Genomic DNA, 57,671 nt, shown 5'->3' with positions numbered 1-57,671 from the left:
CCCTCGCTGACGACGTGGCTCATCATGCCGGCCATGTCGGCGGCGGTATTCGGTGGAATGGCCTGCCGCGGCTTGGGACCGTCGCGGTCCCAGCGCCAGACCAGATCGCCGGCACCCGTGCGCACCTCCAGCACCGCATGCGGCGTGACGGCCTTGCCCCTGTTCGGGAAGGTCGCGTAGGCCACCGCATGCTCGAGCACGGTGACCTCGTCGGAGCCGATCGGCAGCGACGGCGTGTCGGGCAGGGGGGCCTTGATGCCGAAGCGGCGGGCCACCTCGACGATCTTGGCGCGGCCGATCTTGGCCGGATTCGGCGCCTTCGGCTGCTCCCTCCGGCCGATCTCGATCGACAGCTTCACCGGCACCACGTTGATCGAGCGCGTGATCGCCTGGGTCAGCGTCACCGAGCCGGAATAGGAATGGCCATAGTTCTGCGGGCACCAGTTGCCGATGCAGACCGGGCCGTCGACGATGACCGAGTTCGGCGTGTAACCGTTCAGCAGCGCGGTGGTGTAGACGTAAGGCTTGAACGACGAGCCGGGCTGGCGGTAGGCGTCGGTGGCGCGGTTGAACTGGCTCGCACCGTAGTCGCGGCCCCCGACCATGGCGCGGATGCCGCCATCGAGATCGGCGACGACGGTCGCCGCCTGCGTGGCGTGGTAGTCGCGGCCGAACTGGCGAAGTTGGTTCTCGATCGCCTCTTCGGCGGCCTTCTGCACGTTGGTGTCGATCGCGGTCCGGACCACGAAGACACGCTCGGTATACGACTTCGGGAAAGTGTCGACGAGCTTGCGCATCTCGTCGAAGGCGTAGTCGAGATAGTAGTTCGGCGAGTTCTCGTCGCGCCGGTCGACCGCGAAGGCCGGGTTGCGGCGGGCGCCGAACACCTGGCCCTCGGTCATGAAGCCGGCATCGACGAGGTTGTCGAGCACGACGTTGGCGCGGGCGCGGGCGGCAGGCAGGTTGATGTGCGGGGCGTATTTGGTCGGGGCCTTGAACAGGCCGGCGAGCATGGCGGCTTCCGCGAGGTTCACGTCGCGTGCCGACTTGTTGAAGTAGAAATGCGCCGCGCCGTCGACGCCGAAGGTGCCGCCGCCCATATAGGCGCGGTCGAGATACAGCTTAAGGATCTCGTTTTTGGTCAGGCGCCATTCCAGCCAGATCGCGAGGAACGCCTCGTTGATCTTGCGCTCGATGGTACGCTCGTTGCTCAGGAACAGGTTCTTGGCGAGCTGCTGGGTGATCGAGGAGCCGCCCTGGCGCACGCCGCCGGCCTGGGCGTTGGTGAGGAGGGCGCGCGCGGTACCGGCGATGTCGATGCCGAAATGGTCGTAGAAGCGGCGGTCTTCGGTCGCGAGCGTCGCCTTGATCAGCACATCCGGAAAGTCTTCCAGCGGGATCGAGTCGTTGTGCTTGATGCCGCGGCTGCCGATCGGGTTGCCGTAGCGGTCGAGGAACGTCACCGCGAGATCGGATTTCTTCAGCCAGTCCTCGTCCGCCGTCTCGCGGAAGGCGGGGATGGCGAGCGCGAGCAGCACCACCAGGCCGCCGAGCCCGAGGGTCGCGGCTTCCGACAGCGGCTCGATGAACACCCACCGCTTCCACCGCCCGACATAGAAGCGATCCATGAAGGTCGAGTAGCGCTCATAGAGCTCGCGGATGCCCTTGGCCGAGGAGAACAGCGAGGAGTCGATGCGCGCATCGAGATCCAGGAAGAAATTCCGGATCCTGGTCTTCCAATGCGGTGGTATGATCTGGCGCACCTAGAACCCTTGAGGCTCGGTTCGAAACCGTTCAAGCACCCGGCCGGGGCGGCATCGAGACGTCTTGCGGGAGCGTTGCGGCAAAGCCAAGGCGCCCGGTTCGCGTCCGAGGGGACTTGAGGGTTTCTTCTAGCCGAGCGAGGCCTATAAACCAATGGCTACGCTCGCGATTTTGAACAAACAGGCCCAATTGGCCCCGTTTCTTTACCGGGCTTTCAGGGGGCGGTGCTTGCAGCGTTGTCGGCCATCGCCCTAGATGAGTTGGCCGTAGTTCTTTCGAATCTTGTTGAGGCGCATGACCGCAGCTCGCAAAAAGCCTTCAGACCAGGACGGATTTTTCTGGAAAACCAAGACGTTGGACGAGATGTCTGAGGTCGAATGGGAGAGCCTTTGCGACGGCTGCGGCCGCTGCTGCCTGAACAAGCTCGAGGATGAGGATACCGGGCGGATCTACTTCACGCATGTCGGCTGCAAGCTGCTCGATGCCGGGACATGCGCCTGCAAGGACTATCCGAATCGCTCGGACAAGGTTCCGGACTGCGTTCGCCTGACCCCGGCCAATGTCCGCACCCTGAACTGGCTGCCGCCGAGCTGCGGCTACAAGCTCGTCGCCGAGGGACGTGATCTCTATTGGTGGCATCCCCTGGTCTCCGGCGATCCCAACACCGTTCACGAGGCTGGCGTCTCCGTCCGTGGCCGGGTTGAGGGCAGCGAGGAGGACATCCCGGACGAGGAGCTCGAGGATCACATCGTGCAATGGCCGGCGCTGCTGCCGAAACGGGCACGCCTCAAACGACGTCCGAAGGACTGAAAGCGACATCTGAAGAACTGCTCGCTGTTCCGCGCCGAGGCGATCACGTCTTCGGGATGGCGCGGGGGCGGGATGCTCCCATGCGTCGCGGCGCCTGCCAGGAAAGATATTTGCTGCTTAGATTGCTTAGATAGAACGAATCCTTCGCGGCGTTGCGCCGCTTCCCACGACGTCCGATCGACATGAACAAGTTCGAACGGCAGAGCAGCCAACCTGCCGATACCCAGGCATTGCCTGACGACATCGCCGAAGAGCTCTCCCGACTTCCGTCCGAGGTCATCAGCGTCAGCAACTCGCCCTCCATCGCTCCGCCGGCGTCGCTCTCGACCGATGAGGTGCGGACCATCGTGATCAGCCTGATGCTGACGATGTTCCTGGCGGCGCTTGACCAGACCATCGTGGCGACAGCGCTGCCGACCATCGGGCGCCAGTTCCACGACGTCTCGAACCTGTCCTGGGTGATCACGGCCTATCTGCTCGCCTCGACCGCGGTCGCACCGGTGTTCGGGACGCTGAGCGACATCTATGGCCGCCGCGCCATGATCATCACCTCGCTCAGCCTGTTCGTGGCCGGCTCGATCCTCTGCGCGATCGCGCCGAACATGCCGATGCTCATCCTGGCCCGCGGCCTGCAGGGCCTCGGCGGCGGCGGCATCATGCCGGTGGTGCAGACCGTGATCTCCGACGTCGTCTCACCGCGCGAGCGCGGCCAGTACCAGGCCTATTTCTCCAGCGTCTGGATGGTCGGCGGCATCCTTGGCCCCGTGATCGGCGGCGTGTTCGCCGAACATCTGCACTGGTCGATGATCTTCTGGATCAATCTGCCGCTCGCGGCTGCGGCGCTTGCGCTGCTGCTGCCGAAGATGAACAAGATCCCCGTGTTCCATCGCAAGCGCGAGGTCGACTGGCTCGGCGGCGTGCTGCTGATGGCATCTGCGGTCGTCTTCATGCTGGTGCTGACCTGGGGCGGGACCCGTTACCCATGGCTCTCGCCAACCGTCCTTGCGATGGTCGGGGCCGCCGTCGCGCTGGCATTCACCTTCGTATGGCACGCGCGCCGGGCGGACGAGCCATTCCTGCCGCTGCCGCTGCTTGGCGGAACGGTTGCACCTTACGCGCTCACGGCCGGCGGCTGTGCGCTCGGCGCGATCACTGGCCTGACCGTCCAGCTCCCGCTCTACTACGAGTCCGTCTACCGTCTCAGCGCCAGCGAGGCGGGGCTTGCGCTGATCCCGCTCGCGGCGGTCTCGACCTGCGGCGCGGCGATCGCCGGCCGCACCATGGCGCGCGCCAAGCACTACAAGCGCGTCGCCGTCGTCGGCACGTCCTGGGCCGCGCTCTGTGGCCTCGGCCTGACCTTCTTGACGCTGCCGCTGTGGGGGCTTCTGCTCCTGATGGCCGCGTTTGCGCTGGGGCTCGGCACGACCTTCCCGGTCTGCGTCGTCTCGCTGCAGAATTCGGTCGCCCGCGCCCAGGTCGGCACCATCACCGGCGCGATGAATTTCTTCCGCTCGCTGATGTCCTCGTTCGCGGTTGCGGCTTTCGCGGCCATCCTGCTGATCTCGCTGGGCGCGGACATTCCGCTTGCCGGCGAGCATCACGGCGCCATCAACGCGATCCCCTCGGCCGACATGATGGTCGCGTTCCGCTACGTGTTCGGTGCGGCGGCCGCGATGATGGCCACCGCCGCGCTCTGCCTGATCCTGATGGAGGAGCGGCCCCTGGCAGGGCCGGCGAGCGCTCAGCCCGTCGAGATGGCGGAGTAGGGAGTTGCCTGCCCGCAAGTCGGGTACCGGCTATTTGACGGCGCCGCCTGTGATGCCGGAGATGAAGCGATCAAGGAACAGGTTATAGGCGATGGCAACGGGGATGCTGGCAATCAGCGCGCCGGCCATGATCTCGCCCCAGAAGAAGATGTCGCCGCGAACCAGATCGGTGGCGACACCGAGCGTAACCGGCTTCTGCGCCGAAGCGGAGATGAACGTCAGCGCATAGACGAATTCCTGCAAGGTCAGCGTGAAGGTGAAAATCACCGCTGTCAGAATGGCTGGCAGGGACAGCGGGAGGACCATCCTGACGAAAGCGCCGAACAGGCTGCAACCGTCGACGATCGCCGCCTCCTCGATTTCGACCGGCATCGCCTTGAAGAATCCCATCAATAGCCAGGTGCAGAATGGGATCGTGAAGGTCGGGTAGACCAACACCAGCGACCACATCGAATTCTGCAAGCCAAGCGATGCGACGATGCGCGAGAGTGGCAGGAACAGAAGGGTCGGCGGAACGAGATAGGTCAGGAAAATGCCGATGCCGAGCGCCTCGCCGTTCCGGCCGATCATCCGCGCCAGGCTATAGCCGGCCGGCAGTGCGGCGATGAGCGTGATCGCGACGACGCAGAGACCGATGATCAGCGAGTTGAGGAGCCAGCGCGCGAACAGCGTCTGCTCGAACAGATATTGGAAGTGCTCGAGCGTCGGCGTCTCGTTGAACCAGAACGGAATGTTGGTGACGTTGTAGAGATCGGGATTGCTCTTCAACGAGGTGATCAGCATCCAGTAGAACGGAAAGGCGGTCAGAACGACGAAGGCCGCCACCGCGCTGTAGAAGGCGCTCTCGCCCGCGACGTTGAGGAGAGCACGGCGCACGTCAGATCTCCCGCCGCCGGATGAAGCGCAGCATGCCGACCACCACGAAGAACAGCACCGGCAGCATGAACAACGAGATGGCGGCGCCATGCGACACGTCGCCGGAGACGATGCCGACCTGGAAACCCTCGAACCCCAGCACGGAGGTTGCGCCGACCGGACCGCCATTGGTCAAGAGAAACACGATGGAAAGGTCGGTGAAGGTGAACACGATGCCGAAGATGAGGCCAACTGCGACAATGGGCAGGATCATCGGCAGGACGATCTGGTAGTTGCGCCGCCAGAAGCCGGCGCCATCAACCGTCGCGGCATCAATGACGTCTTGCGGGATCGAGGTCATGCCGGCCAGGAAGATGACGACCGCGAATGGAAAGAACCGCCAGGCATTCACGACGATCACGCACAGCATCGCCAAATGCGGGTTGCCGAGCCAGTTTGGCGCCTCGGAGCGGGTGATGACGCCGATCGCGATCAGCGTCCAGTTGATGACGCTGTAGAGCGAATCGAACATCCACTCCCAGGCAACGGTGGCGAGTGCGATGGGCACGGCCCACGGCAGGATGATCAGGGCCCGGACGATCTTGCGGCCAGGGAACGGTCGCATCAGCAGCAGCGCACCGAACTTGCCGAGCACGAGTCCGAGAAGCTGGGATCCGAAGGTGAAGAGAAAGGTATTGCCCAGCGTTTCCTGAAAGACCGGGTTACTGACGATCTGCCTGAAATTCGAAAGGCCCACGAAGCGCCAGGTCGGATCGTAGATCGTATAGGCGCTGACCGAGTAGTAGACCGCGAGGAGGAACGGCAGGCCGACAAGCAGAAGCACGTAGAGGATCGCGGGCGCGACCATGACGCTGCCGAGCACGTCGCGTCGGTCCAGGATGAAGCGGTAGCGCGATGCCGGCTTGGCGATTGGTTCGGCGATCGTGACCATAAGAGAACCCGTTCTGGTGATGCGCCCTAGTGAGACATCGTCCGCTTGCCGTCCGCATCGAAATACCGCAATGCGCCGCGGCGGATGGCAAAACGGTGCCACTCGCCAGGACGAATGCTTTCCTCGGCGACATGTGCCGGGGGCAGCTTCGCCGCGATCACCTGCGTCGGATCGAAGCCCTCGACCGCGCCATAGACGATGCGCTCCGAGCCGAGATATTCGGAACGATCGATCCGGAATGAGAACTCCTCCGCATCGGCGCCATTGACCATTTCCCTGGGGAGAAGGTTCTCGGGCCGAAAGCCGAGATACCCGCCGTTGCGCGCCAGCAGGTTCATCGGCGGCGTGCCGACAAAGGTTGCGACGAAACGGTCGGCCGGGTCTTCATAGATCTCCACCGGCGTTCCCACCTGCCGGATCTGCCCACGGTCGATCACGGCAATGCGGTCGCCCATGCCCATTGCCTCCACCTGGTCGTGTGTCACGTAGATGGTCGTGATCCCGACGCGTTGCTGGAATTGTCGGATTTCATGGCGCGCCGAGGCGCGCATCTTGGCGTCCAAATTGGACAACGGCTCGTCGAGGAGCAGCGCCGTCGGCTCGCGCACGAGAGCGCGCGCGAGCGCGACACGCTGGCGCTCGCCGCCGGAGAGCTGGCGTGGCCGGCGATCAAGCAGATGCGAGATCCCGAGCAGGCTCGCCGCCCAGCTCACCTTCCTCTCGATGTCTGCGCGGCGAACGTGCTGCGTCTTCAGCGGAAAGGCGATGTTGTTGCGTACCGTGTAGTGCGGATAAAGCCCGTAGCTCTGGAACATCATGGCCACGCCCCGCGCGCGGGGCGGTACGTCGTTGACGAGGTTGCCGCCGATCACGAGATCGCCGCTCGTCTGCCGCTCGAGGCCGCAGACGATGCGCAGGAAAGTCGTCTTCCCGCAGCCGGATGGCCCGAGCAGGACCATGAATTCGCCGTCCGGCACCGTGAGCGTAATGCCGTTGACCGCGAGAACGTCGTCGAACTTCTTGAAAATATTTCTTGCAGACACTGCGGCCATTGTTGAATTCCAAAATCAGCCCATGCGGATCAGCCGTGTGCCGTGCGGCTGTCGCCTGGAGGCTCGCCTCCGAACCGCCTGTGCATGCGGTTCGCAGGCGCAATCGTCATTCACGATCTGTGCAGCCACTTGTCGAAGATGGCCTCGCATTGCTGTGCGGCCCATTTGACAGCCTGTTCGGCAGTCATTGCTCCGGTCGCAGCTTTCGCCATCATGTCGCAGACGATGAAGTTGTTGTAGATCTCGTCAGTGGCTGGCCATGCCGGTCCGGGATAGCCGGGCACGGCGGACCATTCGTCGGAGGTCTGCAGCACAGACAGCTTGTCACGTGGTGTCGACGTCGGATCGTCGGACAACAGCGGCATCGGTTTTGGGACGATGTTGGCGAAGGTGGGGTTGTTGTAACCCGAGCTGGCCTTGAAGGCTTCGATCCAGTTGTCGGCGTAGTATTTCAGGAACTCGAGCGCCGTCTCCTTGTTCTTGGCGAACTTCCAGATGCCATAGAACTCGGCGGCACCGCCCATGATCTGACGAACGGGGCCTTTGGGCGGCTTCATCACGAAGATGTCGTCAGCAACTTTCTTGTTGAGCTGCTGTGCCGTCCGATAGGCGGAGATCGGGTTGATGATCAGCGAGCTGACGCCGGAGTCGATGTACTGATTGTTGCTGGCGTCACTCCATGAGAGCACTTCCGCCGTCATCGCTTCCTTGTAGAGGGCCGCGACGAATTTGACCGCCTCGACCGTCTCCTTGCTGTCGAGCACCACATGCTTTCCGCTCTCGTCCTGGAATGCGCCGCCATAGCTCCAGAGCAGGCCGCGCCAGGTCGTATTGGGGTCGTTGCTGTGGCCGAGCGAAATCCCGACCGGGTTGCCCTTCTGTTTCAGCTTCGCGCCGCCGATCCGCACATTGTCCCACGTGTCGGGCACCACCCCGATCCCGTCCCACAGGCTCTTGCGGTACATCACCGGGAAATTGATGTAGTAGTCGGGGAATGCGGACCACGTCTTGTCGTCCTGGTTGTAGCCGATCTGCCGTCCGATGACGGTGATCTTGCCGTATTTCTTCTCCACCGACTCGACGAGGTCCGTCACATCGACGAGGAACTTGCGGTAGAGGTGCGCGCCGCCGGCTCCGTTCCACCCGAACAGATCGTGGCCGGATCCGGCCGATGCCTCGGCGGCAGCGCGTGCGGCAACGTCTGCAACGGGGATATGGTCGACTGTGACTTCGATGTGGTTCTGGGTTCCCCAATCCCTGGCGAAATTGTCGAACCATTTATCATAGGCCGGCACGAAGTGACTCCACTGCACGATGGACAGCGTTTTTGTGTCGGCCATGGCGCGGGAGATGAATGGTGTCGAAAGTACCGGTGCTGAACCGGCTGCGAGAAGGGCGAGCCCCGTGTCCTTCAGGAGCCGGCGTCGCGTGACACGACTGGGCGTGTTCATCTGCGAATCCTCCTCCGTTTGGTTTTCCGGTTAGATCAGGCCGATTCCTATGAGAGATCAGCCTCGCTCCCCTGGATTGTTCTTTTTGGCTAACATAGTGCGGCGATATGGCCTGCGATATCTCGACGAAAGCCGGTCAATAGATATGACCCATCCGCAGCTCCTTAAACGGATCGAACGCAATCCGCTTGTCACCAACCGGTCCTATCCCCCGCGGCCGGCATAGGGGTTGTCGTTCGCGCTGCCTTCGTTTGCCTTCCGCGCCTCCGCGGCAAGGTGATCTTTGAGCCGCGCCAGCGCGTCGGCAGACCAGTCCTGGACGTCGGTCACCGCGACCCAGGCATCGACGTAATGCTCGGGCGCGTAGACATGGCCAAAGCCCATCGGCGTGTTGGTTGCGACCGCCATGTCGAGCGCGAGTTGCAGCATCGTGACGACGGGATACCAGCGCAGCTCCGGTGACACGTCGGGCCCGCGCGGCGCTGCCATCCAGGCCGGGACCTGGTAGGCGTCGCGGTAGGCGAACAACACGATCGGGTCACTGGCATATTGCAGATAGACGACGCGCAGCGCGCCCCAGGGCGCATCCGCCGGGACCGTCGGCCCGTTCTGATTCATGAAGCGCACGAAGCGGCCATCACGAAACTCCGGCAGCCAGGCCGGCGAGCCCTGATTGCGGTTCGCTGTAACCGAGCGCCAGATGCGGCTCTCGAACGGCGGCCCGCTCCACAGCGCGCCGGCTATCGGATCGCCTATCGTTTCGAACAGCTCCGCGGATTTTTCCGAGTTCATGGCGCCGAGGCTGAGCCCATGCAGGTAAAGTTTTGGCCGCTTGTCCCTCGGCAGCGTCGTCCAGTAGCCGTAGATTTCGGAGAATAGGGCGCGCGCGGCTTCCGCGCCGTATTCGGGCTGGAATAGCAGAGACAGCGGGCTGTTGAGATAGGAGTACTGCACCGCAACGCTTGCAACGTCGCCATGGTGGAGATATTCGACCGAATTCATCGCGGCGGGGTCGATCCAGCCGGTGCCGGTTGGCGTGATGACGATCAGGACCGCGCGTTCAAATCCGTGCTGGCGTTTGAGCTCGTCGAGCGCAAGCCTGGCGCGCGCCTTAGCCGTGTTACCGCCGCCGAGACCGACATAAACACGTACGGGGTCCTTCGCGGGTTTCCCCGTGAGGGCGCTGATCTCCGCTGCGGTCGGACCTGAGGCAACGAACTCGCGCCCCGCACGTCCGAGCTGCTTCCACTTCACCAGCGACGCAGCGCTTCCCGTCTTCCCAGGCGCCGTCGGTTGCGGCCGCTCGGGCTCGAGAAGTGCGTCGAATTCGCGGAAGGACGAATCGAGCGCGCGAAACGCCGTGCGGATCAGGAGATTGTTGGCGATCGACCAGAACAAGAGGCCGGCAACGAGCACGCCGATGACGTTAGCGATTCTTTGCGGAATGACGCGCGTTGTGCGCGCGGCGAGGACGCGGGCGACAAGCGCGAACAGCCGCCCCAGCGCCAGAAGCGCGACGAATGTGAGCAGCGCGATGAGGCAGACCTTGAGCGGATGTGCGGTATCGACCGGCGCCATCTTCATGACTGCGCGGATCGAGTTCTGCCATTCCGCGGCCCGCCACAGATAGATGATGACGACGAGCAGGCAGCCGGCCGCGACCAGTGCATTGGCGATCGACCTTGCGCGCGCCGAAGGTTCGGGCAACTCGAGATAGTGCCACATCCAACGCCAGAGTGTGCCGGCGAGGTAGCCGATCGCAAAGCAGGCGCCGGCGAGGACGCCTTGGGTGAGATAGCTTCGCGGAATCAGCGTCGGCGTCAGCGCGGCCGCGAAGAAAAGGGCGCCCAGCATGAGGCCGACGCCGGACAGCGAGAGCAATTGCCACCGAATGAGCCACGCCAGATTCTTGAAAGCACCCATCGAGCGACGATTTTCCTAATCCCGTAGAACCTACGATACGGCTATCCTCTGTTCTCGTCCGAAAAATTGCTCTTGCGCGGCAACAGGATTCTGAACTCGGTGAACTCGCCGGGCTTGGTCTCGACATCGAGCGTGCCGCCGTGCTGCTTGACGACGATGTCGTGGCTGATGGAGAGGCCGAGACCGGTGCCTTCGCCAGCCGGCTTCGTCGTGAAGAACGGATTGAACATCTTCTCCTTCACCTCCGCCGGGATGCCCGTGCCGTTGTCGCGGATGCGGATCTCGACATGGCTGCCGCGGTCGCGGGTTGCGGCGCTCAGCGTGGGCTCGAAATCTCCGCCGGCCTGGCTGCCGCGCTTGAGCACCGCATAGAAGCCGTTCGAGATCAGGTTCAGCAGCACGCGGGTGATTTCCTGCGGAAATATCTCGGCCGTCCCGGCCTCGGGATCGAGATCGCGCTTGAGCGTGACGTCGAACTGCGGCTTCTCAGCGCGTGCGCCGTGATAGGCGAGATTCAGGCTCTCCTCGACCAGCGTGTTGACGTCGGCCAGTCCGTGCTCGCCGCTGCCCTCACGCGAATGCAGCAGCATGTTCTTGACGATGGAATCGGCGCGCTTGCCGTGCTGCACCACCTTCTGCAGGTTATCCTTCAAAATGGCCGTCAAATCATCGACTTCGTCGCGGAGCTTGCCGGTGAGACTGGCCGACTTCAGAACATCGTTGAGCTCGTCCGTTAATTCCGATGACAGCTCGGCAAAATTATTGACGAAGTTGAGCGGGTTCTTGATCTCGTGTGCGATGCCGGCGGTGAGCTGGCCGAGGGAAGCGAGCTTTTCCGTCTGGATCAGGCGGTCCTGCGCGGTGCGGAGGTCATCGAGCGAGGCGGCAAGTTCTTTGGTGCGCGCCTGCACTTCGTCGAAGAGGCGTACATTCTCGATCGCGATGACGGCTTGGTCGGCGAAGCTTGTAACGAGTTCGATCTGCTTTTCGCTGAACGGCCGGACTGCTCGACGCGCGAGGACAATGGCGCCGACCGGGCTGCCTTCGCGCAGCAACGGTACACCAAGAAAGCTACGCGGATTGCCGCTCAGTTCCTGGCCTTCAAAGAAGTAGTCAGGATCTTCGAGCACGTCGGTGACATGGACCACCTTGTCACCGAGCAAGGTCCGGCCCGTGATGGTGCGCTTGTCCGGCCGGACCGGGAGATCCCTTGCATATTCGGCGAATTCGGCCGGGAAGCCGTAGGAACCCGCCCGGAAATAGACATTGCCGGTCTTGCGGGTAATTGCCGCCATATCCGCTTCGCATAGCCGTGCCGCCGATTCGACCAGCGTATCGAGCACGGACTGCAGGTCGAAGGCCGAGCGGCTGATCACCTTGAGCACGTCTGCGGTCGCGGTTTGCTGCTGCAGCGCCTCGGTCAAATCCTCGGTGCGCTGGCGCAATTCGCTGAGCAGCCGCGTGTTCTCTATGGCGATGACCGCCTGGGCAGCAAATTGCTGCAGGAGCGCGATCTGCTTCTCGGAAAAACGCCGGTTTTCCTGTCGGAAGATCATAACGTTGCCGACCACTCGCTCGTCCTTCAACAGCGGCACCGCGAGCACGCAGCGCGCGCCGCCGAGATCGACCAGCGCCCGCCGGTTCGGCTCTCCGCTGCGATAGGCCTCTGACTCGAGCAGGTCGGCGATTTCGACGAACGCTTCCCCCTTCAAAAGGCGCGCAGGCGCGGTGGCCGGACCATAATTGAGTGGCATCTGGCGCCGGAACTCATCGTAAGCGGACGGCAGGCCGTAAGTGGCCGCTGTGTGGAAGTGCGCTCCATCGTAGGTGTTGAGCACGCCGAAACTGGCGCCGCAGAGCTGCATTGCCTTGCTCAGCATCGCCTCGAACACCGGCGCGAGATCGCCGGCCGATCGGCTGATGACGCTCAGCACCTCCGATGTCGCGGTCTGCTGCTCCAGTGCTTCGGTAAGCTCGCGCGTCCGCGCCTGCACTTCCTCGAACAGGCGGACATTGCCGATCGCAATCACGGCCTGGTCGGCGAAGGTCTTGAGCAATGCGATCTGCTTGTCGGTGAAGGGATGCACCTCCCTGCGGCGGAGAACGATCGCGCCAATGCTTTCCTTCTCGCGCAAAAGCGGCATAGCCAGCATGGTGCGGCAGCCGTCACGGCTCGACATCTCCTGCGCGGTCGGGAATGACGCGCCTTCATCGGATAGAACATCGTGCAAATGTATGGGCAAATGATCCGCAATAGCGCGCCCGGAAACCGAGGTGCGATCGTTTGTCCATTGTTGCTGACCCATCGGAATCGGTCCGTGATGCGCACTGACCGACAGGTCGTTTCCGTCCGTCAGGATCGCAACGGCGTCATAAGCTTCGCAAAGCTCGCATGCGCTTTCGACGATCGCCTTCAGGACCGGCCCGACATCGGTTGGCGAGGAAGCGATAACGTTCAGGATGTCGGCGCTGCCGGTCTGGTAGGTGAGGGCTTCGGTGAGATCATCGGTGCGCTGCCGAAGCTGATCGAACAGGCGCACATTTTCGATCGCAATCACGGCCTGGTCGGCAAACGTCGTGACAAGATCGACCTGCTTTTGCGTGAACGGCTCGACACGCTGGCGTGCCAGCACGATGGTTCCGATCGGCTCGTTCTCGCGGAGCAGCGGCACGCAAAGTGCGGTGTGCTGGCTGGCGAGGGTGACCGACTCGTTCAAGGTATATTCGGGATCAGTTGCGACGTCGAGGATCTGCACGGTGCGCCGGTCGAGCACGGCGCGTCCAGTGATGGTGCCTCGATCGGCCGTGATCGGATGGTTCTTGAGGAACTCGATATATGCCGTGGTGTAGCCGACCGCTGCGCCGGCGCGGTACACATCGCCCTCGCGCCGCATGATGAACGCCATCTCGGCCTCGCACAGCCGCGCTGCGGTCGCCACTAGCGTATCGAGCACCGGCTGCAGCTCGAATGTCGAGCGGCTGATGGTTTTCAGCACGTCCCCGATCGCCGTCTGCTGCCGCAGAGATTCGCCTAAATCGTTGGTGCGCTGCTGCACCTCGTCGAACAGGCGCACGTTCTCGATCGCAATCACGGCCTGGTCGGCGAAGGTCTGCAACAACTGGATGTCATGGTCGGCGAACCTGCCGGGCTGAACGCGGGTGACGCTGATCTGCCCGATCGGCACGCCCTTGTTCATCAGCGGTACGAAAAGCATGCTTCGGTAGCCGCGTGCCCGCGCAATGTCCCCGATCGCGTTCGCTTCGGCGTCCGTATCGGGGATTTGCATAACCTCTCCGGCCTGCGTCATCTGAAACGGCACGAAATCGGCAACTGCCCGCGGGAAGGTCGACTTCAGGATTTCATCTGCCTCGGGGGTCGTCGGTGTGTACGCCTTCAGGTGGGCCATGCCGTCAATGACGCTGAAGACGGTGCTCGAAAAGCTTCCAAGCAGCCGCTTGGCGCTGGTGACGATTGCATCAAACACCGGCTGCACATCGGAGGGAGAGCTGGCGATCACCTTCAAGATGTCTGATGTCGCGGTCTGCCGCTCGACCGCCGCGCCGCGCTCCGCGGTGCTCGTTTCCAGCCGCCGCTCAAGCTCCAGAATTCTGCGCCTGAGATCGGCTTCAACGTCCTGGGGAAGCGCAGTCATTCTTGGGAAATCCATGTCACCGGACAATTCGGCGGCTCGGCCCAATCCTTAACGGCCTGTTCTGAGGTCGATTATTCCATCCCGGGCGCGAAGGGGCTAGGGTGCTTTTGGCGATTTTGGCGCCGGAGATATCGGCGGAGCGGTATCTCGCTGTCAGGGCGAATCCTTGCCTCAGTCCGGAAAATTGCTCTTGCGCGGCAGCAGGATTCTGAACTCGGTGAACTCGCCGGGCTTGGTCTCGATATCGAGCGTGCCGCCGTGCTGCTTGACGACGATGTCGTGGCTGATGGAGAGGCCGAGGCCGGTGCCTTCGCCGGCCGGCTTCGTCGTGAAGAAGGGATTGAACATCTTCTCCTTCACCTCCGGCGGGATGCCCATGCCGTTGTCGCGGATGCGGATCTCGACATGGCTGCCGCGGTCGCGGGTTGCGGCGCTCAGCGTGGGCTCGAAATCTCCGCCGACGTGGCTGCCGCGTTTGAGCACCGCATAGAAGCCGTTCGAGATCAGGTTCAGCAGCACGCGGGTGATTTCCTGCGGAAACACCTCGGCCGTTCCGGCCTCGGGATCGAGATCGCGCTTGAGCGTGACGTCGAACTGCGGCTTCTCGGCGCGCGCGCCGTGATAGGCGAGATTGAGGCTCTCCTCGACCAGCGCGTTGATGTCGGCCGGGCCGTGCTCGCCGCCGCCCTCACGCGAATGCAGCAGCATGTTCTTGACGATGGAATCGGCGCGCTTGCCGTGCTGCACCACCTTTTGCAGGTTGTCCTTCAAGAGAGCGGTCAGCTCGTCGATATCGGCACGGACGTCGCCCGTGAGCGTCGTGACGGCTGCGAGCACCTCGTTCACCTCGTCGGCGAGCTCGACAGAGAGCGCGGCGAAATTGTTGATGAAGTTGAGCGGGTTCTTGATCTCGTGTGCGATGCCGGCGGTGAGCTGACCTAGCGATGCGAGTTTTTCAGTCTGGATCAGGCGGTCCTGCGCGGCGCGCAGATCGTCGAGCGACTTCGCTAAGTCGCTGGTGCGGGCCTGAACCTCGTTGAACAGCCGCGTGTTCTCGATGGCGATCACCGCTTGGTCTGCGAAGGTCTTGAGCAAGCTGATCGCTTTGTCCGGGAAATGACCGGCCTCCGGTCGCGTGACGCCGATGGTGCCGATCGCAGTGCCATCGCGCAGCATCGGGACCACCAGGATGCTGCGATAGCCTCTGGCTCGCGCAAGCGCCCTCATTGCCTCGGTGAGGTCGGGTTCGGTCTGCATATCGGTGCGGAACGCGAATTGTCCGCTCGTCGCCACCCGGCTGTGGATGCCGGACGCCGACAACGGTGTCGGGAATGAGCGGAGCAGATCCTCATTGCCGGCTTCATTGTCGGTGGTGAAGGCCTCCAGATGCAGCATGCCGTCGATGACGCGTGTGACGGTGGAGGAATGTCCCCCGATCAGCGCCTTGGCGCTGTCGGAGATGGCCTGGAACACTGGCGTGACATCCGCCGGCGAGGCGGCAATCACCTTGAGGATGTCGGCGGTTGCGGTTTGCCGTTCCAGCGCCTCCCTGGTCGCGTTGAACAGGCCGACATTCTTGACTGCGATCGCCGCCTGGTCGGCGAAGGTCTGGAGCAACCTGACATGGTGCTCGCTGAATGGGCCGGTGGCCTTGCGCGTCGCGATGATGACGCCGATGGCCTGCCCCTCGCTCATCAGCGGAGCGAACAGCATGCTGCGAAAGCCGCGGGCGCGCGCGATGTCCCGCGCCGCTGGCTCGACCTCGGTGTCGGGCAGTTGCGCTGCCGTGCCATTCGCCACGAGCTGATATGGCGGGAATTGCGCGAATGGCACCGGGAACGATGCCTGCAGCACGCGATCGCCGGCCGGGTCGGTCGGCGTGAAGGCCGCCAGATGTGCGGCGCCGTCGATATAGCGAAGCACAGCGGTGGAAAAGCCGCCGATCAGCCGGTTGGCGTTGGACGCGATGGCCTGGAACACCGGGTGCACGTCGGCCGGTGAGGCCGCCATCACCTTCAGGATGTCGGCGGTCGCGGTCTGGCGCTCCAGCGCCTCCCGCGTCTCGTTGAAGAGCCGCGCGTTCTCGATCGCGATCACGGCCTGGTCGGCGAACGTCTGAAGCAACTGCACGTGCTCGGCGGCGAAGGCGCCGGGCGCGGCGCGCGTGACGCTGATCATGCCGACCGGCGTTCCCCGGTTCATCAGCGGCGCGAACAGGACGCTGCGGAAGCCGCGCAGCCGCGCCAGCTCCCTGTTGAGCTGCGGGACGTCGTCGGCCTCGCTGTCGGGAAACTGGATCGTCTTGCCGCCGCGCACCAGTTCAAAGGTCGGAAAGTCCGCGATCCGCCGCGGAAACGAGGCCTTCAATCCCCGGTCGGCTTCGGGGCTCGTGGGCGTGTAGGCCACCAGATGGAGCTCGTCGCCGATGAACTGAAGCACGGTGGCCGAGAAGCCGCCGAGCAGACGCTTGGAGCTGGTGGCGATCGCCTCGAACACCGGCCGTGCATCGGACGGGGAGGCTGCGATGACTTTCAGGACGTCGGCCGTTGCGGCCAGCCGTTCGAGGGCTTGCCGCTTCTCGTCGGCCAGCCGCGCTTTCTCGGCCGCGCCGGAGTTGAGTTGCTGCTCGAGCTCGTCGATCCTGCGCTTCAGCGCGGCAGCCATATCCTCGGAAAGCGCGGTCATTGATCGTCCGGTGCGGCCGGGAGCCAGTCCCACGGCCGCGCCTTTAGCGCCAAAAGCCCGCTTGGCCAAGACTCAAGTAGAGGTTTCAGGTGCCCGGCCGCGACACCTCGGTCTCCTTGCTGGTGATGAACTCCAGCAGCACCGGGACGCCCTCCCGCGTCTTTTGGATGCCGCGCCTGATCGCGGGCACGATGTCCTCCGGCTTAGTCACCCGCTCGCCATGGCCGCCGAAGGCGCGCGCCATCGCGGCATAGTCCCCGGAAATGTCGGTCGAGCGGTATTTTTCGGTCGAGACCGGCATCACCTTCAGCTCGATCGCCATCGAGAAATTGTTGAGCAGGATCGACATGATCGGAATGCGCTCGCGCACCGCGGTCTCGAAATCCATCCCCGTGAAGCCGATCGCGGCATCGCCCCAGACGTTGATACAGAGCTTGTCGGGCTTTGCGAGCTTGGCGCCCATCGCAAGCCCGAGGCCGTAGCCGAGCTGCGTCGTCTTGCCCCAGCCGAGATAGGAGAGGGGCTCGACGGCCTTCCAGAACGGCGAGAGCTGGTCGCGCGGGCTGCCGGCATCGTGTGTGATGATGGTGTTGTGGATGTCGACGGTGTGCTGGAGGTCCCAGAGCACGCGATAGGGATTGAGCGGCGCGTCATTGCTGGTGAGCTTCGGCATCCACTTTGCGAGCCACTCCTTGTGCGAGGCCGCGATCTCGGCCGCGACCGCTGAGGCATCGCGATCCGATGTGACGGTCTTGCCGATCTCCTCCAGCAGCGCATCGAGCACGAGGCCGGCGTCGCCGACGAGGCCGATTTTGGCTTCGACATCCTTGTTGAGATGGTTCGGGTCAAGCGTGGAATGGATGATGGTCTTGCCCTTCGGCATCGCGATGCCGAAGCTGGTTTCGGTGAAGGAGCAGCCGATGCCGAAGATGACGTCGGCTTCCCCCAAGAATTTCGGCACAGAGCGCGGCACCGCGAGACCGCCGGAGCCGAGCGACAGCGGATGGGTCTCCGGGAACGACGACTTGCCGCCGAGGCTCGTTGTGACCGGAATAGCCAGCCGTTCGGCGAGCCGCTTCAGTTGCGGCCAGGCCTGCGCGTAGTGCACGCCCTGGCCGGCATAGATCACCGGCCGCTTCGCATTGACGAGGAGGCTTGCGGCTTCCCTCACATGCACGGGATCGGCGCCGTAGCGGGTGCGCAGCACCGGGGCGTAGTTGAGGGGCTCCGGCACGTCCTCATTCCACATGTCCGAGGGGATCTCGACGATGACAGGACCGCCACGGCCGTTCTTCAGCTTGGTGAAGGCGCGGCGGAAGATGTTGGCGACCTCGGCTGCCAGGATGATCGGCTCGGAGGACTTGGCAAATGCCTTCATCACCTCGCTGGAGTTGAAGTTGGGTTCGACATGCGACAGTCGCCGCTGATAGCCCATGGGCAGCACCAGCACAGGCACGGACTCGCCGAAGCATTGCGCAACCCCGCCCATGGCGTTCTCCGCGCCGGGGCCGTGCTGCATGCAGAACGCGCCGATGCTGCGTCCCGAAGTGATGCGGGAGATGGCGTCCGCCATGTGGATCCCGACGCGCTCCTGGCGCACCATCACGGGTCGGATCTCGGCTTTCGCCGCGTGCTCGATCAGGTGGTTGACCGGATAACCGCAGAGGATCTCGATCCCCTCGCGCTTCATGATTTCCGCGATCGCAGTGCCGAGCTTCATGGCGTCTCTCCCCTGAGCAGGCCGGTTGGCCCGGCCGATTTGGAAGACAGAGGATCAGGATTTTCCAGAAGCGTAAAGCTCGGCCGCGGGAGGGCTGCGGTAGGTCAGCTATGCGGCGCGAGCGTGCAGCCGGTGTCGGCGTGATGTTAGCCAAGCGCTTAACGGTTCCGGACCGCTTTTTGTACATGAACGGACATTCGCCCGACGCTGTCATGCGGACACAGTGCCAGTGCAACCCGAGCGAGCCGCGCTATCTGCTTTCAGGCGAACAAAAAGTCATTCGCTGTTAGCGCGCTGCTGAAGTTGTGGAGAGTGATTTGATCTGCTCCCGCGGTGATGACGGTGTCAGTCCCACTTTGGGCGACGACAAGGTTCGCGAACGACTGCACGCCCGTCACACCGGCAAACTCAATTTTGTCCTGTTGGGCCTGGCTGAAGTCTTCGATGGTGTTGTGGGTCCCAACTGTCATCGAACCCGAGTCCTTGAACACGAATAGATCCGCGCCACCCTGAGCGCCGCCGCTCAATTGCCCGTCGCCCCACATGTCGTTCGTGACCGTGGAGCCAGCGGCCGCGGTCCCTGCGTACAGGATATCGTCGCCGCCTTTGGCTGAGCCGGACAAGGACTCGGCGTCGCCGAAAAGAATGTTGGTCACCGTGCCCGGGCCGGTGGCGTTGCCGCCAGTAAGCGTATCGTTACCTCCGTGCGCAGAATCGGACATGGATTTCGCGTCGCCGTAGAACTGGTTGAGAACATCGCCGGTGGCGGCGCCGCCGGTCAGGCGATCGTTGCCGCCCACGGCGTTGCCAGTCATCGTAAGGGCATCGCCATACGCAAAATTAGGGACCCTGACGTTGAACGGAGCATTGCCTGCGAAGACCGCCTCGTCATCGCCGCCCTGAGCATGGCCGGACATGGTGCCGCCCGCATCGCCGAAGAAAGTGTTGGCGGAGCCGCTCCTGCCAGTGAAGGTGTCGCTGCCGCCCTTTGCAAGTTTGCAGCGCATCAAGGACCCGGTAACTGCCTTCATGTCATTCGCTGGTTATGTTAGCTTTACTGTCGATGGTTAAGTGTCGTGCGCCCACGGACAACAAAAGCTATGGGGCAATGGCCAGTGCAATTCGATCCTCGCTCGCTAATCTCTCGGGCAGACGCGTTCGCCAGTAGGAGCGCCGACCTCCTGATTCTGATCGGCCGCATCCTGCTTGCATGGGTGTTCGTCGGGAGTGCGTACGGAGCAATGACCAATTTCGCTGGCTCCGTGGGCTATTTCAGATCGCTGAACCTGCCAGCGCCTGAGCTGTTCACCGCGACGACCGTGGCGCTGGAGGTCCTGATATCGGCTGGTTTGATATTGGGGGTTGGTACGCGCTACTCCGCGGTTTTGGTTTTTCTGTTTGTGTTGGCGGCTACCGCCATCGCCCATCGCTACTGGGATTATCCGCCCGGTTCGCAGCAGATTGGGCAGTACAATAATTTTTTGAAGAATATCTCGATCATGGGAGGCGCGATGCTGATCTTTGTAACCGGTGGAGGCCGATTCTCCCTCGACCGGAAGTTCGGAAGATAGCGGCTTCGGCCCATTCCCTTTCGCGAGCATATCCCTCCGCACGGGCGGCCGGGGCCTGGCTCGGCTCGTCCATCATGATCGTGGCTGCTCGCCCTGCTGAACCTCAGAGTATTGGTGTAGCGGCTATCAACTCGCGCGTGGAATCACCGCTGCGTCACTTCACTTTGGCTCTGAGAGTTCCCTGAACGAACCGACGGATGCTCTTTGAGAGCGGCTTCAAGCACTCGCCTATGATTGCGAAGAAAAACATAAGCCACGTAGCGAGCGCGGCACACCACAACATGACTTCCAATATCCTGGGCATCATGCCCTCCTAAAAATTTCTATGAAATAGTGAAATAGGAGCAGTGTTACTGAACGGCGCCGATGCGACAAGTCTTCCTAAAAGTGGCAGTGCACCGAAACACTCGGGAAATGCCGGAGTTTCGGAATAATGCGGACCTCGTTACCGCGCATCATTTCCCTTCGGACTTGCAGGACCACGCTGGAGTGGTTCGCGCTCGCGCAGCACTGGACGCCCGGACGGATCGCGGCCGACATTCGGCTGGAGCTCGATCAGATCGGTGAAGACGTCGGCCTGGCGGCGCAATTCGTCCGCGATCATCGGAGGCTGGCTGGTGATAGTGGAGACTACGGTCACCCTCACGCCGCGACGCTGCACGGCCTCGACCAGCGAGCGAAAATCGCCGTCACCGGAAAACAGCACCATCTGATCGATGTGCTCAGCGATCTCCATCGCGTCGACCGCGAGCTCGATGTCCATGTTGCCCTTGACCTTGCGGCGGCCGGAGGCATCGATGAATTCCTTCGTCGCCTTGGTGACGACGGTGTAGCCATTGTAGTCCAGCCAGTCGATCAGGGGGCGGATTGAGGAGTATTCCTGGTCCTCGATGAGCGCGGTGTAATAGAAAGCCCGCAGCAGCATTCCGCGGCTCTGAAATTCCTTCAGCAGGCGCTTGTAGTCGATATCGAAGCCCAGCGTTTTGGCCGTCGCATAGAGATTGGGCCCGTCGATAAAAAGCGCGATCCTGTCTAACGTAGGCGACATTATTTCTAACCTGCCGCGAGTATCGTGAGTTGGTCAACTATACAGCGAATTGCGGGGATCGGCCGCAAACTCGCTCAAGCGGAAGTAGAAGGTGACTCCCGCGGAAAGTCTAAAATGAATTTTTTGGCCGCATAAGTTACTAACAACACCCTTGCGGCCACAATATTCCGAACGCGACGTTACATCCTTTATATCAGCTTTGTCACGCTTTTTGCTTATTGTGGGTCTCCTTGCCTCAAGCAGAAACATAGGAAGCCGCCATGACCAGCGAATTCCGATTGTTCGAGACCGGGATAAGACGCCGAAGCCGCACGTGGCGCTGGACCGTGTGCGACGAGGCCGGAAAGTTGTTGATGTGTGGTCGAGAGACAACTCGTGCCGCTGCACGCTACAGGGCAGGGAGCGCCCTGTTCCTCCTCCTTCTCCATGCCACGCATCGCGAGCGCTCGCGGTCCTCTGCGGTGCACGCTGCGGAGCTGACCCGTCGTCGGACAGCGGGCCCGGTTGACCGTACGGCTTAGGGCTGGCGGATGGCTGCCGCAGGCCGCGGCGGCCGCCACCATGGCGCCTGGCGGGTTTTGCGGGCTAGCTCGAATGGACTAGATGGCGCCGAATCGGCACGAACCATGCGCGTCAGAGACAATGCGATGCTGTCGGCACCCGAGTCTTCGCGCGGCGGTCAGCAGCCCGCCTGGAAAGAAATCGACTCTCTCAATGCGCGGCTCTGAGCCGCCGCGCGGCCTATCCCACAAAAACCAGTGCAAGCAGACCCGATCCGAGTAGGGCGACACCGGCGATGGTCACGGCCAGAAAAGCCATTGATGTAAATTCTTCGCGCATGGACGTTTAACCGACATTACCACGCTCCGACCATCACCAGAGTGGCGATGCTCAGCAGCGAATAACAAAGGATGATGACTGGAGCGACGAAAGTCTGATGCGACCGCATTGTTGCCTCTCCAAACCAGAACAGCATCCATGCTAGCTCGGCGATGCTTCGCCGTGACTTCGTGGTCGCTGGAAAGCGGCTTCGATCCAAAGGTCGATTGTTTCGTTCCGCGCGGTTGACGAAATCTGCTCACGGGTACGCGAGCGGAAAATTCAGGATCTTGAGCCCTGACGTCCGGCGATGACCAATGCATGGTTCGGCTCTGACAGCCTGAACTGTGGTGCATGTCCGGGGCAGCTTCGGGCGCCGGCGTTGGCCACGCCCGAGAGCAGATCTCGCCGCCCTCATTCTTATGGTCGCCGATCGGATTGTCCGGATGCACCCGAACGGCTGAAACCCTTACTTCCGCCTCGAAAGGATTGCGGCCCATATTTCGTTTTCGGTGCAGATATTCGCGGTGCCGTAGGCCCATTCCTCGAAAACGTGACCGGCTTCCTTGTACTGTCCTTTATATCCACCGATCAGAATTTCGTCGGACGCCTTGGCCTCGTTGCGGACCCAATGGACAAGCTCGTGTAGCAGCGTTCTCATCAGCCGATTTCCGGCGCGGGTCGGATCAACGTCAAAGCCGTCCTCGAATGCATCAAACCAAAAGGACGTAATAACAACGATCGACTTCCGGCCGAAGGCAACGCCGAACGTATCCGTAAACCCGCACGCGTCGACGATCTCGCCTTGCACCGGTGGTTTTATCAGCCCCTCGTGAACGTCTACGCGTGGTGGGGATGCAAACCTCAGCGCCTTCTTGGCAATGTTCTCGGCTACCGAGGCAGGCTGGAATTGATCATCGGCCATGCAAGCTTCGAAAAATGCCTTCCGTATTTTCGGCTGTGCGCTTAGGGCGCTGTCGATGCCCTGTATGAATTTCGTTGCCTTGGGAAACTTCTTTATGTCGGTTGGGTCCAAAAACATGACAATCTCCTGCAGACGCGACAACGCGGCCGCAGCTCAAAACCGCTGAGCCCATAGTTTTAGTCGTCAGCGGCTTGCACCCAGTTCAATGACTTGCTGCGGTCATCTATCCGGCTGCACCCAAAATACAGGTTGATCGACCAGCGGAGGTCGAGGACAGCGCAGTCCGGTCAATTGGAAGGAAGAACGTGGTTGATCATACTCCGTCACTGCGAGTGCATCGGAGCAATCCAGGGTGTTTCCGCTGAGGGATTCTGGATTGCTTCGCTGCGCTCGCAATGGCGAGATGGCGGAGGATCAAAAATGGCGGTTACTTCGTGGCCGCGTTGATCGAGTCGAACTTGTTGTTCAGGAGTGCCGTCCCGACGTTGTTCACGACGGTGACGATTGCGAGCGCAATACCAGCGGCAATCAGACAATACTCGATGGCGGTGGCACCATTTTCGTCGGCAAGAAAGGACCTGAGCAAGGTCATCGTCAACTCCTGTTCATCCCTCAACGTATGCTCGCGCCGTCTTCGGAATGTAAATTGATCCATCAACTTTTGGGGCGCGTTGAAACAACAGGTCCGGCCGTCCTCGCCTGCTGCCACCTATGTTGCCATCGACTAACTTAAGGTTTCCTCACCCAATTCGTGTGGATTTAAGATCGGCCGCGGGAATCGAAGGTTAATTTTGTGTTCCGAAAGGATACCTCGCGCAGCGTGAAGAGGAGCCGGCTGTCTCACCAAAGCGGCGGCGTGCTTAACGGATTGTTGAGGCGGCTCTCCAGCGGCTCGGCACGGGACCCGCAATCGATAGCCCACTGTGCAAACGATCTCGGGCCGGGCAGGCCTCACCCGCGACGAGCGTCCGCGTTCAGCGCCCGCAACATCGCTATGCGGGCAAACAACATCCAGCCGCCGCCGGTCTCGGCCGCGTTGATCAAGGTCTCGATCGCGGTCTGCCAGTGACGCGCGTGCTGCGCGTCCTCGGGCAGTTGCATGATGTGATCGGCCGCCTCTTGCAGGGTCTGCAGCTTGCGCCCGTTGCGGAGGGGAATGGGATCGTCGAACGTCGCCGACCAGGGCATGTCAGGCCGGCCCGTCTGCGGGAGACATCACGACGCGCTTCGCCCCCGACCGCTGCTGCTATCCGGCCTTCTTCGCCCGTGCCGGCGCGCGCACCGGCTTGTCCTTCTTCGGGGCTTCCTTAGCCGCCGCCTCCTTGCCGCCCTTGCCGGCAATCGGCAGCAGCATCTCGCGCTGGCCTTCGACGCGCTTCTTCGGCTTCTTACCCTTGGCGACCTTCGCCGCGGGCGCCGCTTCCTTCTCGCTGGCGAGGCTCTTCTTCAGCGCGTCCATCAGGTTGATGACGTTGCCGCCGGTCTTCGGCGCCGCCTTGGCGGCAATGGGCATGCCGCTGCGCTTCTTGTTGATGAGATCGATCAGCGCAGTCTCGTAATGATCCTCGAACAGTTCGGGCTCGAAGGCCCCGGACTTCTTCTCGACGATGTGCTTGGCGAGGTCGAGCATGTCCTTGGTGAGCTTCACGTCCTGGATATCGTCGAAATACTCCGTCTCGCTGCGCACTTCGTACGGGTAGCGCAGCAGCGTGCCCATCAGGCCGCTCTCCAGCGGCTCCAGCGCAATGATGTGCTCGCGGTTGGTCAGCACCACACGGCCGATCGCGACCTTGTTCATGCTGCGGATGGTCTCGCGGATCACGGCATAGGCGTCGTGGCCGACCTTGCCGTCCGGCACGAGATAATAGGGCCGGATCAGATAGCGGTTGTCGATGTCGGCCTTGGGCACGAATTCATCGATCTCGATCGTGTGGGTCGAATCGAGCGCGATGTCGTCGAGTTCGTCCTTGGTGACCTCGATATAGGTGTCGGTGTCGACCTTGTAGCCCTTGACGATGTCCTCGGAGGTCACCTCGTCACCGGTCTCGGCGTCGACCTTGAGATACTTGATCCGGTGGCCGGTCTTGCGATTGATCTGGTTGAACGAGACCTTCTCGGTATCCGAAGTGGCGGGATAGAGCGCGACCGGGCAGGTCACGAGCGAGAGCCGCAAAAAACCCTTCCAATTGGCTCGGGGGGCCATGGGTTACTCCAAACGCAACAGGGACAACCTCCAAAGATACCACCGGGTACCTGCGAATCATAGCAAGCGGCCGGGTGGAATCTTGCAACGACGTTAACCGCGGAGCCGGGCTGGGGTTGCCATCGGGGGTGAGGGCGGCCGGCCCGGAACATCGTTCACGATCGGGCGTTGCCTCAAGGACTTAGGGCCGCGAGGAGGTCGCGGCAATCGGACGCGCCAGCGATAGATCGAGGTCACCATGGCAACCACGCGAGACCAACGTCAGATCATCGAAACCCCGACCGAAGCGCGTCAGGGTGAGCCGGGACCTTCCGTGGCGGCGTTGCTCGCCATCTCGACCGGGCTGGCGATCCTGATCCTGGCGGTCATCTGGTTCGTGTTCTTCCGGACCTAGGAGCCGCGATCGAGAAGACCTTCCGACTCGCTGCACAACACGGCACATTGCGCCCGCCATGCCATCGGCTCCTCCGGTGGCCTGGCGGGCGCAGTCGCATCAGTGCGTGAAAATCGTTTATGACCAAAAAGTAACGTTTTCCGGTTCCCGGCGTTCATATTCAGTTCACGCCGGGATTGATCATCTTGATGCCGTGCAGTCCATCGGACCGAACCATTGCTGGAGAGAAACGTGCGCCTGCTCGTTGTTGAGGACGACCCCGATCTCAATCGCCAGCTCACCAAGGCGCTGAGCGATGCAGGCTACGTCGTCGATCGCGCCTTCGACGGCGAGGAGGGGCACTATCTCGGCGACACAGAGCCCTACGATGCCGTGGTGCTCGACATTGGCCTGCCGAAGAAGGACGGCATCTCGGTGCTGGAGGCCTGGCGCCGCAATGGCCGTACCATGCCGGTCCTGATCCTCACCGCGCGCGACCGCTGGAGCGACAAGGTCCAGGGGTTCGATGCCGGTGCCGACGACTATGTCGCAAAGCCTTTCCATCTCGAGGAGGTGCTGGCCCGCATTCGCGCGCTGCTGCGCCGTTCCACCGGTCACGCCCAGAGCGAATTGACCTGCGGTCCCGTCACGCTGGACACGAGAACCGGCCGTGTCAGCGTCTCCGGCAACCCGGTGAAGATGACCTCGCATGAATATCGACTGCTGGCTTATCTGATGCACCATTCCGGCCGCGTGGTCTCCCGCACAGAGCTCGTCGAGCACCTCTATGATCAGGACTTCGACCGCGACTCCAACACCATCGAGGTGTTTGTCGGCCGTATCCGCAAGAAGCTCGACGTCGATATCATCCAGACCGTCCGCGGATTGGGCTATCTCCTGACCCCGCCGGCAGCCCCCTGAAGTTGGGGCTTGAAGCATCCGAAGCTTGACCGGGCGGCGGAACAGGGCTCTTGCTCGGTCATGATCTCTGACGCCCCGCCGTACTGCGCCTTCCGGGACCGTTCCGATGCCCGCTAGCTCGCTGGCGAACCGCCTGTTCCTGTCGGCGACCGCGTGGCTCGTGGTGATCCTGGCGATCACCGGCGTTGTGCTGTCCTCGGTCTACAAGAATGCCACCGAACGTGCCTTCGACCGCCGTCTCAATCTCTATCTCCGCACGCTGATCGCCGAGGTCGCAACGCCTGACGAGCCGCCGGACCGTCAGTTCCAGTCGCTCGGCGAGCCGTTGTTTGAGCTGCCGCTGTCCGGCTGGTATTGGCAGATCACGCGCACCGATACCGAGAAGCCGGAGGTGCGCTCGTCGCGCTCACTCTGGGACAAGAAGCTGCCGAAGCTGGAGGAGCAGGGGGCCGAGCTCACCGCCGCCGGCATCCGGCTCGCTTATGTCGACGGGCCCGAAGGGCAGAACCTGCGGATGGTGGAGCGGCCGGTCGATCTCGGCGCCGACGGCAAATATCTGGTCAGCGTCGCGGGGGATGCCACGGAAATCTTCGACGAGACGCGCAGCTTCGACTACTACCTCGGCGGCACCTTCACCGCGCTCGGCATCGTGCTGCTGCTGACGACGGTGTTCCAGGTTCGCTTCGGTCTTGCACCCCTGAAGCGCATCTCGGAGGCGATCGCCGACATCCGCTCCGGGCGGGCGGAGCGGCTCGAGGGCGAATTTCCGGTCGAGATCGCGCCGCTGGCCCGCGAGACCAACGCGCTGATCGATGCCAATCGCGAAATCGTCGAGCGTGCGCGCACCCATGTCGGCAATCTCGCACATGCGATCAAGACGCCGCTCTCGGTCATCGTCAACGAGGCGGGGGTACACGCGGCCGACCCGTTCGCGGCCAAGGTCATGGAGCAGGCCGATGTGATGCGCGACCAGGTCGCCCATCATCTGGAGCGGGCGCGCATCGCGGCCAGGATCTCGGTCGTGGCCACCGTGACGGAGGTCGCGCCCGCGATCGAGGCGCTGCGCCGGACCATGGAGAAAATCTATCGCGACCGTGGCATCATGGTCGAGGCCAAGGCCGATCCGTCCGCAAAATTTCGCGGCGAGCGCCAGGATCTGGAGGAGATGGTCGGCAATCTCGTCGACAATGCCTGCAAATGGGCCACCTCCCGTGTCTTCATCGAGGTCCTGGTGGAGACGCCACACCAGGCCGGCGTGGGCCACCGTCTGCGGATCATGGTCGATGACGATGGCCGCGGCCTGTCCGAGGCCGAGCGCACCCAGGTCTCGCGGCGCGGCCAGCGGCTCGATGAATCCAAGCCGGGATCGGGGCTGGGGCTGTCGATCGTGGTGGATCTGGCGGGGCTTTATGGCGGCAGTCTCTCGCTCGGAAGCGCGCCGATCGGCGGCCTGCGCGCGGAGCTGGTGCTCCCCGGCATTTAGTGCCTGTTCCGACACGCCTTTTTGCCGTGACGGGCACCATTCCACAGGAAACCGGGGCATCCGACCCAACTTCCTAAACGGCTTCTTAAGGCGGCCCCTTCTATGATCGCGCTCGGACGCATCTCACGTCCGCCATTTTACCGTGCATTACCCGGGCGCATGAGCCAGACATCGATCGAGCGGCTGAGAGAGTATCTCGCGCAGCTCCCGCCGCAGTCGCAGGCGCTGCTGATGCGGGAGTTCGAGCGTGCGCTGGAGCGCGGCCAGGACACGGCGGTCGCCACCCTCGTGCTCGAGCAACTGCGCAAGATCGTGCGCAAGACCGAGGTCGAGGAGGCCGCGCCGCCGCGCACCGACGATCTGTCCCGGCTTTTGTTCCAGCCGCTGGAACCGTTCCTCGTCGAGGCCGGTGCGCCGATTCGGGTCGGGCAGATCCGCCGCTCCTCGCTGCACCCGATCTGGCAATGGCTCGGCCGCGACGGCGCTCCGGCCAAGCTGAATGAACTCGAGGCGACGCTGGCGCGCCTGCCGACCGACAATGCGGGCCAGCTCGAAGCCCTGGCACTGAAGCTGCAAGCGGTGGCCTCCGATGCCATCGCCGAGCTGATCGGACCCGGCGGCGGCGACAAGTCGCGTGCGCTCGCCCGCGTCGGCCCGCCCAATGTGATCGAGGATCTCTATTCGATCGGTGCGGTGCTTGCCGTTCGCGAGGCCATGGCGACCCTCAGCGAAAAGCTGCCGCGCTTCCTGCGCGCGTTCGGCGATTCCCAGATCGCCTCGGTGACGGCGGCTCTCAACATCCCCGTGCTCCAGACGCCGCAGATGCTGCCCTTCGCGCTGTCGATGGTGATCCAGCGGATGACCGCGCCCTGGCAGATCATCCGCCTCGCGGTCAAGATCGCCGCCTCCGACGACGAGATCCGCGTCGCGGCGACGCCCTATGGCGTAGCCGTCACCATCGCGCTGCACGACCTGTCCCGTCTCGCCGCCATCCTGCGCATGGACATCAAGCGCGGTCGCTTTGACACCGTCGCCGACAATCTGAAAGCGCTCCACGACGGCGTGCGCGGCCTACGCACCGAGCTCGATCTGCGCAACGATTCCGCCTGGGGCAAGCAGTTGACGTCGATCCGGGCGGACATCTCCAATGCGCTGCAATCGGAGATCGACAGCGTTCCCGGCCGCGTTCGCCGCATCTTGCGCCAGCGCGCCGAGAAGGACATTCCTCCGGGTGCGCGGGTCGACAGCACCGAAGTGGAGGAGGCGGCGGCGCTGATCGATTTCGTTGCGACCTGCCGCAACTATGCGAGCGAACTCGCCATCAACGAGGTGACGCTGCGGACGTTCTCCGACCTGCAGCAATATGTCGAACGATCGACAGAATCGCTGGTGCAGTCCCTGCGCGCCGCCGATCACAAGGTCCGGACCTACCGGCAGCAACAGGTTCAGGCCGCGATCCGCTTCTGCGAGGTGCTGTTCGGCGACGACTATGCGTCGCTGATGAGCCGGGCCGCGGAGAATGCGCTGACCGGCGAGCGCAAATCGTCGCGCGCAAGCTGATCCAGGCGCGCATTTTCGCTGTTACAATTTGTGGTTGACGATGCCGGCGGCGGGCCGTACGGTTTCGTGCACATTTTGGGAATTTCTATCTGTGGGCGCATGAAACCGATTATCAGCTTTGTTGAACTCGAGAACCGCGTGATCTCGGCGACATATCGGAGATTGATGGTCAGAGCGAAGGTGGTGCTGGTCGAGAAGGCGAGTGGCCGCCAACTGCCGGAGACGGTCACGACGATTGCATCGCCGGTTCCCGTCGGTGCGCTGCGCATCAGGTTGCCCGATGCGATCAGGCCGGGAACATACTTCCTCAAGGCTCTCAATGGGCACGGCGAGGATGCCGCCCAGAGCGCGGAGTTCGAGATCGGCTAAGCCGTTGGATTTTCACTATTTCGGGACTGCGACCGGTCGCGCCAAATTGACAATTGTCAATTGCCGCATCGTCCAGCCGTGGTGTAAAGCCAGCCATGGGCGCGAACCACGCGCTGCCGGAAGCTTGCCTGATGACACTATGGTTCGTGTTCGCGCTGATGACGGTCGCGGCGATTTTCGCCGTGCTCTGGCCGCTCGGCCGTGGCGGTCGGGCTCGGAGCGAAGGCAGCGAGGTCGCAGTCTACAAAGACCAATTGGCCGAGATCGAGCGTGATCTTGCGGTCGGGCTGATCGCGGCTCCGGAGGCGGAGGCCGCGCGCGTCGAGATCGGACGCAGGCTGCTTGCCGCCGCCGGCAGCGGGCCCGCGGCGGCACTCATGTCGAGCCTCAAATGGCGCCGTGCCGCGGCCGTTCTTGCTCTCGTTGGCCTGCCGCTGATTGCGATCGGCGTCTACATCCCGCTCGGCTCGCCCGCGCTGCGCGACTTTCCACTGGCGCAGCGGGACCGCGCGCCCGGTATGGCGCAGTCGCTCGAAAACCTCGTCGTGCAGGTCGAGCAACATCTGGAGAAGAATCCGACCGACGGTCGCGGCTGGAATGTGCTTGCGCCGGTCCTGGAGCGGCTCGGTCGCTATGACGACGCGGTGCGCGCCTATCGCAACTCGCTCACCTACAATGGCGAGAGTGCGGAGCGCAGGTCGGATCTCGGCGAAGCGCTCACGGCCACTGCCGGTGGCGTCGTGACCACTGAAGCCAAGACCGAATTCGAGCGCGCGCATGCGCTCAACGCCGACGATCCCAAGGCGAACTACTTCCTCGGGCTCGCCGCCGAGCAGGACGGCCGCAAGGACGATGCGGCCAGCATCTGGCGCGCGCTGCTTGCGAAGGCGCCGGCGGATGCGCCGTGGCGTCACCTCGTGCAGTCCTCGCTGACGCGGGTCGGCGGCGGCAGCACCGCGCCGGCGCTGTCGGACGAGACGATGGCGGCCGCCAAGGACATGACCGAGGGCGATCGCGGCGCAATGATCCGTGGCATGGTCGAGCGTCTGGCGAGCCGCCTGAAGCAGAACGGCGACGATGTCGACGGCTGGCTGCGCCTGGTGCGTGCCTATCTCGTGATGGGCGAACGCGACAAGGCGATGGGCGCCTCGACCGATGCCCGTCAGGCGGTGAGCAATGACGCCGAGCGGTTGCGCCAGCTCAACGAGGGCCTGAAGAATCTCGGGCTCGACGGATGACGATTGCGGGACGGAACGAGCGGAGAACGGACACGCCATGACGCGCAAGCAGCGACGTATGACCATTATCGGCGGCTCGCTTGCCGTGCTCGCGCTTGCCGCCGCGCTGGTGCTGAATGCCTTGCGCGACTCCATCGTGTTCTTCTCGACCCCCAGCATGGTCGCGGAGAAGCACCTCGCACCCGGCAAGCGGTTTCGCCTTGGCGGGCTGGTGCAGCCCGGCTCGCTCCAGCGCGGCGACAATCTCGCGGTGACCTTCGAGGTTGCCGACGGCAACGCGAAACTGCCGGTCGCCTACAAGGGCATCCTGCCTGATCTGTTCCGTGAAGGGCAGGGCGTCGTCGCCGAAGGCGTGCTCGACGCCAACGGCGTGTTCAAGGCCGACACCGTGCTCGCCAAGCACGACGAGACCTACATGCCGAAGGACGTCGCCGACGCCCTGAAGAAGCAGGGGCACTGGAAGGACGACTACGGCACCAAGCCTGCGACGACGGCGCAGGGCAATCCACAGGGAGCAGTGCGGTGATTGCGGAATCCGGACACTATGCGCTGGTGCTCGCGCTCGCACTGGCGCTGATCCAGTCCTTCGTGCCGCTGATCGGCGCACGGCTGCGCGACCCCGCGCTGATGAATGTGGCGCGGTCGACGGCACTGGCGCAGCTTTTGTTCGTCGGCGCCTCGTTCACAGCGCTCGTCATGCTGCACGTGACCTCGGATTTCTCCGTCGCCAACGTCTACGAGAATTCGCACTCCATGAAGCCGCTGATCTACAAGATCACCGGCGTCTGGGGGAACCATGAAGGCTCGATGCTGCTGTGGGTGTCGATCCTGGCGCTGTTCGGCGGCCTGGTCGCGATCTTCGGCAACAATCTGCCGCTGTCTCTGCGCGCGCACGTGCTGAGCGTGCAGGCCTGGATCGCCAGTGCCTTCTACCTCTTCATCCTGATGACCTCGAATCCGTTCCTGCGCATCGCCAATCCGCCGATCGAGGGGCGCGATCTCAATCCGGTGCTGCAGGACATCGGCCTCGCCGTGCATCCGCCGATGCTCTATCTCGGCTATGTCGGGTTCTCGATCTCGTTCTCCTTCGCGATCGCGGCACTGATCGAGGGCCGGATCGATGCGGCTTGGGCGCGTTGGGTGCGGCCCTGGACGCTGGTCGCCTGGATCTTCCTGACGCTCGGCATCGCCATGGGCTCCTACTGGGCCTATTACGAGCTCGGCTGGGGCGGCTGGTGGTTCTGGGATCCGGTCGAGAATGCCTCACTGATGCCGTGGCTTGCCGGCACGGCGCTGCTGCACTCGGCGCTGGTGATGGAGAAGCGGAGCGCACTGAAGGTCTGGACCATCCTGCTGTCGATCCTGACCTTCTCGTTGTCGCTGCTCGGCACCTTCCTGGTGCGCTCGGGCGTCATCACCTCGGTCCATGCCTTCGCCAACGATCCCACGCGCGGCGTGTTCATCCTTCTGATCCTCTGCCTGTTCATCGGCGGAAGTCTCTCGCTGTTCGCAGGGCGCGCCACGGCCCTGAAGCAGGGGGGCCTGTTCGCGCCGATCTCGCGTGAAGGTGCGCTGGTCCTCAACAACCTGCTGCTCACGGTGGCCTGCGCGGTCGTGCTGTTCGGCACGCTCTATCCACTGGCGATGGAGGTGCTGGCCGATTTCAAGATGTCGGTCGGCGCGCCGTTCTACAATCTCAGCTTCGTTCCGCTGTTCGCGCTGTTGCTGCTCGCCGTGCCGTTCGGGCCGATGCTGGCATGGAAGCGAGGCGATCTGCTCGGCGTGACGCAGCGCCTGCTCGCGGCCGGTGTGGCCGGACTCGTCGCCGTCGCCATCGCCTGGGGCTGGGCCCGCGGCGGCAGCGCGCTCGCTCCGCTGGCGATCGGCCTTGGGATCTTCGTGATCGCCGGCGCCGTGACGGATCTGGCGGAGCGGACCGGCCTGTTCCGCCTGCCGTTCGCGACGACGCTGCACCGCGCACGTGGCCTGCCGCGCTCGGCCTGGGGCACGGTGTTTGCGCATGCCGGTCTCGGGATCGCGCTGATCGGGATCGTCTGCGAGACCACCTGGAACAGCGAGTACATCGCGACGATGAAGCAGAACGACGTCGCGCATGTCGCGGGTTACGATCTGAAGCTCGACGGGCTGTTTCAGCGTCAGGGTCCGAACTATCGCGAGATGATCGCTGAATTCAACGTCAGCCGCCACGGCGCGCCCCTCAGCGTCATGACGCCGTCGAAGCGCAGCTTCACCACGCGCGGCTCCTCGACCACCGAGGCCGCGCTCCTGACCCGCGGCGCGAGCCAGCTCTACATCTCGCTCGGTGATGCCACCGCCGAAGGCGCTATCGCCGTGCGCATCTATCACAAGCCCCTGGTGCTGCTGATCTGGTGGGGCCCGGTGTTGATGGCGTTCGGCGGCATGCTGTCGCTGTCCGACCGGCGCTTGCGCGTCGGTGCGCCGAAGCCGGCGCGGGCGAAGCAGCGCCTGCAACCGGCGGAGTGATCGCCATGCGCCGGATGTTTGTCGCGCTCATCGCGCTCGCGCTGCTGGGAGCACCGACGGCTCGCGCGGTGCAGCCCGACGAGATCATGGCTGATCCGGCGAAGGAGGCCCGCGCGCGCGAATTGTCGCGGGAGCTGCGCTGCATGGTCTGCCAGAACCAGTCGATTGACGATTCCGAGGCGCCGCTCGCGCGCGACCTGCGGCTGTTGGTGCGCGAGCGGATCGCTGCCGGCGACAGCAATTCGCAGGTGCTCGACTTCCTGGTCGCCCGCTATGGCGAGTTCGTGCTGCTCAAGCCGCGTTTCGAGCGCCAGACCTTGCTGCTCTGGCTACTTGCGCCGGTGCTGCTCGTCGGTGGCGGCCTGGCGCTGTGGCTGCAAATTCGGCGGCGCTCGCGAAGTGGTGCGGATGTACCAACGCCGCCGCTCACGCCCGACGAAAAGGCGCGGCTTACGGCGTTGATGTCAGACGACGCAGCGTCGCGCTAGCTACGTAATGATACGTAAGCTGCACAAGGTAGCGCGCTTCATGCTCTGTTGACCTTTGTCTGGAAGCTTGTCGCGAGATTTGATTCCAGACTTAGAGTTCTTCCGATGTTCGCCAACAGCAACCTGACGATCCGCTTTCTGGTTGGAGCCGTCGTCGCGGCACTATTGTTCTTGCTGGCTATCGGCGGAGGTACCGGGTTTGTGGCGGTACTCTATCTCAACAACGAGATCACCAGTCTGTCGTCCGACTTCGCCGCGTTGAGCGGCCCCTCGCGCGAGCACGCGGTGCAGATCTATCAGCAGGCGCAGACCGCGTTCTCCTATTTCCTGGTTGCTTGCGGCGTGATCACCGTCATTGCCTTCGCGATCTGTCTCACGACCTGGTTTGTCGTGCGCAACGGCATTCTGCACCCGCTGGCGGCGATCGTGCATGCCATGCGCGAGGTCGCCGACCAGAAGTTCGATACGCCCGTCCCGGGACTAGGCGGCTCGAACGAGATCGGTCTTTTGGCAGGAGCGCTGGAGGTCTTCAAGACCAACGGCATCGAGCGGCGCCGGCTCACCGAGCGGCAGTTGCAGGAGGCACAGCACCAGGCCGAGCGGTCGACATATCTCGATGCGCGCATCAAGAGCTTCAACGAACTCGTTGCCAGCGTCGTCGACAGCGTAGCGTCCTCGGCGGTGCAGCTCGAGCGCAATGCCGAGACCTTGTCACGTGCGGCTAACGAGACCAGCAGCAAGGCCAACGCGGTGGCGAGCGCCGCGAGCCAGGCCAGCGCCAGCGTCCAGACGGTCGCGGGCTCCGCCGAGGAGATGACCAATTCGATCGGAACGATCAGCCGCCGCGTTACGGATGCGACCCAGCGCGCCGAGGGCGCAGCAGCACAAGCCGAGAGGAGCCGCGACACCATTCATGCGCTCTCGGACGCGGCCGACAAGATCGGCGAAGTCGTGCAGCTCGTGCAGGCGATCGCATCGCAGACAAATCTTTTGGCGCTCAACGCGACGATCGAGGCAGCGCGGGCAGGGGAGGCCGGCAAGGGCTTCGCGGTGGTCGCCTCCGAGGTGAAGAATCTCGCGCATCAGACCAGCAAGGCGACGGAGGAGATCACCTCCCATGTCGCCAGCATCCAGGGCATTACCGCGGAGACGCGCGGCGCAATCGACGGTATCTCCAGGACGCTGTCCGAGATCTCCTCGATCATGTCCGGCATCGAGGTCGACACCGCCCAGCAGCGCAATGCCACACAGGACATCACGCGCAGCGTGCAGGATGCCGCACGCGGAACGCTCGACGTGTCCAATCACATCGTCCAGATCACCTCGACCTCTGCCGAGACCGGGCGTATGGCCGCGGAGGCCCGCGATTCCGCTGTCGATCTGTCGCAGCAGGCCGAGACTTTGAAGCGCGAAGTCGATGAATTCATCATCAGCGTCAGGGCGAGCTAGGGCGTTCAGAAGTTCGTCACAGGAACCCTATTAAGTTCCTGCAGGATCAGGACTTTCTGGCTGCGATAAACTGCCGCATCCGCATCGGCCTTCATTACGAAAGTTTAACCCCGCCGCCAGCGCACGGTAAGGCGCAAGACCCCATCTTCAGGGCCGTAAGGTGCCACTCTCAGGCATCAAATGGATTTCAAGGCCTTGGAGACCTCTGCATGACCGACCGTCCCGATCTTTCGAATCTTCCGTCCTACCGGCAGCCGCGCCGGTCGATTTTCTCGGCCCGCAAGGTCGCGCTGATGGCCTCGGTGGTCGCCGGTCTCGGCGTCGCCGTCTATGGCTTCAGCCCGTCGACTTCGCCGGCCGACCTGTTCTCCAGCCCCGCGCATGCGCAGGTCAACAACGAGGTCCGGAAGGTCGAACGCCCGGTCGGTTTCGCCGACATCGTCGAGCGCGTGAAGCCCTCGGTGATCTCGGTGAAGGTCAACATCAAGGAGAAGACCGCCAGCAACGATGACGGTGATGATTCCTCGCCGTTCCAGCCTGGCTCGCCGATGGAGCGTTTCTTCCGCCGCTTCGGCGGTCCGGACGGCTTCCCGGGCCTGAAGGGTGGTCGTGGCCGCGTCGTCCAGGGCCAGGGCTCCGGCTTCTTCATCTCGGCTGATGGCTTCGCCGTGACCAACAACCACGTGGTCGACGGCGCGGACAAGGTCGAGGTCACGACCGACGACGGCAAGACCTACACCGCCAGGGTGATCGGCACCGACCAGCGCACCGACCTCGCCCTGATCAAGGTCGAGGGTGGCTCGAACTTCTCGTTCGCCAAGCTTGCCGATGGCAAGCCGCGGATCGGCGATTGGGTGCTTGCGGTCGGCAATCCCTTCGGCCTCGGCGGCACCGTCACCGCGGGCATCGTCTCGGCCAGCGGCCGCGACATCGGCAACGGCCCCTATGACGATTTCATCCAGATCGACGCGCCGGTGAACAAGGGCAATTCGGGCGGTCCGGCCTTCAACACCGAGGGCGAGGTGATGGGCGTCAACACCGCGATCTACTCACCCTCCGGCGGCAGCGTCGGCATCGCCTTCTCGATTCCGGCGAACACCGTGAAAAGCGTTGTTGCCCAGCTCAAGGACAAAGGCTCGGTCAGCCGCGGCTGGATCGGCGTGCAGATCCAGCCCGTGACGTCCGACATCGCCGACAGCCTCGGCATGAAGAAGGCCGAAGGCGCGCTGGTGGCGGAGCCGCAGGCGAACGGTCCGGCTGCGAAGGCCGGCATCGAGTCCGGCGACGTGATCACGGCGGTCAACGGCGAATCCGTCAAGGACGCGCGCGAGCTCGCCCGCACCATCGGCGCCATGGCGCCCGGCGCGACCGTGAAGCTCAATGTGCTGCACAAGGGCCAGGACAAGGTCGTCAACCTCACCCTGGGTCAGCTTCCGAACACGGTCGAGGCCAAGGCCGACACCGACAAGGATAGCGGCAAGGGTGCGACCCGCGGCACCGACGTGCCCAAGCTCGGCATGACGGTTGCTCCCGCCGACTCCGTGGCCGGCGCCGGCAAGGAAGGCGTCGTGGTCACCGAAGTCGACCCGAAGAGCGCCGCGGCCGAACGCGGCTTCAAGGAAGGCGATGTCATTCTCGAAGTCGGCGGCAAGAGCGTGAGCTCCGCCGGCGACGTGCGCGAAGCAATCAACTCGGCGCGGACCGACAACAAGAACAGCGTCCTGATGCGCGTGAAGAGCGGCGGCCAGTCGCGCTTCGTCGCGGTGCCCCTGGCCAAGGGGTAACGCCAAGGGTTAACCCCAGGAGGCTTCAGAAATGAAGGGTGTCGCCGGCATCAGTCGCCCCCGCCGTCGACGCCCTTCCGGGGAGCGGCGCAACGTTCGCTCACCCCATCTACCTTCCGGTGGAATACGCCCCCCTCCGTCGGAAGGGCCTAGGGCGGTGAGGTCCCCCCAGCTTCACCGCCCGCCTTTTTCCCTGCCCAAGTCTGTTTCGCTCGGCTTGCATGCGACCGCCGCTCGCGCCATGTTCATAAAGGGTTGACCTCCTTGACCGCCGCCGACCGCACGATGCGCCTCCTCATCATCGAAGACGACCGCGAATCCGCCGACTATCTCGTGAAGGCGTTTCGCGAAGTCGGCCACATTGCCGATCACGCCGGCGACGGCGAGGAAGGTCTATCCATGGCCGAGAACGGCGACTACGACGTGCTGGTGGTCGACCGCATGCTGCCCAAGCGCGACGGCCTGTCGCTGATCGGCGCCCTGCGTGAAAAGGGCGAGTCGACGCCGGTGCTGATCCTGTCGGCACTCGGGCAGGTCGATGACCGTATCAAGGGCCTGCGCGCCGGCGGCGACGACTACCTGCCAAAACCCTATTCCTTCGCCGAGCTCCTGGCCCGCGTCGAGGTGCTGTCGCGCCGTCGCGGCGGCCCCGCCGAGGACACGGTCTACCGCGTCGGCGATCTCGAGCTCGACCGGCTGTCGCATCGCGTGGCTCGCGGCAAGGACGAGCTGACGCTCCAGCCGCGCGAATTCCGCCTGCTCGAATATCTGATGAAGCATGCCGGCCAGGTGGTGACGCGCACCATGCTGCTAGAGAACGTGTGGGATTATCATTTCGATCCGCAGACCAACGTGATCGACGTGCACATCTCGCGGCTGCGCTCCAAGATCGACAAGGGATTCGATCGGCCGCTGCTGCACACGATCCGCGGCGCGGGGTACATGATCCGTGACGGCATTCGGTAAACTCGTCCGCACCACGGCGTTCCGGCTGACGCTGGTCTATCTGCTGCTGTTTGCCGTGTTCGCGGCCTCGCTACTCGGCTATTTCGCCTGGAATACGCGGCGGCTGATCACCGAGGAGATCACGCAGACGGTGAATGCCGAAACCTCGGAGATCAACGAGATCTATGGCCGCCGCGGCCTGTTCGGTCTCGTGCGCGCGATCGAGTACCGGGCGCTGCGGCCGGGCGCCAACCTCTATCTCGTCACCACGCCGACGGGGCAGGCGGTTGCCGGCAATGTCGGCTCGCTGGCGCCGGGCGTGATGGCAACGCCGGGTTGGTCCGAGACGGCCTATCGGCGGATCGAGGATGCGGACGACCGCGATCATCGCGCGCTGGTGCGCGTCACCGAATTGGAGAACGGCTTCCGTCTCCTGATCGGCCGCGATCTCGACGAGCGGCGGCGGCTGTTCGGCATCGTGGCGAGGGCGGCGCAATGGTCGATCCTGATCGTCGTGGTGCTGGGCCTTGGCGGCGGCATCTTCGTGGCGCGACGCGTGTTGACGCGCATCGACGCGATGACTGGCACCGCTCAGCGCATCATGACCGGCGATCTCAGCGAACGGCTGCCGGTGGGCCGCAGCGGCGACGAGCTCGACCGGCTCGCCGAGAATCTCAATGCCATGCTGGAGCGCATCGAGGCGCTGATGGCGGGCCTCAAGGAGGTTTCCGACAACATCGCCCACGACCTCAAGACGCCGCTGACACGTTTGCGTAACCGTGCCGAGGAGGCGCTGGCGAAATCGGGCTGCGAGGCCGACTACCGCGCGGCGCTGGAGCGGACCATCGAGGAATCCGATGGCCTGATCCGCACCTTCAACGCCCTCCTGATGATCGCGCGCGCGGAGTCCGGGCAGGCGCGCGGCAATATGGATGACTTCGACGCTGCCGAGGTCGCCAATGGCATCCACGAGCTGTACGAGCCGCTCGCCGAGGACGACGGCATGACCCTGAGGGTCAAGGCGGAGGCCGCACCCATTCACGGCAACCGCGAGCTGATCAGCCAGGCGCTCGCCAACCTGGTCGAGAATGCGATCAAATACGGCAAGCCGGCAGCCCAGGCGCCGGGAACCGTGGTCAGCATGGACAGCCGGCAGATCACGATCGAAGCCAAGCGCGAGGGCGAGCAGGTGTTGCTCAGCGTCACCGATCACGGGTCCGGCATCCCCGAGGCCGACCGCAAGCATGTCGTCGAGCGATTCGTGCGACTGGAGGCGAGCCGCACCTTGCCGGGCTCCGGCCTCGGCCTCAGTTTGGCGTCAGCGGTTGCGACATTGCATGGCGGTGAACTGCGGCTGGATGATGCCCGTCCGGGTCTCGTCGCCACGCTGGTCCTGCCGGCCCGCGCCGGTGTCGGCGACAGGGTTGCTCCCCCAATGCAGGATGTGTCACAGAAGGTGGCATGAACCTCTCCGCGCCGGGAAACGCGGACAAGACTGGTGAGAGGCTGGCCGCACGCTTCGCGGAAGCTCCCCATATTGCCGCTTCCGTAACCGACGACCGACGTCTTGGGATTTGGCTGGCCGAGCTCGAGCCGGCACAATCGGCCAGTATCGAGGGATTGCTGGCCCATCCTTTCGCGAAGGATATCCTGGCCGGCATCGCGGAATTCTCGCCCTATCTGTTTGAACTTGTTCGCGCCGATCCGGCACGCCTGATCCGGCTCCTGCAATGTGATCCCGATGCGCATCTGTCGGCGCTGATCGAGGAGGCGAGGGGCGCGGTGTTTGCCGCGGCCGATGAAGCCGAGGTGATGCGAATTCTTCGCCGCATGAAGGCGGACACAGCGCTCCTGACCGCGCTCTGCGACATCGGCGGGGTCTGGCCGGTAATGCGGGTGACGGCGGCGCTGACCGATGTGGCCGTCTCTTCGGTGCAGGCGGCACTTCAGTTCATCCTGCGGCAGGAAGCCGCACGTGGCAAGCTCTCGCCGCCCAATCCCGAGGCTCCGGAAGAGGGCTGCGGCCTCATCGTGCTCGCCATGGGCAAGATGGGCGCAGGCGAGCTGAACTATTCAAGCGACATCGATCTCATCGTGTTCTTCGATCCCGAGGCCACGACTCTGGCGCCGGACATCGAGCCGCAGCCGTTCTTCGTCCGGGTGACGCAGGGGATGGCGCGCATTCTGCAGCAGCGGACCTACGACGGCTACGTCTTCCGCGTCGACCTGCGCCTACGCCCGGATCCGTCCTCGACGCAGGTGGCGATCTCGCGCGACGCCGCGCTGAACTACTACGAGCGCGAAGGGCGGACCTGGGAACGCGCCGCCATGATCAAGGCGCGCGCCTGTGCCGGTGATTCGGTGGCAGGCGAGGCGCTGCTGGCGGAGATCGCCCCGTTCGTCTGGCGCAAGCATCTCGACTTCGCCGCGCTTGCCGACGTTCACGACATGAAGCGGCAGATGCAGACCTATCGCGGCCAGAGCGAGATCGCAGTCGAAGGCCATAACGTGAAGGTCGGCCGCGGCGGGATCCGCGAGATCGAGTTCTTTGCGCAGACCCAGCAATTGATCGCCGGCGGCCGCCATCCGGAATTGCGGGTGCGGCCGACACTGGCCGCGCTCGACGTGCTCGCCTCCAGCAACTGGATCACCTTCGAGGCCCGCGACGAGCTGACCAAGGCCTATCAATTCCTGCGCCGGGTCGAGCACCGCCTCCAGATGATCGCCGACGAGCAGACCCACGCGCTGCCCGAGGACAAGGAGGCGGTCGAGCGCTTTGCCTGGTTCTTCGGCTATGAGAATCGCGAGGCCTTTGCGCGCGATCTGCTGCGCCAGCTCGAGATCGTGCAGGGGCATTACGAAAAGCTGTTCGAGGGGGACGATCCGACCGGGACGGAAAAACTGCCGGCCCTCGATTACCGTGCCGGTCCCGAAGATCCCCGCCTGCTGCAGCACCTGACGATGCTCGGCTTCAAGAAGCCCGCGGCGGTGGCGCAGACCGTGCGCGACTGGATCACCGGCGACTACCGCGTGTTCCGCGCCCAGCAGACGCGGAGCGCATTCGTCGAGTTCGTGCCGGCTCTCATCGACGGCTTAGCGCATGCCGAGGAGCCGGACCGCGCGGTCGCGGCCTTCGATCATTTCCTCCAGGCATTGCAGCGTGGCGGGCGTTTGATCACGCTGCTCAGTCAGAACCGCGACCTCGTTGCGCTCGTCGCTTTGGTGCTGGGCGCAGCGCCGCGGCTCGGCGAGATGCTGGCGCGGCAGCCGCAGCTCATGGACGGCCTGATCGACCCGCGTTTCTTCGGTGCCATGCCGGACAAGCAGGAATTGTCGGCGCGACTTGCAACCACCGTGCGGGATGCCGATTCCTATGAGGAGTTCCTCGATCGTCTGCGCCTGTTCGGCCAGGAGAGCCTGTTCCTGATCGGTACGCGCATTCTCTCCGGCACCGTCTCGGCGCAGCAGGCGAGCACCGCATTTGCAGATGTCGCGGAAGGCATCGTCCACACCGTGCATGGCCTCGTCGCGGATCGCTTCGCCGCCCAGCACGGCCGCATCAAGGGGCAGGAGACTGCGATCATCGCCATGGGCCGGCTCGGCGGCCGTGAGATGACGGCGTCCTCCGATCTCGACCTGATCCTGCTGTACGACTTCGACAGCGAGAATCCGGATTCCGACGGACCCAAATCGCTCCAGGGCGCGCATTATTTCGCCCGCTTCACCCAGCGTCTGATCAGCGCCTTCACCACGCGAACCAACTACGGCGTGCTCTACGAGATCGACATGCGGCTGCGCCCGTCGGGACGCGCCGGTCCGGTCGCATCCAGCATCGCCTCGTTCGCCGACTACCAGGCCAATGAGGCCTGGACCTGGGAGCACATGGCCCTGACGCGCGCGCGCGTGGTGTCGGCATCGCCCGAATTCCGCGAGCGGATCGAGCGCGTCATCCGCGAGGTCCTGACCCGTCGCCGCGACGTGGCGATCATCGCCAACGACGTCGCCGACATGCGCCGTGCCATCGCACAGGAAAAGGGCGAGGCCGATTATTGGGATCTCAAATATGCGGCCGGCGGCATGATCGATATCGACTTCATCGCGCAATATCTCCAGCTCGTACATGCCCACGACAAGCCGGACATTCTCGACGTCAGCACGTTACAGGTCCTGGAGAATGCCGCGAAGCTGGGCGTGCTCGCGCAATCGGAGGCCGAGATCCTGCGCGCGGCAACGCGGCTCTATCACGATCTCACGCAAATCCTGCGGCTGTGCGTCAGCGACCGCTTCAAGCCGGAAACGGCCGGCGTCGACCTTCAGCGCGTGATGGCGCGCGCCGGCGACGCGCCGGATTTCTCCGCACTGGAGGCGCGCGTGAAGGAGACGCAAAGCGAGGTGCGGCGCGTGTTCACGGCGCTGTTGGAAGGGGGCTAGCCTGCTTCAGCGAGGCGATGGCAAGACGATGACCAGTTGGTACGTTACCGTACCCTCGCGCCAAATCTCCTCCAAAAGGCCTATGGCTGAACAATCGTGCATCGATAGAGTTCAATAGAGGGCAGTGAGCCGGCAAAGGAGACCGGAAATGACCCCACATCTTACTATCAGATTGCTTTTCTCCAGTCTGGCATTGCTGGCGGCGCCCACTGTGGCGAACGCTGCATCGAACAAGGTCGTCATCGGTGACATAGATGACATGTCCGGAGTTTATGCCGACATCATCGGGCCTGGCGGAGTGACTGCTGCCAAGATGGCCATTGAGGATTTCGGCGGCAGCGTGCTGGGCAACAAGATCGAGCTGCTTGTCGCCGATCATCAGAACAAGCCGGATCTCGGGGAGCAAAAATTCCGTGAATATGTCGATCGTGACAACGTCACGATGGTGCTGGGCGGATCGAATAGCGGGGTCAACTTGGCAATGGCGACCATCGCAAGGGAAAAGAAGACGCCGTTGTTCTCGATCGGCGCAGCCGCTGCATCGCTTACCGGAAAGGACTGTACGCCCTACACGGTGCACTATGCCTACGATACGACGTCGCTGGCGAACGGGACGGCCAGCACGGTCGTGAAGCAGGGCAGCAAGACGTGGTTCTTCGTCACGGCGGACTACGCCTTCGGCACGCAGCTTCAGCAGGCGGCCTCCAAGGTTGTCGAGGCAAACGGAGGAAAGGTAATTGGCGCGGTCCGCGTGCCGTTGGCGACGTCGGATTTCTCGAGCTATCTACTACAGGCGCAGAACTCGGGAGCGCAGGTCCTTGGGTTGGCAAATGCCGGACAGGACTTCACCAACTCGATCAAGGCCGCCGATGAGTTCGGCATCGCAAAGACGATGAAACCTGCTGCGCTCCTGGCGTTCATCACCGACATTCATGCGCTCGGGTTGAAAACTGCGCAGGGGCTGTATCTCACCACCGGTTGGTATTGGGACCTCAACGATAAAGCGCGCGCATTCGCCAAGCGGTTCTTCGAAAGCACCCAGCGTGAGCCGACCATGACCCAGGCTGCATATTATTCGGCGACGCTGACCTATCTGAACGCTGTGAAGGCGGTCGGCTCGACGGATCCGGATAAGGTCATGGACCAACTGCACAAGGCAAAGATCAACGACATGTTCACGTCCAACGGCGTGATCCGTCCCGATGGCTTGATGGAGCACGACATGTACATCATGCAGGTCAAGAAGCCCGAAGAATCGAAGCATCCCTGGGATTACTATCGTCTCGTACAGACGATGTCCGGTGATCAGGCGTTCGGGAAATTGGCTGACAGCGCATGCCCGCTGCTCACTCATTAGCTCAGCATTGCTGTCATGACGTTTTAGCCGAATTCGGGCCGGATCGGGCAACGAAAGCCATGCCCCATCGCACTTGTGACGACTGGTTCTGAGACCATAGATCCCGATAGGGCTCAGGAGTCCGCTGGGATGATCAGTTTCGGCAGCCAGGGTTTCGGTCGGACGCGGAACAGGCTTCTGCGGCTTATTCCCGACAATGAGCTTCTCCTGCTGCGATCAAAGTCGGAGGCGGTGCAGATCCTGCCGCGGCAGATACTGCATCATTGGAGATCGCCAATGGATCACGTCTATTTCATCGAACGAGGACTGGTTTCGGTGTCGGCGCGAATTGACGAGGATCGGTTCGTCGAAGCGTGGCTGATCGGTTCGGAAGGTATGATCGGTGCGCCGCTTGTCCTGGCTGAAGACGATAAGGCGCCTCCGCACCGTCGTGTAGTGCAAGTAGGCGGCACGGCGCTGCGGACTTCCTCCCGCGAATTTCTCGCAGCTCTTCCAGAGCTTCCAACTCTTCGAAGGGTGCTTTTCCGATACATAGATGTTGTGCTGCTGCAGACCTCGCAATCGGGAGTTTGCAATGCTGCACACTCGCTGAAGCAAAGACTGGCGCGGTGGCTGCTTGTTGCGAGGAATGCTCTCGACGACGACAACGTGCCTCTGACGCACGACGTTTTAAGCCAGCTTCTCAACGTGCGGCGGGCCAGCGTAACGGATTGCCTGGAAGTGCTCGACAGCGAAGGGGCGATACGCAGCTCGCGCGGGCTGGTAACAATCGCGGATGCGAAATTGTTGCAGCAGACTTCCTGTAGCTGCTTCAGTGTGATCGAACGCGAATATCAGAGGCAACTTAGCCTCGAATCCGTCGACACTCATCCGGTGGAAGCGCGGCTCGCCCCCGATAGCGAGTGCTCTCGCTAGAGCGGCCTCTCACGGCGCTGCTGGAAGGGACGTAGCCTGCTTCAGCGAGGCGATGGCCTCGCGCACGTTCGGCTCCAGGCCCGCGCCGCCGGCATCGAGATGGGCGAAGATCGCGCGCTTCATCCGGGGATCCCAGAATTTCTTGATGTGCTCGGCGATCCCAGGCACGGCCTTGTCGTGGCCCTGGCTTCGGAAGAACGTGCCGATCTGGTTGGCCATGTAGATCAGGCGGTCAGGCGACATCGGCAACCTCCGTGGCAACGCGGACGACAACCCGGCTGCCATGTGTGAACACTTCGAACCCGTCCTGGCGGGCAATGGCAATCAACGTGATGCCGGCGGCTTCCGCCGTGCGGACCGCAAGCGCAGTGGGGGCGGAGACCGCAACTATCACTGGCGCGCCGATCGCGGCGGTCTTCTGCACCATCTCCACCGAGACACGGCTCGTCAGCAGCACCATGCCGCCGCTTGCATTCGTCCGGCTGCGCGCCAGCGCGCCGGCGAGCTTGTCGAGCGCATTATGGCGGCCGACATCCTCGCGCAGGGCGACGATGCCGCCGGCAGGAGACCAGAACCCAGCGGCGTGAACGGCGCGGGTTTGCAGGTTGATCGATTGCAGCGGCGCGATGGCCTGCATTGCCGCCATGATCTGCTCAGGCGTAAAGCTCTGCCCCTGCAGCACCACGGCCGCGGGCCGCACGGCTTCGGCGATGGAATCGATGCCGCAGATGCCACAGCCGGTCGGCCCCGCAATGTGCCGCCGGCGCTCGCTGATGCGTCCGGCATGTTCCGATGCCAGCCACATGCGCAGCTCGATGCCTTCGTCGAGGCGGATCACTTCGAGCGACTGGATGTCGTCGACCGATTTGACGATGCCTTCGCTGAGACTGAAGCCGACGGCAAAGTCTTCCAGGTTCTGCGGCGTCCCCATCATGACGGCATATGTACCGCCATTGTAGGTCAGCGCGAGCGGGCTCTCCTCCGGGATCAGACGCGTCCCTTTGGAGGCTGCGCCATCGCGCCAGATCTCGCGGTCGATGGCTTGGACCGGCACGTGCATGCGCCTACTCCGCAGCCTCGGCCGGCGCGATGCGGCGCGAATGCCGTGCCTGCGCATCATATGCCTTCTGCCAGTCGGACGGGCCGTTCGACGGCGATACCTGCACCGCCGTGACCTTGTACTCGGGGCAGTTGGTCGCCCAGTCCGAATAGTCGGTCGTGATCACGTTGGCCTGCGTGTCCGGGTGATGGAAGGTGGTGTAGACGACGCCCGGTGCGACGCGGTCGGTGATCTCGGCGCGCAGCGTGGTTTCGCCGGCGCGGCTCTTCAGCCGCACCCAGTCGCCATCGCGCACGCCGCGCTGCTCGGCATCGTGCGGATGGATCTCCAGCCGGTCTTCGCTGTGCCAGACCAAGTTCTCGGTGCGCCGCGTCTGCGCGCCGACATTGTACTGGCTGAGGATACGGCCCGTGGTCAGCAGCAGCGGATAGCGCGGACCGGTGCGCTCGTCGGTCGCGACATATTCGGTGACGACGAACTTGCCCTTGCCGCGGACGAAGCCGTCGATATGCATCACCGGCGTGCCCGCCGGCGCCGTCTCGTTGCAGGGCCACTGCACCGAGCCGAGCTCCTCGAGCTTGGCGTAGGAGACGCCTGCGAAGGTCGGTGTCAGCGCCGCAATCTCGTCCATGATCTCGGAGGGGTGATTGTAGTTCATCTCGAAGCCCATGGCCTTGGCAAGGCCGATGGTGACCTCCCAATCGGCCATGCCGTTCTTCGGCGTCACCACCTTGCGCACGCGCTGGATGCGACGCTCGGCGTTGGTGAAGGTGCCGTCCTTCTCGAGGAAGCTCGAGCCGGGCAGAAAGACGTGGGCGTAGTTCGCGGTCTCGTTCAGGAAGAGGTCGTGGACGATCACGCATTCCATCGCCGATAGTGCCGCCACAACGTGCGAGGTGTTCGGATCGGACTGCAGGATGTCCTCGCCCTGCACGTAGAGGCCCATGAAGGTGCCTTCGACCGCAGCGTCGAACATGTTGGGGATGCGCAGGCCCGGTTCCGGGTTGAGCTTGACGTTCCACAGCGCCTCGAACTGTTCGCGCACGGCATCGCCTGCGATATGGCGATAGCCGGGCAGCTCGTGCGGGAACGAGCCCATGTCGCAGGAGCCCTGCACGTTGTTCTGGCCGCGCAGCGGGTTCACGCCGACGCCGGGGCGGCCGATATTGCCAGTCGCCATCGCGAGGTTGGCGATCGCGATCACGGTGGTCGAGCCCTGGCTGTGCTCGGTGACGCCGAGGCCGTAATAGATCGCACCATTGCCGCCGGTGGCGTAGGTGCGCGCCGCTTCACGCAGCGCCTTGGGATCGACGCCGGTCAGGATCGCGGTCGCCTCCGGGCTGTTGTTCGGCTGGGCAACGAACGCGGCCCACTCCTCGAACTCGCTCCAGTCGCAGCGCTCGCGCACGAAGGCTTCGTTGACGAGGCCCTCGGTGACGATGACATGCGCGAGAGCGGTCATCACCGCGACGTTGGTGCCGGGCATCAAGGGCAGATGCAGCGCCTTCACATGCGGCGATTCCACCATCTCGGTGCGGCGCGGATCGATCACGATCAGCTTCGCGCCCTGGCGCAGCCGCTTCTTCAGACGCGAGGCGAAGACGGGGTGGGCCGAGGCCGGGTTGGCGCCGATGATGACGACGACGTCGGTGTCCTCGACCGAGTCGAAATCCTGCGTGCCGGCGGAGGTGCCGAATGTGGTGGCAAGACCGTAGCCGGTCGGCGAGTGACAGACGCGGGCGCAGGTATCGACGTTGTTGTTGCCGAAGCCTGCGCGGATCAGCTTCTGCACCAGATAGGTTTCTTCATTGGTGCAACGGGACGAGGTGATGCCGCCGATGGCGTCGCGGCCGTATGTCTTCTGGATGCCGCGCATCTTGGCCGCGGCAAACGAGAACGCTTCGTCCCACGACACCTCGCGCCAGGGGTCCTCGATCCGCTCGCGGATCATCGGCTTGAGGATGCGCTCCCTGTGGTTGGTGTAACCCCAGGCGAAGCGGCCCTTGACGCAGGAATGGCCGCGATTGGCCTTGCCGTCCTTGTAGGGCACCATGCGCACGACTTCCTCGCCGCGCATCTCGGCCTTGAAGGCGCAGCCGACGCCGCAATAGGCGCAGGTGGTCACGACCGAATGCTCGGGCTGGCCGATGTCGATCACGGACTTTTCCGTCAGCGTCGCGGTCGGGCAGGCCTGCACGCAGGCGCCGCAGGAAACGCATTCGGAGCCCAGGAAACTCTCGCTCATGCCGGGCGAGACGCGGCTGTCGAAGCCGCGGCCCGAGATCGTCAGCGCGAAGGTTCCTTGCACCTCCTCGCAGGCGCGGACGCAGCGCGAGCAGACGATGCATTTGGAGGGATCGTAGGTGAAGTACGGATTGGACTCGTCCTTCGGCATCCAGGCGGGATTCACGTCGCCGTTGGACTTAGCGAAGACGTGGTTCTCGCCCTCATAGCCGTAGCGCACATCGCGCAGGCCGACGGCGCCGGCCATGTCCTGCAATTCGCAGTCGCCATTGGCGCCGCAGGTGAGGCAGTCGAGCGGATGGTCGGAGATGTAGAGCTCCATCACGCCCTTGCGCAGCTTCTTCAGCCGCTCGGTCTGGGTGTGCACGACGAGACCGGGCATCACCGGCGTGGTACAGGACGCCGGCGTGCCGGCGCGGCCCTCGATCTCGACGAGGCACAGGCGGCAGGACCCGAACGCATCTACCATGTCGGTCGCGCACAGTTTCGGAATCTGATGACCGGCTTCCATGGCCGCGCGCATGATCGAGGTCCCCTCGGGCACCGAGATCTCCTTGCCGTCGATGGTCAGCGTCACCATCGTTTCCGATTTCGAGCGCGGCGTGCCGAAGTCGATTTCTTCGATCAGAGACATTGTCGTTCTCCTATTCCGCGGCCTGAAGCGTGGTCGGCGCCGGGGCGAAATCCTCCCGGAAATGCTTCATTGCGCTGAGCACGGGGTAGGGCGTGAAGCCGCCGAGTGCACAGAGCGAGCCGAATTTCATGGTGTTGCAAAGGTCTTCGACCAGCGCGAGGTTTTCGATCACGCGCTCGCCGCGCATGATCTTCTCGATGGTCTCGACGCCGCGGGTCGAGCCGATCCGGCACGGCGTGCATTTACCGCAGGACTCGACGGCGCAGAACTCCATGGCGAAGCGCGCCTGCTTGCGCATGTCGACACTGTCGTCGAACACGACGATGCCGCCATGGCCGATCAGGCCGTCACGGGCGGCGAAGGCTTCGTAGTCGAACGGTGTGTCGAACAGCGCGCGCGGGAAATAGGCGCCGAGCGGGCCGCCGACCTGCACGGCGCGAACCGGGCGGCCCGTGAACGTGCCACCGCCGATGTCGTCGACGAGCTCGCCGAGCGTCACGCCGAACGCCGTCTCGAACAGCCCGCCATAGCGGATGTTGCCCGCGAGCTGGATCGGCATCGTGCCGCGCGAGCGGCCCATGCCGAAGTCGGCATAGGCCTTGGCGCCTTCGGCGAGGATGAAGGGGACGGCGGCGAACGACAGAACGTTGTTGATCACCGTCGGCTTGCCGAACAGGCCGTGATGCGCCGGCAGCGGCGGCTTTGCGCGCACGATGCCGCGGCGGCCTTCGAGGCTCTCCAGCAGCGAGGTCTCTTCGCCACAGACGTAGGCGCCGGCGCCGACTCGCACCTCGAGATCGAAGCTTTGCGTGGAGCCACCGATATTGGCGCCGAGATAGCCGCCGCGCTTGGCGGCAATGATGGCCGCGTTCATCGCTTCGACCGCGTGCGGGTATTCGCTGCGGATGTAGATGTAGCCCTTGGTCGCGCCGACAGTGAGTGCGGCGATGGTCATGCCCTCGATCACCAGGAAGGGATCGCCTTCCATGATCATGCGGTCGGCGAAGGTGCCGCTGTCGCCTTCGTCGGCGTTGCAGACGATGAACTTGCGATCGGCTTTCGCCTGCGCGACCGTCTTCCACTTGATGCCGGTCGGAAAGCCTGCGCCGCCGCGGCCGCGCAAGCCGGACGCGGTGACCTCGGTGAGGATCGCATCCGAGCCGAGCGACAGCGCACGCTCCAGGCCCTTGTAGCCGCCATGAGCGCGATAGTCGTGAAGCGAGCGCGGGTCGATCACGCCGCAGCGGGCGAAGGTGAGGCGAGTCTGACGCTTCAGCCACGGGATCTCGTCAGTCGCACCGATCCGCAGCAGATGCGGCGTGTTGTTGGCGAGCGCATCGAGCAGCGAGGGCACATCGGCATCGGTCACAGGCCCGAAGGCGATCCGGCCCTGCGGGGTCGCGACCTCGACCATCGGCTCGAGCCAGTACAGGCCGCGCGAGCCGGTCCGGATGATCTCGACAGCAAGGCCGCGCTTGGCCGCAGCCTGTTCCAGCGTCAGCGCGACTTCGTCGGCGCCAACGGCGACCGCACCGGCATCGCGTGAGACGAAGAGACGCATTTTCATCGCTGTGCCTCCGCGACCAGCGCGTCGAGGCGCTTTTCGTCGAGGCGGCCAACGAGGCGGCCGTCGAGCATCGCGGATGGCGCGGTCGCGCACAGTCCGAGGCAGTAGATCGGCTCCAACGTAACGCGGTCGTCCGCCGTGGTGTTGCCGAGCGACACGCCGAGCTTCGCCTCGGCGCGCGCAGCCAGCGCATCGCCGCCCGCCGCCTGACACGCTTCCGCGCGGCAGAGTTTGAGCACGTGACGGCCGGCCGGCTTGTGGCGGAAATCATGATAGAAGGTGAAGACGCCATGCACCTCGGCGCGCGACAGGTTGAGCGCTTGCGCCACCATCGGAATCGCCGCCTCCGGCACGTAGCCGAACGCCTCCTGAAGGGCATGGAGGATGACCAGCGTAGCGCCCTCCTGCTGAGCGTGTTCGGCGATGATCTCAGCGCCGCGCGTTTCGTCCCAAGGTTCGTAGACCGTTGTCATTCTTCATTCTCAACTCGGTGTCCGACGCCCCATGAGTATTTGGAATCATTCGAAGATCAATAAAGCTGTCTCATGCTGCGATCGGGAATTCGGATCGATTGGCGGGTGCAATTGGTCGATACGGAACGCTAATGAAACTCGTATCCGCTGGCGGTTTTTGCGTGTTGGTGCAGGCCGGGCGTGCTAGCTTGCATGCCACGCGCAAACCCAACGGGACGGACAAGGGGACGGACGGTTGATCGATAAGCTTGAACTGCTGCTGGCGCTCGCCAAGGAGCGGCACTTCGGACGGGCTGCGGAGGCCTGCGGTGTCACCCAGCCGACAATGTCGACCGGGCTGAAGCAGCTTGAGGAGATCCTGGGCGTGATGCTGGTCCAGCGCGGCTCCCGCTTCCAGGGCTTCACGCCCGAAGGCGAGCGCGCGTTGGATTGGGCGCGGCGGATCGTCGGCGATGCGCGCGCGATGCGCCAGGAGATCAACTCGCTGAAGGACAAGCTCTCCGGCGAGATACGCATCGCGGCGATCCCGACGGTGCTCGGCATGGTCGCCGCACTGACGACGCCGTTCCGCGCCAGGCATCCCGACGTGCGCTTCCGCATCCAGTCCACCACGTCATCCGAAGTGCTGGGGTTGCTCGAAAATCTCGAGGTCGATGCGGGGCTGACCTATATCGAGAACGAACCGATCGGCAGGGTGCGCACCATCCCGCTCTACAACGAGAGCTATCGTCTCCTGACCGCGCCGGATGCGATGTTCGGCGACCGCGAGACGGTAACCTGGAAAGAGGTCGGGCAAGTGCCGCTCTGCCTACTGACGCCCGACATGCAGAACCGCCGGATCATCGACCGTGCGCTGCGCTCGGTCGGCGCTGAGGCGACGCCGACGCTGACCTCGAATTCGCTGCTCGTGCTGTTCACCCACGTCAAGACCGGACGCTGGGCGAGCGTGATGCCGGCCAAGCTGGCCGAGACTCTCGGCCTTTCCGATACCGTCCGCTCGATCCCGATCGTCGATCCCGACGTCAATTACAGCATCGGCATGGTGATCCCGCAGCGCGACCCGATGACGCCGCTGATCGCGGCGTTGGTCAACGTCGCGCGCGAGGTGGCGCCTGGGCTTCAGGTCTAAATTAGTGGCGCCTCACGCCGCCGCCGAAATCCGGGCGGTCAGCTTGGCGTCGCGGGGCAGGGTCACCCGCACGACGGTGCCGACGTCGATCTTCGATCGCAGCCGCATCGAGCCGCCGTGGAGCTGTGCCAGCGAGCGCGCGATCGCAAGCCCAAGTCCCGAGCCGTGATAGGTCTTGGTGAGCTGACTTTCGACCTGTTCGAACGGGCGTCCCAACCGCGCCAGCGAGTGCGGCGCGATCCCGATGCCGGTGTCGGCGATCATCAGCACGATCCTGTCGTCGAGCTGGCGGCTGCGCACGACGATGCGGCCGCCGTCGGGCGTGAATTTCACCGCGTTGGACAGCAGGTTGACGATGATCTGCTTGGTGGCGCGGCGGTCGGCGACGACCGAGATCGATTTCGCGATGTCGGCATCGAGCGTCAGGTTCTTGTCCTCGGCCCGGCCCGAGACGACCCTTAAGGATTCCGCGAGCGTCCGCGACAGGTCGAGATCCTCCATGTCGAGCTTCATGCGGCCGGCCTCGATCTTGGACATGTCGAGGATGTCGTTGATGACCTCGAGCAGATAGTGGCCACTGGTCAGGATATCCTGGCAGTACTCCTGGTACTTCTCGGAGCCGAGCTCGCCGAACATGCCGCTGCCCATGATCTCGGAGAAGCCGATGATCGCGTTCAGCGGCGTGCGCAGCTCGTGGCTCATATTGGCGAGGAATTTCGACTTGGTCTGGTTGGCTTCCTCGGCGCGGGTCTTCTCCCGCTGATATTTCTCGGCGAGGTCGGCGAGCTCGATCGCCTGGCGCTCCAGCGCCGCCTGCGAACGCTTCAGGTCGATCACGGTGGCGCGCAGGCGCAGATCATTGTCGACGAGCTTCTGCTCGTGTTCCTTGATGCGGGTGATGTCGGTGCCGACCGAAACGTAGCCGCCGTCCTTGGTGCGGCGCTCGCTGATGTGCAGCCAGCTTCCGTCGTCGAGCTGCGCCTCGAAGGTGCGCGCGCCCGGGCTCTTGCTTGCTGTCTCGTTGTGGCGGGTGCGCACCTCCGGCATGCGGCCGACCTCGAGCACGGTCTCGTAGGAGGTGCCGGGGATCACGGCGGTGTCGGGCAGCTTGTGCAGGCGCTGGAAGTGCGAGTTGCAGAGCACGAGGCGGTCGCTGGCGTCCCACAGCACGAAGGCCTCGGGAATCGTCTCGATCGCGTCGCGCAGGCGCAGGTCGGCTTCGACGGTCTTCTCGGCGAGGCTCTTCTGCTCGGTGATGTCGACCGCGATCCCGATCAGGTGCACGCTGGAGTCGGTCGCCCCGCGCACCTTTTCGCAGCGGACGCGCAGCCAGATCCAGTGGCCGTCGACGTGCTGCATGCGGAAGGTCCGGTCGATGTGGTCGATCTTCTCAGAGATGAGCTGGTCGGCGATCGCGAACAGGTCGATGTCGTCGGACTTCACCAGCGCATTGACCTCGCCGAAAGTGAGGAGCTCGTTGCGGCCGTCAAGGCCGAGCATCGAGAACATCGACTGCGACCAGAAGATTCGGCCGCGCGACAGATCCCAGTCCCACAGGCCGCAGCGGCCGCGGTTGAGCGCGGTGTCGATCCGGCCACGCACGGCGTCGTTGATCAAGTCGCCCTCGCGGGCGCGCGTCGACTGCCAGTGGAAGGCGAAACCGAGGATCAGGACGACGAAGCCTGTGGTCGCCGACAGCGTCACCGAGAGCGCCGCGTCGGAGCCCCAGATCGGCTCGTTGCGCTCCTGAATCACGGTGACCGTGCCGGGCAGCGACCGGATCGGCCGCGACGTCGTCATCGCGGCGTTGCCGTTCGGCAGAATCATCTCTGAGACGTTGGTGTCGCGCGGTGGCGTCGCCACCAACTGCGCCGTGGTGATCGCATCGAGCAGGCGGTCATTGCCGGCCGGGTCGGTGTCGACGGGAATGCGGGCGAGGATGCGGCGGTCGACGCCGGCCGAGGTGACGATGATGTGGCGGCCCGAGGCCGTCCCCCACGACGGGATCAGATCGGGCAGCAGCGTCGGCAGGCTCTCGATGTTCTTCAGCCGCTCAATGCGCGACGAGGTGAGGCGGTCGATGCGCTCGGCGAGCAGGTCGGCCAGCGCGGAGATGTCGCGTCGCATCACCTGCCGCTTCTGGCGCGTCTGGTCGACGACTTGCACGAAGGCGCCAAGGCAGATGGTGATGAGGAAGGCGATGATGAGCGTGGGCACGGCGCGTCGCAGCGCCGGCTCGGCGATCAGCAGCCGGTGGTAGGCAGGTTTCGCGATCGACTGCGCCAATCCCTTGATCGAATCGGATTGAGCACACGCGTTCGCGGCGTCTGCGCGCGCCATGCCTTCGGCCCCCTGAAAACCTGCTTGCAACACTGTCCGGAAGCAGCCCCACAACCCTTCCGAATCACAGCGATTTGAATCCAGTTTTCGCGGCCTGTCGAGAGTCAACGAATCGTTAACGCGAAATAATTCTTATCCAATGGAGAGTTTGCGCGCCGAGCGTACGCAATCTTGCGTGCGCTGCGAGTCCGAAACGAGAACGTGTGACTCCTCTGCGCGTGTCGCGTCATGAGCGCGGCGGTTCGGCGTGACTGATCACGCGCTTCACGCTCGGGAAGTTGCGGCGTAGCGCGCGCTCGATCGCGTCGACCTGCTCGTGCACCTTGATCACGCTCATCGACGGCGCCGCGCGGCAGTGGAAGTTGACGATCTCGCCGGCATCGGTGTTGCGGACACGGACATTGTGCACGTCGTGGATCTCTCCGCCGCGCGCATAGTCGGCGAGCGCGGCTGCGATCGTCTGCACCCGCTCCGGCGGTGCGTCGACGCCGAACGGCAGTTCCGGGTCCAGCGGCTCGATATGGACGTCGACCTCGACGTCCTCGCCGAATTCCTCCTTGATGTTGCGCTCCAGCGTGTTGGCGATGTCATGGGCGGCCACGAGCTGCATCTCGCCGTAGACCTCGAGGTCGATGCCGACGATCAGCTTGGCGCCGAGGTCGTGCACCGTGACGTGGTGGATGGCGAGGCCTGAATTGCGCGCGATCACCATGATGCGGTCGCGCACGGTCTCGTTGTTGCGCGCGACGGGGACTGCCGTGAAGGTGAGGTCGGCATCGCCGAACGCCTTGCCGACGGCAGCCTGCGCATTGCGCTTGATGTCCTCGACGCGGTCGATCGGATAGGTTCGCGGTACCTTGGCGATGGTGTCGATGAACGTGGTCGCCCCGACCATGCGCACCCGCAACCGCTCGACGTCGATCACGCCGGGGACGCTGCGGATCGCGGCCGTGGCCTTTTCCTGCGCGCCCTCCGGCGCGCGATCGACCAGCGTCTGCACTGTCGAGCCGGCCATGCGCAGGCCGAGCGCCGCGATCATCACGGCCACGGCGGCCGCCGCCGCGGCGTCGCCCCACCAGAAGCCGAAGGCGGCGAGGACCAGGCCGACAATGACGGCAAGGGAGCCCATGACGTCGGAAGCGAAATGCAGCGCGTCGGCGGCCAGCGCCTGGCTGCGGGTCTCCCGCGCCGCACGGTGGAGCGCGCGGGCGCGCCACAGATTGACGACGATGTCGATCACCAGCACGACGAAGGGGACAGCCGAAATGGTCGGCGGCGGGGTTCCCTCGTGCAGGCGGCTATAGGCCTCGACCAGAATGCCGCCGGCGAGCACGTAGAGCAGGGCGGTAACGCCGAGCGCGGAGACGCTTTCCAGCTTGCCGTGGCCGTAATGGTGCTCCTCGTCCGCGGGCTTGTCGGATACCCGCACCACGGCCCAAGTGATGATGGTCGCGACCAGGTCGATCGAGGAGTGCAGGGCTTCCGAGATCAATGCGAGCGAGCCGATAGCGAGCCCGACCACGAACTTGGCCGCCGCCATGCCGCCGCTGGCGAAGATCGAGATCGCTGCGACCGATGTTTTGCTGTGCTGGGAGGTCATGGCGGGGATTTAGCAGCCCGCAGGCGAACATCAAGCCGCCGCGCACAAGTCTAGTCGCAAGTGAGTTGCAGGAGCGGGTCGGCTGCGAAATCTTCCGAGTTGAGCAAGGGAGCAGTGCCACCAACTCCGTCATGCCCGGGCTCGTCCCGGGCATCCACGTCTGGCCGCATGCACGCGCGGCAGCAGCGTGGATGGCCGGGTCATTTTGGCGAAGACGCGCTTCGCGCTTTTGCCCGGCCATAGCTCACACCGTCACGACGATCTTCCCCAGATGCTTGTTGGCTTCCATGTGCTCGAATGCGCTGTCGATGTCGTCGAACGCAAACACCTTGTCGATCGGAAGCTGCAGCTTGCGCGACTCGACTGCGCCCCAGATGTCCTTCCTGACCTCGTCAAAGATCTCGCGAATCTCCTCGATGGTGCGGGTGCGGAAGGTGACGCCGATGTAGTTGATGCGGCGGGCCGCGTGCAGGTCGAAATTGAAGTCGGCATGCGTGCCGCCGAGCCGGCCGACATTGACGATGCGACCCTTGACCTTGGTCGCGGCGAGGTTCTGGTTGGCGACCTTGCCCGAGACCTGGTCGACAATGAGATCGACGCCTTCGCCGTTCGTCGCCTTCAGCACCTGGTCGACCCAGCCGGGGTCGGAGGAGTCGATCGCCAGATCCGCGCCGTAGTCGGTCAGCCGGCCGCGGCGATAGGCGTCCGTCGACGAACCGATCACGAGTTTTGCGCCCTTGAGCTTGGCGATCTGCATCGCCATCAGGCCGACGCCGGAGCTTGCGCCCTGGATCAGCACGGCTTGCCCGGGCTGCACGCCGCCGACCGTGACGACGGCGTTGTGCATGGTCGCGAGCGCGACGGGGAGGCTGGCGGCTTCCTCAAAATTCATGTTGGAGGGCGCGCGGAACAGGCGGCCGTGATCGGCAAGCGTGTATTCGGCGAAGGCCGCGGCGCCGGAGCCCATGATGCGGTCACCGATCTTGACGCCCTTGGCGTCCGGGCCGAGCGCAGCGACTTCGCCAGCCCATTCCATGCCGAGCACGGTGCCGACGCCGCCGGCAGCGCCATGGGCATGGCCTTTGCGCATGCCGGTGTCGGCGCGGTTCAGCCCGCAGGCGCGGACGCGAACCAGCACCTGTGAACCTTTAGGTGTAGGTTGAGCGACGTCGGAAATCCTAGCGCCATCAGGGCCGTAGACGTAAGCCTTCATGTATTGCTCTTTCTCGCTTGATAAACCTGTTTAAGCGACGGCGGTGCCACTTCGCCTCTCGCTGCGTGCGGGGAGAGCCGGATCGCATCGGAAGATGCGATCCGGGTGAGGGGGAGCTTCCGCGAGTCTCACTCTTACCGGTATCGCGGAGATAGCCCCTCACCCCGACCCTCTCGCCGTAAGGACGGGGAGAGGGAGAGCACCTTCGGCGCCGGGGCCAGCGTCGCTCCGATTGTTGCAGGGACCTACTCTGCTGCTTCAAGTTGTTTGCTAACGATCATGCCTTCCAGCCTGTTCCTGATGATGGTCTCCGCCTCGCGCACGATGCGGGAGACCAGCTCGGCGCAGGTCGGGATGTCCTGGATCAGGCCCTGAACCTGGCCGGCCGACCAGATG

44 protein-coding genes (2 of these 44 only partly in view) are annotated in these 57,671 nt (G+C 63.9%); 20 read left to right on the top strand and 24 right to left on the bottom strand.

Translation table 11 applies throughout. The features are described from left to right. A protein-coding gene (locus tag MTR72_RS21200; protein ID WP_280964951.1) for a transglycosylase domain-containing protein crosses the window boundary here: on the bottom strand, positions 1 to 1,763 show its 5' portion. The gene continues 535 nt to the left of window position 1, outside the view; only the first 1,763 of its 2,298 coding nucleotides appear in the window; the start codon lies at positions 1,761 to 1,763; the stop codon falls past the left edge of the window. Between the two features lie 295 nt (positions 1,764 to 2,058). On the opposite strand from MTR72_RS21200, the gene MTR72_RS21195 reads away from it, so the two are divergent. Both MTR72_RS21195 and MTR72_RS21190 read left to right on the top strand, forming a co-directional pair. Continuing rightward, entirely contained in the window at positions 2,059 to 2,574 is a 516-nt protein-coding gene (locus MTR72_RS21195) for a YcgN family cysteine cluster protein (protein ID WP_280964950.1), read from the top strand. 182 nt (positions 2,575 to 2,756) lie between these two features. Further along, positions 2,757 to 4,340: an MDR family MFS transporter gene (locus MTR72_RS21190; RefSeq protein ID WP_341510890.1), complete on the top strand. Its 1,584-nt coding sequence runs from the start codon at positions 2,757 to 2,759 to the stop codon at positions 4,338 to 4,340. Positions 4,341 to 4,370: 30 nt separating this feature from the next. On the opposite strand, the gene MTR72_RS21185 is transcribed toward MTR72_RS21190, so the two are convergent. From MTR72_RS21185 to MTR72_RS21145, 9 genes are all read right to left on the bottom strand, one after another. After that, a complete protein-coding gene (locus tag MTR72_RS21185) occupies positions 4,371 to 5,216 on the bottom strand; it encodes a carbohydrate ABC transporter permease (RefSeq protein WP_341510889.1) in 846 nt (281 codons plus the stop codon). Position 5,217: 1 nt separating this feature from the next. Beyond that, a complete protein-coding gene (locus tag MTR72_RS21180; RefSeq protein WP_280964947.1) occupies positions 5,218 to 6,147 on the bottom strand; it encodes a carbohydrate ABC transporter permease in 930 nt (309 codons plus the stop codon). Positions 6,148 to 6,173: 26 nt separating this feature from the next. Continuing rightward, on the bottom strand, positions 6,174 to 7,199 hold the full coding sequence (locus tag MTR72_RS21175; RefSeq protein ID WP_341510888.1) for an ABC transporter ATP-binding protein: 1,026 nt from the start codon (positions 7,197 to 7,199) through the stop codon (positions 6,174 to 6,176). A 110-nt stretch (positions 7,200 to 7,309) separates the two neighbouring features. Beyond that, positions 7,310 to 8,650, bottom strand: a complete 1,341-nt coding sequence (locus tag MTR72_RS21170; RefSeq protein ID WP_280964945.1) for an extracellular solute-binding protein — start codon at positions 8,648 to 8,650, stop codon at positions 7,310 to 7,312. Positions 8,651 to 8,854: 204 nt separating this feature from the next. Beyond that, on the bottom strand, positions 8,855 to 10,573 hold the full coding sequence (locus MTR72_RS21165) for an alpha/beta hydrolase (RefSeq protein ID WP_280964944.1): 1,719 nt from the start codon (positions 10,571 to 10,573) through the stop codon (positions 8,855 to 8,857). 41 nt (positions 10,574 to 10,614) lie between these two features. Continuing rightward, positions 10,615 to 14,226, bottom strand: a complete 3,612-nt coding sequence (locus MTR72_RS21160; protein ID WP_280964943.1) for a GAF domain-containing protein — start codon at positions 14,224 to 14,226, stop codon at positions 10,615 to 10,617. A 171-nt stretch (positions 14,227 to 14,397) separates the two neighbouring features. Then, positions 14,398 to 16,911, bottom strand: coding sequence for a GAF domain-containing sensor histidine kinase (locus tag MTR72_RS21155; RefSeq protein ID WP_341510887.1), 2,514 nt, complete (start codon positions 16,909 to 16,911; stop codon positions 14,398 to 14,400). A gap of 85 nt (positions 16,912 to 16,996) precedes the next feature. Then, positions 16,997 to 18,631 carry a thiamine pyrophosphate-requiring protein gene (locus MTR72_RS21150; protein WP_280964941.1) on the bottom strand — a complete coding sequence of 545 codons (1,635 nt, stop codon included), beginning with the start codon at positions 18,629 to 18,631 and terminating at the stop codon, positions 16,997 to 16,999. 260 nt (positions 18,632 to 18,891) lie between these two features. Next, on the bottom strand, positions 18,892 to 19,662 hold the full coding sequence (locus MTR72_RS21145; protein WP_280964940.1) for a hypothetical protein: 771 nt from the start codon (positions 19,660 to 19,662) through the stop codon (positions 18,892 to 18,894). Between the two features lie 69 nt (positions 19,663 to 19,731). On the opposite strand from MTR72_RS21145, the gene MTR72_RS21140 reads away from it, so the two are divergent. Further along, the gene (locus MTR72_RS21140; protein WP_445819611.1) at positions 19,732 to 20,202 is read left to right on the top strand and encodes a DoxX family protein; all 471 of its coding nucleotides are present in this window, start codon (positions 19,732 to 19,734) and stop codon (positions 20,200 to 20,202) included. 445 nt (positions 20,203 to 20,647) lie between these two features. Here MTR72_RS21140 and MTR72_RS21135 read toward each other — a convergent pair whose 3' ends face one another. The 5 genes from MTR72_RS21135 to ku all read right to left on the bottom strand — a co-directional run bounded on the left by MTR72_RS21135 (position 20,648) and on the right by ku (position 25,197). Then, positions 20,648 to 21,250 carry a LabA-like NYN domain-containing protein gene (locus MTR72_RS21135; protein ID WP_280964938.1) on the bottom strand — a complete coding sequence of 201 codons (603 nt, stop codon included), beginning with the start codon at positions 21,248 to 21,250 and terminating at the stop codon, positions 20,648 to 20,650. A gap of 1,288 nt (positions 21,251 to 22,538) precedes the next feature. After that, positions 22,539 to 23,111, bottom strand: a complete 573-nt coding sequence (locus MTR72_RS21130; protein ID WP_280964937.1) for a hypothetical protein — start codon at positions 23,109 to 23,111, stop codon at positions 22,539 to 22,541. A 310-nt stretch (positions 23,112 to 23,421) separates the two neighbouring features. Continuing rightward, complete coding sequence (locus MTR72_RS21125; RefSeq protein ID WP_280964936.1) at positions 23,422 to 23,586, bottom strand: Flp family type IVb pilin; 165 nt, start codon at positions 23,584 to 23,586, stop codon at positions 23,422 to 23,424. Between the two features lie 359 nt (positions 23,587 to 23,945). After that, complete coding sequence (locus MTR72_RS21120; protein WP_280964935.1) at positions 23,946 to 24,182, bottom strand: hypothetical protein; 237 nt, start codon at positions 24,180 to 24,182, stop codon at positions 23,946 to 23,948. Positions 24,183 to 24,240: 58 nt separating this feature from the next. Then, positions 24,241 to 25,197, bottom strand: a complete 957-nt coding sequence (gene ku / locus MTR72_RS21115) for a non-homologous end joining protein Ku (protein WP_280964934.1) — start codon at positions 25,195 to 25,197, stop codon at positions 24,241 to 24,243. A 238-nt stretch (positions 25,198 to 25,435) separates the two neighbouring features. Between ku and MTR72_RS21110 the strand changes: the two genes are divergently transcribed. From MTR72_RS21110 to MTR72_RS21035, 16 genes are all read left to right on the top strand, one after another. Continuing rightward, positions 25,436 to 25,591: a hypothetical protein gene (locus tag MTR72_RS21110; RefSeq protein WP_280964933.1), complete on the top strand. Its 156-nt coding sequence runs from the start codon at positions 25,436 to 25,438 to the stop codon at positions 25,589 to 25,591. A 231-nt stretch (positions 25,592 to 25,822) separates the two neighbouring features. Next, positions 25,823 to 26,491, top strand: a complete 669-nt coding sequence (locus tag MTR72_RS21105) for a response regulator transcription factor (protein ID WP_280964932.1) — start codon at positions 25,823 to 25,825, stop codon at positions 26,489 to 26,491. Positions 26,492 to 26,597: 106 nt separating this feature from the next. Beyond that, on the top strand, positions 26,598 to 27,974 hold the full coding sequence (locus MTR72_RS21100) for a sensor histidine kinase (RefSeq protein WP_280964931.1): 1,377 nt from the start codon (positions 26,598 to 26,600) through the stop codon (positions 27,972 to 27,974). 159 nt (positions 27,975 to 28,133) lie between these two features. Beyond that, positions 28,134 to 29,534 (top strand): hypothetical protein, encoded by a 1,401-nt coding sequence (locus MTR72_RS21095; protein ID WP_280964930.1) that lies wholly within the window; start codon positions 28,134 to 28,136, stop codon positions 29,532 to 29,534. A 99-nt stretch (positions 29,535 to 29,633) separates the two neighbouring features. Continuing rightward, positions 29,634 to 29,903: a hypothetical protein gene (locus tag MTR72_RS21090; RefSeq protein ID WP_280971027.1), complete on the top strand. Its 270-nt coding sequence runs from the start codon at positions 29,634 to 29,636 to the stop codon at positions 29,901 to 29,903. A 131-nt stretch (positions 29,904 to 30,034) separates the two neighbouring features. Further along, positions 30,035 to 31,141, top strand: a complete 1,107-nt coding sequence (gene ccmI / locus MTR72_RS21085; protein ID WP_280964929.1) for a c-type cytochrome biogenesis protein CcmI — start codon at positions 30,035 to 30,037, stop codon at positions 31,139 to 31,141. 37 nt (positions 31,142 to 31,178) lie between these two features. Beyond that, entirely contained in the window at positions 31,179 to 31,667 is a 489-nt protein-coding gene (gene ccmE / locus MTR72_RS21080) for a cytochrome c maturation protein CcmE (RefSeq protein ID WP_280964928.1), read from the top strand. After that, positions 31,664 to 33,646, top strand: a complete 1,983-nt coding sequence (locus MTR72_RS21075) for a heme lyase CcmF/NrfE family subunit (protein ID WP_280964927.1) — start codon at positions 31,664 to 31,666, stop codon at positions 33,644 to 33,646. Before ccmE ends, MTR72_RS21075 begins: the two co-directional genes overlap by 4 nt. A 5-nt stretch (positions 33,647 to 33,651) precedes the next feature. After that, entirely contained in the window at positions 33,652 to 34,134 is a 483-nt protein-coding gene (locus MTR72_RS21070) for a cytochrome c-type biogenesis protein (protein WP_280964926.1), read from the top strand. A 105-nt stretch (positions 34,135 to 34,239) separates the two neighbouring features. Continuing rightward, positions 34,240 to 35,583, top strand: coding sequence for a methyl-accepting chemotaxis protein (locus tag MTR72_RS21065; protein WP_280964925.1), 1,344 nt, complete (start codon positions 34,240 to 34,242; stop codon positions 35,581 to 35,583). A 209-nt stretch (positions 35,584 to 35,792) separates the two neighbouring features. Continuing rightward, the gene (locus MTR72_RS21060; protein WP_280964924.1) at positions 35,793 to 37,367 is read left to right on the top strand and encodes a Do family serine endopeptidase; all 1,575 of its coding nucleotides are present in this window, start codon (positions 35,793 to 35,795) and stop codon (positions 37,365 to 37,367) included. Between the two features lie 285 nt (positions 37,368 to 37,652). Then, positions 37,653 to 38,333, top strand: a complete 681-nt coding sequence (locus MTR72_RS21055; RefSeq protein ID WP_280971026.1) for a response regulator transcription factor — start codon at positions 37,653 to 37,655, stop codon at positions 38,331 to 38,333. Then, on the top strand, positions 38,317 to 39,777 hold the full coding sequence (locus tag MTR72_RS21050; RefSeq protein WP_280964923.1) for a sensor histidine kinase: 1,461 nt from the start codon (positions 38,317 to 38,319) through the stop codon (positions 39,775 to 39,777). The genes MTR72_RS21055 and MTR72_RS21050 overlap by 17 nt, the downstream gene beginning before the upstream one ends. Then, the gene (locus MTR72_RS21045; protein ID WP_280964922.1) at positions 39,774 to 42,743 is read left to right on the top strand and encodes a bifunctional [glutamine synthetase] adenylyltransferase/[glutamine synthetase]-adenylyl-L-tyrosine phosphorylase; all 2,970 of its coding nucleotides are present in this window, start codon (positions 39,774 to 39,776) and stop codon (positions 42,741 to 42,743) included. Before MTR72_RS21050 ends, MTR72_RS21045 begins: the two co-directional genes overlap by 4 nt. Before the next feature lie 148 nt (positions 42,744 to 42,891). Continuing rightward, positions 42,892 to 44,100, top strand: coding sequence for an ABC transporter substrate-binding protein (locus MTR72_RS21040; protein ID WP_280964921.1), 1,209 nt, complete (start codon positions 42,892 to 42,894; stop codon positions 44,098 to 44,100). Positions 44,101 to 44,229: 129 nt separating this feature from the next. Further along, positions 44,230 to 45,015 carry a Crp/Fnr family transcriptional regulator gene (locus MTR72_RS21035; protein WP_280964920.1) on the top strand — a complete coding sequence of 262 codons (786 nt, stop codon included), beginning with the start codon at positions 44,230 to 44,232 and terminating at the stop codon, positions 45,013 to 45,015. A gap of 9 nt (positions 45,016 to 45,024) precedes the next feature. On the opposite strand, the gene MTR72_RS21030 is transcribed toward MTR72_RS21035, so the two are convergent. From MTR72_RS21030 to MTR72_RS21010, 5 genes are read right to left on the bottom strand one after another with little or no spacing between them, the layout of a single operon-like run. Further along, positions 45,025 to 45,258 carry a formate dehydrogenase subunit delta gene (locus tag MTR72_RS21030; protein ID WP_280964919.1) on the bottom strand — a complete coding sequence of 78 codons (234 nt, stop codon included), beginning with the start codon at positions 45,256 to 45,258 and terminating at the stop codon, positions 45,025 to 45,027. Then, positions 45,248 to 46,075, bottom strand: coding sequence for a formate dehydrogenase accessory sulfurtransferase FdhD (gene fdhD, locus MTR72_RS21025; protein ID WP_280964918.1), 828 nt, complete (start codon positions 46,073 to 46,075; stop codon positions 45,248 to 45,250). The genes MTR72_RS21030 and fdhD overlap by 11 nt, the downstream gene beginning before the upstream one ends. 4 nt (positions 46,076 to 46,079) lie before the next feature. Continuing rightward, on the bottom strand, positions 46,080 to 48,953 hold the full coding sequence (gene fdhF / locus MTR72_RS21020) for a formate dehydrogenase subunit alpha (RefSeq protein ID WP_341510886.1): 2,874 nt from the start codon (positions 48,951 to 48,953) through the stop codon (positions 46,080 to 46,082). A 10-nt stretch (positions 48,954 to 48,963) separates the two neighbouring features. Continuing rightward, positions 48,964 to 50,520, bottom strand: coding sequence for a formate dehydrogenase beta subunit (locus MTR72_RS21015; protein ID WP_280964916.1), 1,557 nt, complete (start codon positions 50,518 to 50,520; stop codon positions 48,964 to 48,966). Further along, positions 50,517 to 50,993 carry a formate dehydrogenase subunit gamma gene (locus MTR72_RS21010; RefSeq protein ID WP_280964915.1) on the bottom strand — a complete coding sequence of 159 codons (477 nt, stop codon included), beginning with the start codon at positions 50,991 to 50,993 and terminating at the stop codon, positions 50,517 to 50,519. Before MTR72_RS21010 ends, MTR72_RS21015 begins: the two co-directional genes overlap by 4 nt. A gap of 235 nt (positions 50,994 to 51,228) precedes the next feature. Between MTR72_RS21010 and MTR72_RS21005 the strand changes: the two genes are divergently transcribed. Then, entirely contained in the window at positions 51,229 to 52,122 is an 894-nt protein-coding gene (locus MTR72_RS21005; RefSeq protein ID WP_280964914.1) for a LysR family transcriptional regulator, read from the top strand. Between the two features lie 12 nt (positions 52,123 to 52,134). Here MTR72_RS21005 and MTR72_RS21000 read toward each other — a convergent pair whose 3' ends face one another. The 4 genes from MTR72_RS21000 to MTR72_RS20985 form a co-directional block, all read right to left on the bottom strand. Then, the gene (locus MTR72_RS21000; RefSeq protein ID WP_280964913.1) at positions 52,135 to 54,462 is read right to left on the bottom strand and encodes a PAS domain-containing sensor histidine kinase; all 2,328 of its coding nucleotides are present in this window, start codon (positions 54,460 to 54,462) and stop codon (positions 52,135 to 52,137) included. A gap of 226 nt (positions 54,463 to 54,688) precedes the next feature. Beyond that, the gene (locus MTR72_RS20995; RefSeq protein ID WP_280964912.1) at positions 54,689 to 56,062 is read right to left on the bottom strand and encodes a cation-efflux pump; all 1,374 of its coding nucleotides are present in this window, start codon (positions 56,060 to 56,062) and stop codon (positions 54,689 to 54,691) included. 244 nt (positions 56,063 to 56,306) lie between these two features. Then, positions 56,307 to 57,275, bottom strand: a complete 969-nt coding sequence (locus MTR72_RS20990; protein ID WP_280964911.1) for a zinc-binding dehydrogenase — start codon at positions 57,273 to 57,275, stop codon at positions 56,307 to 56,309. A gap of 245 nt (positions 57,276 to 57,520) precedes the next feature. Then, positions 57,521 to 57,671, bottom strand: the end of a protein-coding gene (locus tag MTR72_RS20985; RefSeq protein ID WP_280964910.1) for an NAD(P)H-dependent flavin oxidoreductase. The gene runs 845 nt beyond the window's last position; 151 of the gene's 996 nt are visible here — the last part of the coding sequence; its start codon lies off the right edge, out of view — the gene reads right to left on this strand; the stop codon is at positions 57,521 to 57,523.

The organism is Bradyrhizobium sp. ISRA442 (assembly GCF_038085055.1).
GTDB lineage: Bacteria > Pseudomonadota > Alphaproteobacteria > Rhizobiales > Xanthobacteraceae > Bradyrhizobium.
Note: the sequence above shows the minus strand (reverse complement) of the source record. Positions and strands in the feature narration are given on the sequence as shown.

What these genes read in the sequence shown, in the direction of transcription:
- MTR72_RS21195 (WP_280964950.1), top strand. Translation starts at nt 2,059, where the DNA reads ATGACCGCAGCTCGCAAAAAGCCTTCAGACCAGGACGGATTTTTCTGG.
- MTR72_RS21190 (WP_341510890.1), top strand. Translation starts at nt 2,757, where the DNA reads ATGAACAAGTTCGAACGGCAGAGCAGCCAACCTGCCGATACCCAGGCA.
- MTR72_RS21180 (WP_280964947.1), bottom strand. Translation starts at nt 6,147, where the DNA reads ATGGTCACGATCGCCGAACCAATCGCCAAGCCGGCATCGCGCTACCGC.
- MTR72_RS21175 (WP_341510888.1), bottom strand. Translation starts at nt 7,199, where the DNA reads ATGGCCGCAGTGTCTGCAAGAAATATTTTCAAGAAGTTCGACGACGTT.
- MTR72_RS21170 (WP_280964945.1), bottom strand. Translation starts at nt 8,650, where the DNA reads ATGAACACGCCCAGTCGTGTCACGCGACGCCGGCTCCTGAAGGACACG.
- MTR72_RS21165 (WP_280964944.1), bottom strand. Translation starts at nt 10,573, where the DNA reads ATGGGTGCTTTCAAGAATCTGGCGTGGCTCATTCGGTGGCAATTGCTC.
- MTR72_RS21160 (WP_280964943.1), bottom strand. Translation starts at nt 14,226, where the DNA reads ATGACTGCGCTTCCCCAGGACGTTGAAGCCGATCTCAGGCGCAGAATT.
- MTR72_RS21155 (WP_341510887.1), bottom strand. Translation starts at nt 16,911, where the DNA reads ATGACCGCGCTTTCCGAGGATATGGCTGCCGCGCTGAAGCGCAGGATC.
- MTR72_RS21150 (WP_280964941.1), bottom strand. Translation starts at nt 18,631, where the DNA reads ATGAAGCTCGGCACTGCGATCGCGGAAATCATGAAGCGCGAGGGGATC.
- MTR72_RS21145 (WP_280964940.1), bottom strand. Translation starts at nt 19,662, where the DNA reads ATGAAGGCAGTTACCGGGTCCTTGATGCGCTGCAAACTTGCAAAGGGC.
- MTR72_RS21140 (WP_445819611.1), top strand. Translation starts at nt 19,732, where the DNA reads ATGGGGCAATGGCCAGTGCAATTCGATCCTCGCTCGCTAATCTCTCGG.
- MTR72_RS21135 (WP_280964938.1), bottom strand. Translation starts at nt 21,250, where the DNA reads ATGTCGCCTACGTTAGACAGGATCGCGCTTTTTATCGACGGGCCCAAT.
- MTR72_RS21130 (WP_280964937.1), bottom strand. Translation starts at nt 23,111, where the DNA reads ATGTTTTTGGACCCAACCGACATAAAGAAGTTTCCCAAGGCAACGAAA.
- MTR72_RS21125 (WP_280964936.1), bottom strand. Translation starts at nt 23,586, where the DNA reads ATGACCTTGCTCAGGTCCTTTCTTGCCGACGAAAATGGTGCCACCGCC.
- MTR72_RS21120 (WP_280964935.1), bottom strand. Translation starts at nt 24,182, where the DNA reads ATGCCCTGGTCGGCGACGTTCGACGATCCCATTCCCCTCCGCAACGGG.
- ku (WP_280964934.1), bottom strand. Translation starts at nt 25,197, where the DNA reads ATGGCCCCCCGAGCCAATTGGAAGGGTTTTTTGCGGCTCTCGCTCGTG.
- MTR72_RS21110 (WP_280964933.1), top strand. Translation starts at nt 25,436, where the DNA reads ATGGCAACCACGCGAGACCAACGTCAGATCATCGAAACCCCGACCGAA.
- MTR72_RS21100 (WP_280964931.1), top strand. Translation starts at nt 26,598, where the DNA reads ATGCCCGCTAGCTCGCTGGCGAACCGCCTGTTCCTGTCGGCGACCGCG.
- MTR72_RS21095 (WP_280964930.1), top strand. Translation starts at nt 28,134, where the DNA reads ATGAGCCAGACATCGATCGAGCGGCTGAGAGAGTATCTCGCGCAGCTC.
- MTR72_RS21090 (WP_280971027.1), top strand. Translation starts at nt 29,634, where the DNA reads ATGAAACCGATTATCAGCTTTGTTGAACTCGAGAACCGCGTGATCTCG.
- ccmI (WP_280964929.1), top strand. Translation starts at nt 30,035, where the DNA reads ATGACACTATGGTTCGTGTTCGCGCTGATGACGGTCGCGGCGATTTTC.
- ccmE (WP_280964928.1), top strand. Translation starts at nt 31,179, where the DNA reads ATGACGCGCAAGCAGCGACGTATGACCATTATCGGCGGCTCGCTTGCC.
- MTR72_RS21070 (WP_280964926.1), top strand. Translation starts at nt 33,652, where the DNA reads ATGCGCCGGATGTTTGTCGCGCTCATCGCGCTCGCGCTGCTGGGAGCA.
- MTR72_RS21065 (WP_280964925.1), top strand. Translation starts at nt 34,240, where the DNA reads ATGTTCGCCAACAGCAACCTGACGATCCGCTTTCTGGTTGGAGCCGTC.
- MTR72_RS21060 (WP_280964924.1), top strand. Translation starts at nt 35,793, where the DNA reads ATGACCGACCGTCCCGATCTTTCGAATCTTCCGTCCTACCGGCAGCCG.
- MTR72_RS21055 (WP_280971026.1), top strand. Translation starts at nt 37,653, where the DNA reads ATGCGCCTCCTCATCATCGAAGACGACCGCGAATCCGCCGACTATCTC.
- MTR72_RS21045 (WP_280964922.1), top strand. Translation starts at nt 39,774, where the DNA reads ATGAACCTCTCCGCGCCGGGAAACGCGGACAAGACTGGTGAGAGGCTG.
- MTR72_RS21040 (WP_280964921.1), top strand. Translation starts at nt 42,892, where the DNA reads ATGACCCCACATCTTACTATCAGATTGCTTTTCTCCAGTCTGGCATTG.
- MTR72_RS21035 (WP_280964920.1), top strand. Translation starts at nt 44,230, where the DNA reads ATGATCAGTTTCGGCAGCCAGGGTTTCGGTCGGACGCGGAACAGGCTT.
- MTR72_RS21030 (WP_280964919.1), bottom strand. Translation starts at nt 45,258, where the DNA reads ATGTCGCCTGACCGCCTGATCTACATGGCCAACCAGATCGGCACGTTC.
- fdhD (WP_280964918.1), bottom strand. Translation starts at nt 46,075, where the DNA reads ATGCACGTGCCGGTCCAAGCCATCGACCGCGAGATCTGGCGCGATGGC.
- fdhF (WP_341510886.1), bottom strand. Translation starts at nt 48,953, where the DNA reads ATGTCTCTGATCGAAGAAATCGACTTCGGCACGCCGCGCTCGAAATCG.
- MTR72_RS21015 (WP_280964916.1), bottom strand. Translation starts at nt 50,520, where the DNA reads ATGAAAATGCGTCTCTTCGTCTCACGCGATGCCGGTGCGGTCGCCGTT.
- MTR72_RS21010 (WP_280964915.1), bottom strand. Translation starts at nt 50,993, where the DNA reads ATGACAACGGTCTACGAACCTTGGGACGAAACGCGCGGCGCTGAGATC.
- MTR72_RS21000 (WP_280964913.1), bottom strand. Translation starts at nt 54,462, where the DNA reads ATGGCGCGCGCAGACGCCGCGAACGCGTGTGCTCAATCCGATTCGATC.
- MTR72_RS20995 (WP_280964912.1), bottom strand. Translation starts at nt 56,062, where the DNA reads ATGACCTCCCAGCACAGCAAAACATCGGTCGCAGCGATCTCGATCTTC.
- MTR72_RS20990 (WP_280964911.1), bottom strand. Translation starts at nt 57,275, where the DNA reads ATGAAGGCTTACGTCTACGGCCCTGATGGCGCTAGGATTTCCGACGTC.